Annotated in this window: 53 protein-coding genes and 4 tRNA genes (2 of these 57 only partly in view); 25 read left to right on the forward strand and 32 right to left on the reverse strand. The window is 60.2% G+C overall.

The genetic code is table 11. From position 1 onward, the window contains the following. Window positions 1-755 carry the 3' portion of a leucine-rich repeat-containing protein kinase family protein gene (locus GQX66_RS17200; protein ID WP_085745928.1) on the forward strand. 556 nt of this gene lie to the left of the window's left edge, so 755 of the gene's 1,311 nt are visible here — the last part of the coding sequence; the start codon falls outside the window, past its left edge; it ends in the stop codon at window positions 753-755. A gap of 132 nt (window positions 756-887) precedes the next feature. Here GQX66_RS17200 and GQX66_RS17205 read toward each other — a convergent pair whose 3' ends face one another. Further along, on the reverse strand, window positions 888-1,592 hold the full coding sequence (locus GQX66_RS17205; RefSeq protein WP_007951538.1) for a YebC/PmpR family DNA-binding transcriptional regulator: 705 nt from the start codon (window positions 1,590-1,592) through the stop codon (window positions 888-890). A gap of 220 nt (window positions 1,593-1,812) precedes the next feature. Between GQX66_RS17205 and tssI the strand changes: the two genes are divergently transcribed. Next, window positions 1,813-3,219, forward strand: a complete 1,407-nt coding sequence (gene tssI / locus GQX66_RS17210) for a type VI secretion system tip protein TssI/VgrG (RefSeq protein ID WP_240870165.1) — start codon at window positions 1,813-1,815, stop codon at window positions 3,217-3,219. Window positions 3,220-3,222: 3 nt separating this feature from the next. Here tssI and GQX66_RS17215 read toward each other — a convergent pair whose 3' ends face one another. Next, window positions 3,223-4,614 carry an FAD-dependent oxidoreductase gene (locus tag GQX66_RS17215; protein WP_240870167.1) on the reverse strand — a complete coding sequence of 464 codons (1,392 nt, stop codon included), beginning with the start codon at window positions 4,612-4,614 and terminating at the stop codon, window positions 3,223-3,225. 73 nt (window positions 4,615-4,687) lie between these two features. Then, window positions 4,688-6,013: an MFS transporter gene (locus GQX66_RS17220; protein WP_007951542.1), complete on the reverse strand. Its 1,326-nt coding sequence runs from the start codon at window positions 6,011-6,013 to the stop codon at window positions 4,688-4,690. A gap of 289 nt (window positions 6,014-6,302) precedes the next feature. Here GQX66_RS17220 and GQX66_RS17225 point away from each other — a divergent pair, with 289 nt between their 5' ends. Then, a complete protein-coding gene (locus tag GQX66_RS17225; protein WP_007951543.1) occupies window positions 6,303-7,202 on the forward strand; it encodes a LysR family transcriptional regulator in 900 nt (299 codons plus the stop codon). Here the strand turns inward: GQX66_RS17225 and GQX66_RS17230 are convergent. After that, complete coding sequence (locus tag GQX66_RS17230) at window positions 7,172-8,032, reverse strand: LysR substrate-binding domain-containing protein (protein WP_085745925.1); 861 nt, start codon at window positions 8,030-8,032, stop codon at window positions 7,172-7,174. The genes GQX66_RS17225 and GQX66_RS17230 overlap by 31 nt on opposite strands. A gap of 113 nt (window positions 8,033-8,145) precedes the next feature. Here GQX66_RS17230 and GQX66_RS17235 point away from each other — a divergent pair, with 113 nt between their 5' ends. The 3 genes from GQX66_RS17235 (at window position 8,146) to GQX66_RS17245 (ending at window position 10,905) form a co-directional block, all read left to right on the forward strand. Next, window positions 8,146-9,255, forward strand: a complete 1,110-nt coding sequence (locus tag GQX66_RS17235) for a 2-aminoethylphosphonate--pyruvate transaminase (RefSeq protein WP_085745924.1) — start codon at window positions 8,146-8,148, stop codon at window positions 9,253-9,255. Window positions 9,256-9,326: 71 nt separating this feature from the next. Next, window positions 9,327-10,154: a phosphonoacetaldehyde hydrolase gene (phnX, locus tag GQX66_RS17240; RefSeq protein ID WP_085745923.1), complete on the forward strand. Its 828-nt coding sequence runs from the start codon at window positions 9,327-9,329 to the stop codon at window positions 10,152-10,154. A gap of 196 nt (window positions 10,155-10,350) precedes the next feature. Then, window positions 10,351-10,905: a cytochrome b gene (locus tag GQX66_RS17245; protein ID WP_102687142.1), complete on the forward strand. Its 555-nt coding sequence runs from the start codon at window positions 10,351-10,353 to the stop codon at window positions 10,903-10,905. Here the strand turns inward: GQX66_RS17245 and GQX66_RS17250 are convergent. Beyond that, window positions 10,902-11,810, reverse strand: coding sequence for a 1-aminocyclopropane-1-carboxylate deaminase (locus GQX66_RS17250; RefSeq protein WP_240870168.1), 909 nt, complete (start codon window positions 11,808-11,810; stop codon window positions 10,902-10,904). The two genes, GQX66_RS17245 and GQX66_RS17250, sit on opposite strands and share 4 nt — an antisense overlap. Before the next feature lie 41 nt (window positions 11,811-11,851). Continuing rightward, complete coding sequence (locus GQX66_RS17255) at window positions 11,852-13,891, reverse strand: NADPH-dependent 2,4-dienoyl-CoA reductase (RefSeq protein WP_085745920.1); 2,040 nt, start codon at window positions 13,889-13,891, stop codon at window positions 11,852-11,854. 205 nt (window positions 13,892-14,096) lie between these two features. On the opposite strand from GQX66_RS17255, the gene GQX66_RS17260 reads away from it, so the two are divergent. Both GQX66_RS17260 and GQX66_RS17265 read left to right on the forward strand, forming a co-directional pair. Continuing rightward, window positions 14,097-15,221 (forward strand): nitrilase-related carbon-nitrogen hydrolase, encoded by a 1,125-nt coding sequence (locus GQX66_RS17260; RefSeq protein ID WP_102687140.1) that lies wholly within the window; start codon window positions 14,097-14,099, stop codon window positions 15,219-15,221. Between the two features lie 3 nt (window positions 15,222-15,224). Beyond that, window positions 15,225-16,265, forward strand: coding sequence for an AraC family transcriptional regulator (locus GQX66_RS17265; protein WP_240870171.1), 1,041 nt, complete (start codon window positions 15,225-15,227; stop codon window positions 16,263-16,265). Window positions 16,266-16,585: 320 nt separating this feature from the next. Here GQX66_RS17265 and GQX66_RS17270 read toward each other — a convergent pair whose 3' ends face one another. Both GQX66_RS17270 and GQX66_RS17275 read right to left on the reverse strand, forming a co-directional pair. Further along, window positions 16,586-17,443, reverse strand: a complete 858-nt coding sequence (locus GQX66_RS17270) for a DUF2242 domain-containing protein (RefSeq protein WP_134022324.1) — start codon at window positions 17,441-17,443, stop codon at window positions 16,586-16,588. Between the two features lie 92 nt (window positions 17,444-17,535). Continuing rightward, window positions 17,536-18,435 carry a LysR family transcriptional regulator gene (locus GQX66_RS17275; protein ID WP_085745917.1) on the reverse strand — a complete coding sequence of 300 codons (900 nt, stop codon included), beginning with the start codon at window positions 18,433-18,435 and terminating at the stop codon, window positions 17,536-17,538. Window positions 18,436-18,557: 122 nt separating this feature from the next. On the opposite strand from GQX66_RS17275, the gene GQX66_RS17280 reads away from it, so the two are divergent. Further along, window positions 18,558-19,763 (forward strand): MFS transporter, encoded by a 1,206-nt coding sequence (locus GQX66_RS17280; protein WP_102687136.1) that lies wholly within the window; start codon window positions 18,558-18,560, stop codon window positions 19,761-19,763. A 60-nt stretch (window positions 19,764-19,823) separates the two neighbouring features. On the opposite strand, the gene GQX66_RS17285 is transcribed toward GQX66_RS17280, so the two are convergent. The 10 genes from GQX66_RS17285 to GQX66_RS17330 form a co-directional block, all read right to left on the reverse strand. Further along, window positions 19,824-21,695 (reverse strand): SurA N-terminal domain-containing protein, encoded by a 1,872-nt coding sequence (locus GQX66_RS17285; protein WP_129973751.1) that lies wholly within the window; start codon window positions 21,693-21,695, stop codon window positions 19,824-19,826. Between the two features lie 231 nt (window positions 21,696-21,926). Continuing rightward, complete coding sequence (locus GQX66_RS17290; protein WP_002552737.1) at window positions 21,927-22,199, reverse strand: HU family DNA-binding protein; 273 nt, start codon at window positions 22,197-22,199, stop codon at window positions 21,927-21,929. A gap of 148 nt (window positions 22,200-22,347) precedes the next feature. Further along, window positions 22,348-24,744, reverse strand: coding sequence for an endopeptidase La (gene lon, locus GQX66_RS17295; RefSeq protein ID WP_085745914.1), 2,397 nt, complete (start codon window positions 24,742-24,744; stop codon window positions 22,348-22,350). A 163-nt stretch (window positions 24,745-24,907) separates the two neighbouring features. Then, window positions 24,908-26,191, reverse strand: coding sequence for an ATP-dependent Clp protease ATP-binding subunit ClpX (clpX, locus tag GQX66_RS17300; RefSeq protein ID WP_007951558.1), 1,284 nt, complete (start codon window positions 26,189-26,191; stop codon window positions 24,908-24,910). 113 nt (window positions 26,192-26,304) lie between these two features. Continuing rightward, window positions 26,305-26,940: an ATP-dependent Clp endopeptidase proteolytic subunit ClpP gene (clpP, locus tag GQX66_RS17305; RefSeq protein WP_007951559.1), complete on the reverse strand. Its 636-nt coding sequence runs from the start codon at window positions 26,938-26,940 to the stop codon at window positions 26,305-26,307. Window positions 26,941-27,032: 92 nt separating this feature from the next. After that, window positions 27,033-28,343, reverse strand: a complete 1,311-nt coding sequence (gene tig, locus GQX66_RS17310) for a trigger factor (protein ID WP_011335037.1) — start codon at window positions 28,341-28,343, stop codon at window positions 27,033-27,035. A 400-nt stretch (window positions 28,344-28,743) separates the two neighbouring features. Next, window positions 28,744-28,819, reverse strand: a tRNA-His gene (locus GQX66_RS17315). A 76-nt stretch (window positions 28,820-28,895) separates the two neighbouring features. Beyond that, window positions 28,896-28,980 (reverse strand) — tRNA-Leu (locus GQX66_RS17320). A 58-nt stretch (window positions 28,981-29,038) separates the two neighbouring features. Further along, a tRNA-His gene (locus GQX66_RS17325) sits at window positions 29,039-29,114 on the reverse strand. 32 nt (window positions 29,115-29,146) lie between these two features. Further along, window positions 29,147-29,223, reverse strand: a tRNA-Arg gene (locus GQX66_RS17330). Between the two features lie 274 nt (window positions 29,224-29,497). On the opposite strand from GQX66_RS17330, the gene folD reads away from it, so the two are divergent. Both folD and pbpG read left to right on the forward strand, forming a co-directional pair. Continuing rightward, window positions 29,498-30,352 (forward strand): bifunctional methylenetetrahydrofolate dehydrogenase/methenyltetrahydrofolate cyclohydrolase FolD, encoded by an 855-nt coding sequence (folD, locus tag GQX66_RS17335; RefSeq protein WP_085608325.1) that lies wholly within the window; start codon window positions 29,498-29,500, stop codon window positions 30,350-30,352. A 229-nt stretch (window positions 30,353-30,581) separates the two neighbouring features. After that, window positions 30,582-31,520, forward strand: a complete 939-nt coding sequence (gene pbpG / locus GQX66_RS17340) for a D-alanyl-D-alanine endopeptidase (protein ID WP_007951562.1) — start codon at window positions 30,582-30,584, stop codon at window positions 31,518-31,520. Window positions 31,521-31,572: 52 nt separating this feature from the next. Here pbpG and GQX66_RS17345 read toward each other — a convergent pair whose 3' ends face one another. The 3 genes from GQX66_RS17345 to GQX66_RS17355 form a co-directional block, all read right to left on the reverse strand. After that, window positions 31,573-31,779: a hypothetical protein gene (locus GQX66_RS17345; RefSeq protein ID WP_085745912.1), complete on the reverse strand. Its 207-nt coding sequence runs from the start codon at window positions 31,777-31,779 to the stop codon at window positions 31,573-31,575. A 12-nt stretch (window positions 31,780-31,791) separates the two neighbouring features. Beyond that, a complete protein-coding gene (locus GQX66_RS17350; protein ID WP_064380821.1) occupies window positions 31,792-31,998 on the reverse strand; it encodes a DUF6021 family protein in 207 nt (68 codons plus the stop codon). Window positions 31,999-32,092: 94 nt separating this feature from the next. Next, on the reverse strand, window positions 32,093-32,764 hold the full coding sequence (locus GQX66_RS17355) for a peptidase C39 family protein (protein WP_240870173.1): 672 nt from the start codon (window positions 32,762-32,764) through the stop codon (window positions 32,093-32,095). A gap of 231 nt (window positions 32,765-32,995) precedes the next feature. Here GQX66_RS17355 and GQX66_RS17360 point away from each other — a divergent pair, with 231 nt between their 5' ends. Continuing rightward, window positions 32,996-33,163 (forward strand): hypothetical protein, encoded by a 168-nt coding sequence (locus GQX66_RS17360; protein WP_007951566.1) that lies wholly within the window; start codon window positions 32,996-32,998, stop codon window positions 33,161-33,163. Window positions 33,164-33,237: 74 nt separating this feature from the next. Here GQX66_RS17360 and GQX66_RS17365 read toward each other — a convergent pair whose 3' ends face one another. Beyond that, entirely contained in the window at window positions 33,238-33,987 is a 750-nt protein-coding gene (locus GQX66_RS17365) for a TerC family protein (RefSeq protein WP_240870174.1), read from the reverse strand. A 29-nt stretch (window positions 33,988-34,016) separates the two neighbouring features. Beyond that, a complete protein-coding gene (locus tag GQX66_RS17370; RefSeq protein WP_007951568.1) occupies window positions 34,017-34,256 on the reverse strand; it encodes a hypothetical protein in 240 nt (79 codons plus the stop codon). A 146-nt stretch (window positions 34,257-34,402) separates the two neighbouring features. Between GQX66_RS17370 and nhaR the strand changes: the two genes are divergently transcribed. Continuing rightward, window positions 34,403-35,302, forward strand: coding sequence for a transcriptional activator NhaR (nhaR, locus tag GQX66_RS17375; RefSeq protein WP_007951569.1), 900 nt, complete (start codon window positions 34,403-34,405; stop codon window positions 35,300-35,302). Here the strand turns inward: nhaR and GQX66_RS17380 are convergent. Next, complete coding sequence (locus tag GQX66_RS17380; RefSeq protein WP_007951570.1) at window positions 35,299-36,459, reverse strand: MFS transporter; 1,161 nt, start codon at window positions 36,457-36,459, stop codon at window positions 35,299-35,301. The genes nhaR and GQX66_RS17380 overlap by 4 nt on opposite strands. 335 nt (window positions 36,460-36,794) lie before the next feature. Here GQX66_RS17380 and sstT point away from each other — a divergent pair, with 335 nt between their 5' ends. Continuing rightward, window positions 36,795-38,027 (forward strand): serine/threonine transporter SstT, encoded by a 1,233-nt coding sequence (gene sstT, locus GQX66_RS17385; protein ID WP_064384078.1) that lies wholly within the window; start codon window positions 36,795-36,797, stop codon window positions 38,025-38,027. 65 nt (window positions 38,028-38,092) lie between these two features. Here sstT and GQX66_RS17390 read toward each other — a convergent pair whose 3' ends face one another. After that, the gene (locus GQX66_RS17390) at window positions 38,093-38,602 is read right to left on the reverse strand and encodes a DUF1993 domain-containing protein (protein WP_011335046.1); all 510 of its coding nucleotides are present in this window, start codon (window positions 38,600-38,602) and stop codon (window positions 38,093-38,095) included. A gap of 126 nt (window positions 38,603-38,728) precedes the next feature. Here GQX66_RS17390 and GQX66_RS17395 point away from each other — a divergent pair, with 126 nt between their 5' ends. Beyond that, entirely contained in the window at window positions 38,729-39,379 is a 651-nt protein-coding gene (locus GQX66_RS17395; RefSeq protein WP_134022319.1) for a DUF480 domain-containing protein, read from the forward strand. A 16-nt stretch (window positions 39,380-39,395) separates the two neighbouring features. On the opposite strand, the gene GQX66_RS17400 is transcribed toward GQX66_RS17395, so the two are convergent. Beyond that, window positions 39,396-39,914 carry a cupin domain-containing protein gene (locus tag GQX66_RS17400; RefSeq protein WP_102717049.1) on the reverse strand — a complete coding sequence of 173 codons (519 nt, stop codon included), beginning with the start codon at window positions 39,912-39,914 and terminating at the stop codon, window positions 39,396-39,398. Between the two features lie 97 nt (window positions 39,915-40,011). Beyond that, window positions 40,012-40,830, reverse strand: a complete 819-nt coding sequence (locus tag GQX66_RS17405) for a shikimate 5-dehydrogenase (RefSeq protein ID WP_102717050.1) — start codon at window positions 40,828-40,830, stop codon at window positions 40,012-40,014. Between the two features lie 254 nt (window positions 40,831-41,084). On the opposite strand from GQX66_RS17405, the gene GQX66_RS17410 reads away from it, so the two are divergent. The 3 genes from GQX66_RS17410 (at window position 41,085) to GQX66_RS17420 (ending at window position 42,173) form a co-directional block, all read left to right on the forward strand. Next, the gene (locus GQX66_RS17410; protein ID WP_007951578.1) at window positions 41,085-41,435 is read left to right on the forward strand and encodes a hypothetical protein; all 351 of its coding nucleotides are present in this window, start codon (window positions 41,085-41,087) and stop codon (window positions 41,433-41,435) included. A 258-nt stretch (window positions 41,436-41,693) separates the two neighbouring features. Next, window positions 41,694-41,888, forward strand: coding sequence for a hypothetical protein (locus tag GQX66_RS17415; protein ID WP_085745904.1), 195 nt, complete (start codon window positions 41,694-41,696; stop codon window positions 41,886-41,888). 102 nt (window positions 41,889-41,990) lie between these two features. Continuing rightward, a complete protein-coding gene (locus tag GQX66_RS17420; protein WP_085745903.1) occupies window positions 41,991-42,173 on the forward strand; it encodes a hypothetical protein in 183 nt (60 codons plus the stop codon). Here the strand turns inward: GQX66_RS17420 and GQX66_RS17425 are convergent. Then, on the reverse strand, window positions 42,170-43,231 hold the full coding sequence (locus tag GQX66_RS17425) for an AI-2E family transporter (protein WP_085745902.1): 1,062 nt from the start codon (window positions 43,229-43,231) through the stop codon (window positions 42,170-42,172). The genes GQX66_RS17420 and GQX66_RS17425 overlap by 4 nt on opposite strands. A 156-nt stretch (window positions 43,232-43,387) precedes the next feature. Between GQX66_RS17425 and yegQ the strand changes: the two genes are divergently transcribed. After that, window positions 43,388-44,716, forward strand: a complete 1,329-nt coding sequence (gene yegQ, locus GQX66_RS17430; RefSeq protein WP_240870176.1) for a tRNA 5-hydroxyuridine modification protein YegQ — start codon at window positions 43,388-43,390, stop codon at window positions 44,714-44,716. 185 nt (window positions 44,717-44,901) lie between these two features. Continuing rightward, window positions 44,902-45,909, forward strand: a complete 1,008-nt coding sequence (locus GQX66_RS17435) for a hypothetical protein (protein WP_102717052.1) — start codon at window positions 44,902-44,904, stop codon at window positions 45,907-45,909. A gap of 59 nt (window positions 45,910-45,968) precedes the next feature. On the opposite strand, the gene GQX66_RS17440 is transcribed toward GQX66_RS17435, so the two are convergent. After that, window positions 45,969-46,835, reverse strand: a complete 867-nt coding sequence (locus GQX66_RS17440; RefSeq protein WP_102717053.1) for a LysR substrate-binding domain-containing protein — start codon at window positions 46,833-46,835, stop codon at window positions 45,969-45,971. 102 nt (window positions 46,836-46,937) lie between these two features. Here GQX66_RS17440 and GQX66_RS17445 point away from each other — a divergent pair, with 102 nt between their 5' ends. Next, window positions 46,938-47,831, forward strand: a complete 894-nt coding sequence (locus GQX66_RS17445) for a DMT family transporter (RefSeq protein ID WP_102717054.1) — start codon at window positions 46,938-46,940, stop codon at window positions 47,829-47,831. A 12-nt stretch (window positions 47,832-47,843) separates the two neighbouring features. Here GQX66_RS17445 and GQX66_RS17450 read toward each other — a convergent pair whose 3' ends face one another. Continuing rightward, on the reverse strand, window positions 47,844-48,560 hold the full coding sequence (locus GQX66_RS17450) for a FadR/GntR family transcriptional regulator (protein ID WP_240870177.1): 717 nt from the start codon (window positions 48,558-48,560) through the stop codon (window positions 47,844-47,846). Window positions 48,561-48,925: 365 nt separating this feature from the next. Between GQX66_RS17450 and GQX66_RS17455 the strand changes: the two genes are divergently transcribed. Both GQX66_RS17455 and gudD read left to right on the forward strand, forming a co-directional pair. Beyond that, a complete protein-coding gene (locus GQX66_RS17455; RefSeq protein WP_102687128.1) occupies window positions 48,926-50,272 on the forward strand; it encodes an MFS transporter in 1,347 nt (448 codons plus the stop codon). Between the two features lie 14 nt (window positions 50,273-50,286). Then, on the forward strand, window positions 50,287-51,630 hold the full coding sequence (gene gudD / locus GQX66_RS17460; protein ID WP_102687127.1) for a glucarate dehydratase: 1,344 nt from the start codon (window positions 50,287-50,289) through the stop codon (window positions 51,628-51,630). On the opposite strand, the gene GQX66_RS17465 is transcribed toward gudD, so the two are convergent. Further along, the gene (locus GQX66_RS17465; protein WP_096822360.1) at window positions 51,627-52,502 is read right to left on the reverse strand and encodes a LysR family transcriptional regulator; all 876 of its coding nucleotides are present in this window, start codon (window positions 52,500-52,502) and stop codon (window positions 51,627-51,629) included. The genes gudD and GQX66_RS17465 overlap by 4 nt on opposite strands. Window positions 52,503-52,661: 159 nt before the next feature. Between GQX66_RS17465 and ampC the strand changes: the two genes are divergently transcribed. Then, window positions 52,662-53,828, forward strand: a complete 1,167-nt coding sequence (gene ampC / locus GQX66_RS17470) for a class C beta-lactamase (protein WP_240870178.1) — start codon at window positions 52,662-52,664, stop codon at window positions 53,826-53,828. Between the two features lie 62 nt (window positions 53,829-53,890). Here the strand turns inward: ampC and GQX66_RS17475 are convergent, their stop codons facing one another. After that, complete coding sequence (locus GQX66_RS17475; RefSeq protein WP_240870179.1) at window positions 53,891-54,223, reverse strand: hypothetical protein; 333 nt, start codon at window positions 54,221-54,223, stop codon at window positions 53,891-53,893. A 480-nt stretch (window positions 54,224-54,703) separates the two neighbouring features. Here GQX66_RS17475 and GQX66_RS17480 point away from each other — a divergent pair, with 480 nt between their 5' ends. Continuing rightward, on the forward strand, window positions 54,704-55,674 hold the 5' portion of the coding sequence (locus GQX66_RS17480; RefSeq protein ID WP_085745895.1) for an AAA family ATPase. It continues 178 nt past the right edge of the window; the window shows 971 of its 1,149 coding nt (coding positions 1-971); the start codon lies at window positions 54,704-54,706; its stop codon lies off the right edge, out of view.

Consider the following 55,674-nt stretch of genomic DNA (forward strand, 5'->3'; position numbering starts at 1 on the left):
AAACCGAAGCCGATGCCGCCGCCCTCGACAAAGCGCCCCTGATCGACTGGTCGGCGCTGCAGCTGGAGCAACGGCTGGGCGAAGGCGCTTCCGGGGTCATTTACCGGGCGCAGTGGCTGCCCGCGAATCAGCCGGCCACGCCAGTGGCGGTCAAGTTGTACAAGGGCGAGATGACCAGCGACGGCTCGCCGCTGCATGAAATGAACGCGTGCATCACCGCCGGGCTGCACCCGAACCTGATCCGCGTCGAAGGCCGCATCGACCAGCATCCCGATGACCAGCAAGGCCTGGTGATGCAGTTGATCGATCCGAGTTACCGCAACCTCGCCGGGTTGCCGAGCCTGGCGTCCTGTTCACGGGATGTGTATGCCGAGGATTGCCGTTTCAGTGCCGATGTTGCCCTGCGCATCGCCCGGGGCATTGCGTCGGTCGCCGGGCATCTGCATCGTCACGGCATCACCCACGGTGATCTCTACGGACACAACATTCTGTTGAACGATCAGGGCGACTGTCTGCTGGGGGATTTTGGTGCGGCGTCGTTCCATGCCACGGCGGACACACCTGAAACCCGTGCACTGCAACGCCTCGAAGTGCGGGCGTTCGGGATTCTGCTGGGGGAACTGCTGGCGCGCATCGACTCGGGGTTGAGCGATGAACAGCGACAGGTGCTGGAAGCCCTGGAACAGCGCTGCTGTCAGCCGCAAGTGCTGGCGCGGCCGGGGTTTGGCGAGATCGTTGAGGTGCTGCAACAGTAATGACCGCTGCGCGGTCAATCGCGAGCGGGCTCGCTCCCACGATCGACTTGTATCACCCCTGTAAAGGGGAACAACACTGATCAAGTGTGGGAGCGAGCCTGCTCGCGATTGCGGTGTTACTGACTCGAAAAATCAGCCGGCCAGACCGACGAACATGTCCTGCACGTCGTCATGGTTGTCCAGGCCTTCGAGGAACGCCTCGACTTCAGCCATCTGCTCGTCGCTCAGGCCGCTGACCGGGTTCTTCGGCTGGTAGCCCAGTTTGGCCGACAGCACGGTGAAGCCTTGTTCCGGCAGGGCTTTCTGCACCGAGTCCAGATCAGTCGGGTCGGTCAGGAACAGGGTCGCGCCCTCTTCGCCCGGCTCGAAATCCTGGGCGCCGGCTTCGATCGCGGCCATCTCAGGATCGGCGTCCGGGGTGTCCGGCGACGCTTCGATCATGCCGACATGGTTGAAGTCCCAGGCAACGGAACCGGAAGCACCCAGTTGGCCCTTGCGGAACGCCACGCGGATTTCCGCCACGGTGCGGTTGATGTTGTCGGTCACGCACTCGACGATCAGCGGCACCTGATGCGGTGCGAAACCTTCGTAGGTCACGCGATGGTATTGAACGGTTTCGCCCAGCAGGCCAGCACCCTTCTTGATGGCGCGGTCCAGGGTTTCCTTGGGCATCGAGGCTTTCTTGGCCTGTTCGACCACCAGACGCAGGTGTGCGTTGGTGGCGGTATCGGCACCGTTACGCGCAGCAATGGTGATTTCCTTCACCAGTTTGCCGAAGATCTTGCCCTTGGCGTTGGCTGCCGCTTCTTTGTGTTTAACCTTCCACTGTGCGCCCATTACTCACTCTCTTGATCTGTGGCGCCGAGACATCTATTGGCCGACGCATGGCGCCAAGTTTATACGGCCTAAAGTCGGCAATCGACCAAAAATTCCGATGCGCATCGACATCTTCTACGCGCCTTGTAGGGCGATTCTGAAAAACCGGTTTGCCACGTCCATTCAACGTCGCGTTTTCGTACCCTCTGTGGCCCGTATTGCCTGAACAGAGCCCGCCCGAATGCTCAATGACAAGGAAAGTCCGTTTTCGCTGACCCTGGCCGAAGGCGGGATAAGCCTGCCGGTCCTGCGCTTCAGCGGTCATGAAGCGCTGAATCAGCCCTTTCGGTTTGAAATCGAAGTCATGGGCCTGGCACCCGCGTGGTCACCCGGCACGCTGCTGCATCAGGCGGCGTTTCTGCACCTGGATGACGACCACGGGATTCACGGCATCATCCAAAGCGCCAGTTGCGAACACCGCGCGACGCACCGGATCGCCTACCAACTGGTGCTGATGCCGCATCTGCAAGCGCTGGAGCAACATCCCGTACGCCGGGTCTTCACGCAACTGAACGTGCCGGCCATCCTTGAGCAACTGCTCAGCGAACATCACCTGCCTGCCCACAGCTACCGGATCGAGATGACCGTCGGCCACTACCCGCCGCGCCCGTTCTGCATTCAGTACGAGGAAACCGATCTGGCCTTTGTGCAACGGCTTTGTGAAGAGGAAGGCATCCACTATCACTTCGAACATCAGCCGGACGGCCATGTGGTGGTGTTCGCCGATGACAGTCTGAGCCTGCCGCAGCAACCGACGGCGATTGCTTTCAACACGCAGATCGATGCGCCGGCAACCGGCCTCAGCAGCCTGTTCCAGCGCCATGAGGCGGTGCTGCCTCAGATTCCTGCCGGCGTGCGTGAGCGAGGGCATTCGATTACGGGCCAGGAGGCCGCCAATCACACACTGGACAGTGCCTTCGCGCCACCGGGATTTCTGCCGACTGCGCACCGCCACGCGGCCCAGCGCAGTCGTCGCCTGCTGGAACGCCAACGCTGCCGGTCGCGCTCGATTCAGGGCCGCAGCGATTGTCCTCGACTGCTCAGCGGGCGCCTGCTGCAAGTCATGGAGCACCCGGTAAACGCGTTCAACGAGCAGTGGCTGATCACCGATTTGCGTCATCAGGGCCAGCAACCTTCGATTCTCGATCCCGTGCCGACGGTTCGTCGCTATCACAACGACTTCACCGCGCTGCCCTGGTCGACCCCGTTTCGCCCGCCGCCGAAACAACCGCGCCCGGGCATTCCGGGGTATCAGCCGGCGCAAGTGCTTGGCGCGCCGGGGCAACCGGCGCAGGTGGACGATCAGGGACGGATCGCCGTGCGGTTATGGCCTGACCAACCTGATGCCAGCGCCAGCGAAGGACTGTGGTTGCCAGTGGTCATGCCCCACGCCGGCGGCGGCCTGCCTCGGGAAGATCTGCCCTGCGCCGGCAGCGAGGTCTGGGTGAGTTTTCTCGACAGCGATCCCGACCGGCCGATCCTCTGCCTCGACGTCTGCCGACCCCGACCGGCACAGCCGAAAGAAACCGAGCCCGACGACGACCTCTTGCTCGACTGGCTGCTCAACCGCTCCGCCCCGCCGCGTTGACGATCAACCTTTGTCGGCCTTGCCCGCCGCCGCCGCGAATTTCGCCAGACGCACATCGAAGTGCCGGGGCCGCCGACCGTGATCCTCGGCGCGCTCCTTGCGGCGAATGGCGTTGCGCACCATCAGCGAGCCGAGGTAGCGGATCGGCTCCGGCGGAAAGTAACCCAGCGGCCCGTTGACCAGCGGCGAACGCGTCCACGGGTTGTCGAGGCCCTGCACCAGCGAAGCGAGAATCTGCCCGCCCATGTGGCACGGCCCGACGCCACTGCCGGAATAACCGAAACCGTAAAAGACGTTGCCGCTGGCACTCATCTGGCCGAAGAACGGCAGGCCGGTGACCGAGCGATCCGAAGGGCCGTTCCAGGTTGCGTCGACTTTCACATCGGCGAACGCCGGGAAGAAGTCATCGAGACTGCGTTTGAGCAACCCGGTATAGGGCGAGGGCTGATCGAACACCGGCAGCATCCGCCCGCCATAGGCGAAGGTGTTGCCGCCCTTGCCGAGCATGATCCGACCGTCCGGGGTGTTGTGGTAGTAGTGCACGAAAATCCGCGAGTCGAGCACGGTGACACCACTGGTCAAACCGATTTCCTGCAACAGATCCGGACGCGGTTCGGTGATCAGCATGTCGCTGGAAACGATCGCCACGCTACGCTCGAACTGCGGAAAAGCACGGGCCATCCACGCGTTCATCGCCAGCACCACGCGGTCGGCGGTCACGCAGCCGTTCGCCGTGTGAATACGAGCCGGACGGCCCTCTTCCAGCCCGGTCATCGCCGTGCTTTCGTGAATTCGCACGCCCAACTGCAACGCCACCCGGCGCAAGCCACGCACCAATTTGCCCGGCTGCACACTGGCGGCGGCCGGCGAGAACCAGCCCTCCAGGTGTTTTGCCGAACCGGCCATGCGCTGTACATCGGCGACCGGCCGCTGGGTAAACGAGTTGATGCCATTGCGCTCCAGCGCCGCAATCACCGCGTCGGTGGAGCCGCATTGCGCGCGGTTGGTGGCGGTGTAAAGCGTGCCATCGAGTCGGTAATCGGCATCGACGCCGTACTGCTCGCAGAACTCGCCGATGGCGTGGATGCTGCGCTCCGACTCCTTGACCAGCCGCACCGCCTCTTCGACGCCGAACAGCCGCTCGAGGGTGAAATACTTCGCCGACCACGACAACGCACAACCGCCGTTACGCCCACTGGCGCCGGCGCCGCAGATGTCGGCTTCGATCAGCACCACATCGAGTTCGGGGTTCTGCTGCTTGAGCATGATCGCCGTCCACAACCCGGTGTAACCGCCGCCGACGATGCACACGTCGGTGCGCACGTCGCCTTGCAACGGCGGGCAAGGTTCGGAGGTGTCGAGCTGCAAAGCCTGCTCCAGCCAAAACGGTCTCATGAAAGTTCTCCAGTCAGTCGGCCACGGCACAGCCTGCCGCGAGTGCCGCAGCAGGCCGCGAGGCAGGGTTTATTCAGTTACGCAGGGGTTTGATGGTCAGGGCACGATTGGGCACGTAGGCACGTGGCTCCATGACGCCGACCGGGCGGCTGTTCCAGTGTGGAATCAGCACCAGCGCCGAGAACAGCGCACAACCGGCGAACACGATGAACACCGTCACCGAGTCGAAGTAGCCCGGCAGCAAACCTCCGAGCACCGCACCGACCGAGCCACAGCCGTTGACGAATCCCGCCGCCGTGGCGCCAGCCTTGGCCTTGCCGAAATCGATCGCAGCCGCGCCGCTGATCATCGAGTCCGGGCCGTACAGGGTCAGGCCCATGACGAACAACAGTGCGACCACCAGCATCACGCTGCCGGTGTGCAAGGCGCCCATGAACAGCGCAAGGGTCACGGTCAGCGCCAGCAGACTCAACACGCAGGCCGGCATGCGTCGGGCACCGAACAGTTTGTCCGAGGCCAGGCCAATCATGATCGGACCCAGCAGACCGGCCAGTTCAAACGCCGTGGGGATGATCGCCGCGCCGACCTTGCCGACCGAGGGCATCTGTTCGAACACGATCACCGGGCCCCACAGCAGAATCGCGTAACGCGCCGGTTTCAGCAGGAAATACGCCAGCCCGAGTACCAGCACCGTACGGTTGCGCAGGATTTCCTTGAGCGGTTCCCACACGCTGAGTTTGCTGTTGGCTTCGGCTTCCTCGGCGCTGATGACCGGCTCTGGCTCTACGGCGGGCAGGCCGACGTCTTCCGGTTTGTCGCGCTGGAAGATGAAGAACAACACCGCCACCACCGCGACCACTGCGGCGCTGGAAATGAACGCCGCGTGCCACGAACCAATCAGCGTGTAGGCCCACCAACCGGCGAACGGCGAGGCCACCAGACCGCCGAATGCATAACAGGAACTCCACAACCCGAGCACTCGCCCGCGTTGTTCGGAAGGAAAGAAACTGCCGAGGTTCTTGCACAGCCCCGACCAGCCGGTGGACTGTGCCAGCCCCTGAATCAGCATGCAGGTAGCGAAGATCGGCAAGGTGGCGAAGCTGCCCATCACCAGCGCTGCCGCAGCGGAAATCAGCAAACCGCCAAGCACCACGACCCGTGGGCCGAAGCGGTCGGCGAGCATGCCCCAGGTGAACTGGCCGATGGCGTAGGCCGCCAGGTAAATCGCGTCGAGGTTGGCCATGGCCATTTTGTCGAGGGTGAAGCTGGGGTCTTCGGCGATGCCCAGTTTGGCCACCGAAAAGGCTTTGCGGGTGAAATAGAACGCGGCGTAAGCGAGCCAGGTGACAGCGAAGATCTGCATGCGCCAACGCGCAATGGTGCCGATGTGCTTGTTCATTGTGGTTCTGACCTCAGGGTGTGAGTGTGCCGGCAGAATCGATGAGTAAACGCCTGTGTTTTTTATTGTTGAGCACTGCGATATCACCCCGTCCCTTCGGCGATACCGGTCAGATGAGTCCTGGTGTTGCACGCACAGGCTCATGGCCAGCGTCGCTGCCCGACCGGGCAGTCAGCGTTGGCGTGAGCCGATCAAAGCAATTACTGTTTAATAAATAAAATCGATTTATCGTATTTCACACATAAGCTCAGCTTGTTACTGAACATCGCCTGTAAACGAGGAATCAGCCATGTCGGTTTCGCACGCGCAGCTCAAAGCCTTTCACGCCGTGGCCGTGCACGGAAGCTTCACCAAGGCCGCCGAGCGGCTTTATCTGACGCAACCGGCGATTTCCGACCAGGTGCGCAAGCTGGAAGAACGCTTCGGTGTGTTGCTGTTCCATCGCAACAAGCGCTCGGTGCGCCTGACGGATCTGGGCGAACGCTTGCTGGCGATCACCCAGCGCTTGTTCGTGGTCGAGGCCGAAGCCCAAGAGTTGCTGCAGGAATCTCAGGCCTTGCAGACCGGCAGCCTGATTCTGGCGGTGGATGCACCGGTGCATGTGCTGCCGCAGATTGCCCGGTTTTGTGAGCGCTATCCGGGGATCAGCGTGAAGATCGAGACCGGTAACACCGATGAATCGCTGTTTCGACTGTTCAACTATCAGGCTGATCTGGCGTTGCTCGGGCGCGATGTCAGCGATGAACGCCTGCTGTGCGTGCCGCTGCGCAACGATCCGATGGTGGCGTTCGTCTCGCGCCATCATCCATGGGCCGAGCGTGAATCGATCTGCCTGGAGGATCTGGACGACACGCCGCTGGTGCTGCGCGAACACGGCTCGGTCACCCGCCAGACCTTGGAAGAAGAAATGGCCCGCGCCGGTTTCCGCATCCGCCCGGCGATTCAGGTCGAAGGCCGGGAAGCGGCGCGGGAGGCAGTGGTGGTGGGGATTGGCGTGGGTGTGGTGTCGGCGGCGGAGTTTGGTGCGGACTCACGGGTTTGCGCGCTGCCGATCACCGATTGCACCCGCCGATTGACGGAGACACTGGTGTGCCTGCGCGAGCAGAGTTCGCGGCGGGTAGTGGCGACATTTCTCGAGATGGTTCGCGAAAGTCTTGTTCAGACCGGCGCCAACCCGAAAAACGCCTGAATCAACCGCAACTCTCGCCGCCGCTCCACGCAGCCAATCATGTGCCGGTTCACCAGCCCTTCTCCCGCGATGGGAATTGCGACGACACGGGGGTCATGACTGACCTCCACCGATGACACCACCCCAACCCCCAACTCAGCCGCCACCGCTTCCGTCACCGCCTCGCGACTGTCCAGTTCCAGCAACACCCGTGGGTTGACCGACGCCTGCGCACAGGCCTGATCAAACGTGCGCCGGGTAATCGAACTCGGCTCGCGCAACACCATGATCACCTGATCCAGCTCCTTGAGCCTGACCTCGCCGGAACGCGTCGCCCACGGATGCGCGGCCGGCACCAGCGCGCAGATCCGCGATTCACTCAGTGCTTGCAGATGCAGCCCTTTGCGCGGCTCGACCTCGGTCAGCACCGCCACATCGGCATGCTCGGACAACAACGCCGCCAACGTTTCCTGAGCATTGCCCAACCGCAGATTCACCGTAATCCCCGGATATCGCGCCCGCAGGCTGGCGAGCATCGGCATGACCATGTGCGGACCGTCCGCCGCCACCTCAAGACGCCCTGTCAGCAACTGCCGATTGGCTTCGAGCAGCGCTTGAGCCTCTTCGGCCATACCGAACATCGCCCGGGTGATCGCCGCCAGTTTGATGCCCTCTTCTGTCAGCTCGACCCGGCGCGCCGTCCGTCGCAACAGCGTGATCTGGTAATGCTCCTCCAGCGCCTTGATGTGCCCGGTGACCGCCGGCTGGCTGATGAACAAGCGTGCGGCGGCACGGGTGAAGCTGCCTTCCCGGGCCACGGCGTCGAAGGCGCGGAGCTGGAACAGGTTCATGAATAACCCTCACTGATGGCTGGCATAACAACAAACAATTTGATTGATGATCCGCCGAATTGCAACGTAGGCCCCGTAGCTTCATCCCACAGCGCTATCGCGAGGACACACGAATGAGTACTGCCGCACCCATCCTGCTCACTCCCGGCCCGTTGACCACCTCGGCCCGCACCCGCCAGGCGATGATGGTCGACTGGGGTTCATGGGATGACCGCTTCAACCAACTGACCGCCAGCCTGTGCGAACAACTGCTGGCGATCCTCAACGGCGCCGACAGCCATCACTGCGTACCTTTGCAGGGCAGCGGCACCTTCGCTGTCGAAGCCGCGATCGGCACCCTCGTCCCCCGCGACGGCAAGGTGCTGGTGCTGATCAACGGCGCCTATGGCAAGCGTCTGGCGAAAATCTGCGAAGTGCTCGGCCGCTCGTTCAGCACCTTCGAAACCGCTGAAGACGAACCGACCACCGCTGCCGACGTCGACCGCCTGCTGCATGCCGACAGCGACATTACCCACGTCGCGCTGATCCATTGCGAAACCAGCACCGGCATTCTCAATCCTTTGCCGGAGATCGCCCAGGTTGTCGAGCAACACGGCAAACGCCTGATCATCGATGCCATGAGTTCCTTCGGCGCGTTGCCGGTGGATGCGCAAAAAGTACCGTTCGATGCGCTGATCGCCGCATCGGGTAAATGCCTGGAAGGCGTACCGGGCATGGGCTTCGTGTTTGCCCGCAAGGAATCTCTGGCCGCAGCCGCCGGCAATTCGCATTCGCTGGCGATGGATCTGTTCGACCAGCACAGCTACATGAAAAAGACCGGCCAATGGCGCTTCACCCCGCCGACCCACGTGGTCGCCGCGTTGCATGAAGCCCTGCTGCAATACAACGAAGAAGGCGGCCTGCCGGCGCGGCATGCGCGTTACGCCGCCAACTGCCAGGCACTGATGGAAGAGATGGGCAAACTCGGCTTGCGCAGCTTCCTGCCTGCTGCGATTCAGGCGCCGATCATCGCGACCTTCCACGCACCGAAAGATCCGCGCTACCAGTTCAAGGACTTCTACGAACGGGTCAAGGCCAAGGGTTACATCCTCTACCCCGGCAAGCTGACCCAGGTCGAAACCTTCCGCGTCGGCTGCATCGGCCACGTCACCCCGGCGCAGATGCGCGAAGCCGTCGCGGCGGTGGGTGAAGTGCTGCGCGAGATGGAAGTATTAGAGATTTAAACCACACCTCAAAGCCCGCTCCCACAGGGACAGCGAACTCCGAATTGCGTGTTATCACAGGAATTTTTGCCATGAACTACAACAACCCAACCCAGCTGCAAGCCGCCATCCTCGACTGGGCCGGCACCGTGGTCGACTTCGGTTCTTTCGCACCGACCCAGATCTTCGTCGAAGCCTTCGCCGAGTTCGACGTCCAGGTTTCCATCGAAGAGGCCCGTGGCCCGATGGGCATGGGCAAGTGGGATCACATCCGCACCCTGTGCGATCAGCCGCAGGTTGCCGAGCGCTATCGCAAGGCGTTCGGCCGCACCCCGACCGACGATGACGTGACTGCGATCTACAACCGCTTCATGCCGCTGCAGATCGAGAAAATCGCCGAGCATTCGGCGCTGATTCCCGGCGCGCTGGAGACCATCGCCAACCTGCGTCAGCAAGGGATCAAGATCGGTTCCTGCTCGGGTTATCCGAAGCAGGTGATGGACAAGGTTGTGGCACTCGCCGCCACCAACGGCTACGTCGCCGACCACGTCGTCGCCACCGACGAAGTGCCGAACGGCCGCCCATGGCCAGCCCAGGCGCTGGCCAACGTGATTGCGCTGGGCATCGACGATGTCGCCGCCTGCGTGAAGATCGACGACACCGTGCCGGGGATTCTCGAAGGCCGTCGCGCCGGCATGTGGACCGTGGCGCTGATCTGCTCCGGCAACGCGCTGGGCCTGGATTACGAAGGCTATCGCGCACTGGGCAGCGACGCCTTGGCCAGTGAGCGCAAGCGCATTCACGCGCTGTTCGAAGGTTCGCGCCCGCACTACATGATCGACACCATCACCGATCTGCCGGAAGTGATTGCCGACATCAACAAGCGCCTGGCCAACGGCGAGATGCCGCAAAGCAGCTGATAGCGCCGTCTGCCGCAAACAAAAACGCCAGTGTCTGCCCGACACTGGCGTTTTTTCATGGGCGTTTTCAGTCAAATCGCTGACTCAGCTCAGTGAAAGCTTTTTTAGCCCCGGGCAAACGCGCCAAAGGGGATTACAGTTAAGGCATGCCGTCGCAGAACGGCACGCTTGAGCCCTGAACCGTGAGGAACGCCGTATGCCGTGGACAAATTCCGAATCCCGTTACAGCACCGTGTCGATCCTGTTGCACTGGCTGATGCTGGTGCTGTTGGTGCTGGTGTACGCCAGCATGGAATTGCGCGGGCTGTTTCCCAAGGGCAGTGGCGGTCGCACGCTGATCCGCGAAGTGCATTACATGCTCGGGCTGACCGTGTTCGTGCTGGTCTGGTTTCGCCTGTTTGCCCGCAGCCTGGGCCCGGCACCGAAAATCTTCCCGGCCTCGCCACAGTGGCAAACCACCCTCGCACGCTTGATGCATTGGGCCTTGTACCTGTTCATGATCAGCATGCCGATTCTCGGCTGGCTGATCACCAGCGCCGAAGGTCATCAGGTGATGTTCTACGGTTTCGACCTGCCGTTGCTGGTGAATGAAGACAAGGTGTTCGCCAAAGACGTCGAGCACTGGCATGTGCTGATCAGCACCATCGGCTACTGGCTGATCGGCCTGCATGCGCTGGCGGGGATCTATCACCATTACGTGGTGCGTGATAACACGTTGCTGCGGATGATGCCCAAGCGCAGCCAGGGTTAACCGTCGAATCCGCGCCGGCCCTGCAAGCCGCCGGTGTGGACGAAGATCAAGCGTGAACCGCGGTCAAAGCGACCCGCCTCGATCTGTTGTTTGAGCGCCAGCAAGGCCTTGCCGGTGTACAACGGTTCGAGGGGAATGCCGCTGGCCTGTTCGGTTTGCGCGATGAATTCAAGCAACGCCGGATCGACCTTGGCGAAACCGCCACGACTGGCGTCGATCAGCTCGTAGTGCCCGGCCTCACCGACAATCGCCTCGACATTCGCCGCGACGCCGTGATCGTCGGGCACGGCCATTGCGCCGTACACCGCATGTTGTCCGGCCTCGGCCAACACCAATCCCGCGAGCGTGGTGCCCGTGCCGCAGGCCAGCCACCAACCGTGGTAGTCGTCCGAGCCGAGCTTGCCGAGTTGTTGACTGACCTGATCCTTCAGTGCCGCGCAGCCCTGCGCGCCCGGCAACCCGCCGCCCCCTTCAGGCACCGGATGCAGCGTCGGATACTGCGCAAGCCACGGCTGCCAGAACCCCGGCTCGTGCCGCGCCCTATAGCCGCCGTAACCGAGCCAGTGCAGCTGCATGCCGAAATCCTGCAGATCCCTGACCGTCGGCGTGTCCTGCGGATGCCCGCGCAACAGCCCGACCGTTGCGAATCCCAGACGCTTGCCCGCAGCCGCCAGTGCATGCAGATGATTGGAGTGCGCACCGCCCAGGCTGATGATGCCTTCGGCGCCCGCGCGGTCGGCGGCTTTGAGATGTTCGACGAGTTTGAACCACTTGTTGCCGCTGATCAGCGGATCGATCCGGTCGAGACGCAGGATCGCGACTTCAATGCCGGCGGCGGTGAGCCAGTCCAGATGAAGCGCTTCGAGGGGGGCTTGAGGTAGCCAGTCGGTGGGAGGCAGAAACATAAAGGCCGGCTCTGTGCAAAGAGCCGGCATTCTAGGGTGGATCAGAGCTCGGCGGCCAGACGCGAACCCTGATTGATCGCACGTTTGGCATCCAGTTCGGCCGCCACATCGGCGCCGCCGATCAGGTGCACGTTCTGCCCGGCTTCGACCAGACCGTCGTGCAGCTCGCGCAGCGGATCCTGGCCGGCGCAGATGACGATGTTGTCCACCGGCAGCACTTGCGGCTCGCCGGTTTCGCCGATGCGGATGTGCAGGCCTTCGTCGTCGATCTTCAGGTATTCGACGCTGTTGAGCATCTGCACCTGCTTGTTCTTGAGACCGGTGCGGTGAATCCAGCCGGTGGTCTTGCCCAGACCGTCGCCGACCTTGGATTTCTTGCGTTGCAGCAGGAACACGTCGCGCGCCGGTGCGTGCGGTGCAGCCTTGATCCCGGCCACGCCACCACGGGCTTCCAGATTCGTGTCGATGCCCCACTCTTTCCAGAACGCGGCGCGATCCTGACTGGTGGCCACGCCTTCATGGACGAGGAATTCCGAGACGTCAAAACCGATACCGCCGGCGCCGATCACCGCTACACGCTTGCCGACCGGTTTGCGCTCAAGCAGCACATCCAGGTAGCTCAGCACCTTGGCGTTCTCGACACCCGGAATCGCCGGCAGACGCGGCGCAATGCCGGTCGCCAGGATGACTTCGTCGTAACCGCCCTCGACCAGTTTCGCCACGTCGACGCGGGTGTTCAGGCACACCTCGACGTTGGTGGTCTGCAGTTTGCGTTTGAAGTAGCGCAGGGTTTCGTAGAACTCTTCCTTGCCCGGCACACGTTTGGCGACGTTGAACTGGCCACCGATTTCGCTGGCCGAATCAAACAAGGTCACCTGATGCCCGCGCTCGGCGGCCACGGTGGCAGCGGACAGACCGGCAGGACCGGCACCGACCACGGCGATCTTCTTGATCTGCTTGACCGGCAGGTAGTTGAGTTCGGTCTCGTGGCAGGCACGCGGGTTGACCAGGCAACTGGTGAGCTTGCCGCCGAAGGTGTGATCGAGGCAGGCCTGGTTGCAACCAATGCAGGTGTTAATTTCGTCGGCGCGGCCTTCAGCTGCCTTGTTGACGAAGTCCGGATCGGCGAGGAACGGCCGCGCCATCGAGACCATGTCGGCATCGCCTTCGGCGAGGATCTGCTCGGCGACTTCCGGGGTGTTGATACGGTTGGTGGTGATGAGCGGAATACTCACCGAGCCACGCAGCTTGGCGGTGACCTTGCTGAACGCCGCACGCGGCACTTTGGTGGCGATGGTCGGGATCCGCGCTTCGTGCCAGCCGATACCGGTGTTGATGAGGGTCGCGCCGGCCTGCTCGATGGCTTTGGCCAGGGTGACGATTTCTTCCCAGGTGCTGCCGCCTTCCACCAGATCGAGCATCGACAGACGGAAGATGATGATGAAGTTCGGGCCGACCGCTTCACGTACGCGGCGTACGATTTCCACCGGCAGGCGCATGCGGTTTTCGTAGCTGCCGCCCCAACGGTCGGTGCGGTGGTTGGTGTGGGCGGCGAGGAACTGGTTAATGAAATAACCTTCCGAGCCCATGATTTCCACGCCGTCGTACTCGGCGGTCTGGGCCAGTACCGAGCAGGTGACGAAATCGCTGATCTGCTTCTCGATGCCTTCCTCGTCCAGCTCTTTGGGCTTGAACGGGTTGATCGGCGCCTGGATGGCGCTCGGCGCGACCTGTTTCGGGCTGTAGGCATAACGGCCGGCGTGGAGGATCTGCATGCAGATCTTGCCGCCCGCATCATGCACGGCGCGAGTGACGATGCGGTGCTTGAGCGCTTCTTCCTCGGTGGTCAGCTTGGCTGCGCCGGAGTACACACCGCCCTCGTCGTTCGGGCCGATACCGCCGGTGACCATCAGGCCGACACCGCCACGGGCACGCTCGGCGAAATACGCCGCCATGCGTTCGAAACCACCCGGCTTCTCTTCAAGGCCGGTGTGCATCGAGCCCATCAGGGTGCGGTTGCGCAACGTGGTGAATCCCAGGTCCAGCGGGGCCAACAGGTGCGGGTATTGAGTGGCGGTCATCGTTAACTCCACAGCGAGCGATCACGGAAAATGCGGGAGCTCTGCGTCCCCCGTCAGTCATGTTCGACAGATTAGGAGTCGCATCGCTGTCACTCAATGACCGTAACTGACAAGTTATTGATCCAAATGCGCAGCGCCCCTTGGCAAGCCGGGGCTGGCGCCCTACCCTGTCCGCACACCCTGTACCCGGTTGTTGTTGGATTTCATGCGCAAACTTCTGTACCTGACTTTTTCCATGGCGCTCATCGCCGCGCTCACCTTCTACGCCATGTGGGCGGCTGACCGCCCGGCCGGTCATTACCTGTCGGACCTGCGGATCAAACTGGCGGTCGATCAGGGCACGCCCGCCGATCGCGGCAACCTGCTGGGCATCCAGCCCGAGCTGTTCCCCACCGACTACCAAAGCCCCGAACGCCTGCACCGCAAGCTCGCCGCCTATTTGCAGCAGGCGCAGGATCAGGGGCTGTTGAATGATAAAACCGTGGTCATCCTGCCCGAGCATGTCGGCACCTGGCTGATGATCAGCGGCGAGAAAGACGAGCTGTACCAGGCCGCCACCCTCGCCGAAGCGATGAACTGGCTGGCCGCGAGCAACCCGGTGCAATTTGCTCGCGCCTGGCTCGCCGCCAAGGGCAGCAGCCGTCTGGATGACGCGCACCTGCGGATGAAATCCCGGGACATGGCCAAGAACTATCAGGCGCTGTTCGGTGGCCTGGCCAAGGAATTCCACATCACCCTGGTGGCCGGCTCGATCGTATTGCCTGAACCGAACATCATCGATGGCCGGCTCAAGACCGGCAGTGGTGAGCTGTACAACAGCACCGTAGTGTTCGGCCGCGACGGTGCCCCGCTCGGCCAGCCACAACGGCAGATGCGCCCGATCTTCGATCAGGACGACAGCTCCGGCGAGGCTTCCCGGATCAATGTGGTCGATACCCCGGCCGGGCGCCTCGGCGTGCTCATCGGCAGAGACAGCTGGTATCCGGACAACTACCGCAAACTGGACGAGCAAGGCGCGCAACTGATTGCGGTCCCGGCGCTGATCACAGGTCATGGCGTGTGGGATCAACCGTGGAAGGGTTACAAAGGCTTGAGCGTGCCGGACTCGGTCAGCCTGAAACCGGGAGCCGTCAGCGAGGGCCAGGCCTGGCACCAATTGACCCTGACCGCGCAACCGTCGGCCAGCAAGGCGCTGGCCGGCATGAGTGTGTTTCTGCGCGGGCAGTTCTGGGACAAACCGAGTTCCGGGCAAAGTTTCCTCAGCAGCAACGGCCAGCAATTCGCTGACAGCGAAGCCCGTGGCGCGCGCCTGCTGAACCTCTGGTTGTAACCCATGAAACCGCAGCCCATGCGTCTCGGGGATCTGTCGGTGGGCTTCGTCCACAGCCTGGCCGATGCCGTGCGCAGCCATGACGTCGATCCGCTGCCATTGCTCGAGCAGTACGGCCTGGATGCCGCACGACTGGCCGAAGCCGGGGCGCGCCTGTCGATCCCGCGCTACATGCGCCTGGGGCATGGCGCGATCCAGCTTACCGGCGATCCGGCATTGGGTTTGCGCATGGGCCAACTCAGTCGCTTGAGTCAGGCGGGGCTGGCCGGTGTGACTGCCGCGCAGGCCCCGACCGTGCGCGAAGCCGCCCGCTGTCTGACGCGCTTCGAACCCTTGTACGGTTCCAACTATCGCGGCCAGTCGAGTTTCCACGAGGACGCCAGCGGTGCGTGGCTGCGCTTCTACTCGATCAGCCCGTACAACGCTTACAACCGCTTTGTGGTGGATTCGATCATTGCCGGCTGGCTGCATCAGTTGTCCGGCGTCAGCCCCGAGCCGCTGCGCGCCGAGCGAATCGAGATCGAGTTCGACAGCCCGGATTATCGCGACGCTTATGCGGTGCTCGGCGAATGCCCGATCCAGTTCGGCGCCGAACACAATCAATTGCGTCTGAGCCTCACCAGCCTGGCCCAACGCAACCCGGAGCATTGCCCCAGCACCTGGAAACATTTGCTCGGTCTGTGCGAACGGGAACTGGAGCAATTGACCCGCACCCGCAGCCTGCGTGAACGCATCACGCAATTGCTCGGGCCATTGCTCAATGGCGGCCGGGAACCGGACCTGGAAGAAGTGGCGGCACGCCTGAAGCTGCCGACCTGGACGTTACGGCGAAAGCTGGCCGAGGAAGGCACGCAGTTTCGCGCGATCCTCAATGACACCCGCCGTGATCTGGCGATGACCTACATCCGCGACACCGAACTGGCATTCGGTGAAATTGCCTACCTGCTGGGCTTTGCCTCGGCCGAAGCTTTCCAGCGCGCCTTCAAGCGCTGGAACGGCCAGACACCGGGCGAATTTCGCCGCAGTCACCGCAAGACAGGCTGACGCCTCACAGCTCGGTGGCGTCTTCCGCAGGCTCTGGTGAATCCAGCTCAAAGGCCTGGAATTCGAGCAGTTCTTCTTGATAGTCATCCATTGCGTAATCCCCCTACTGCTTGCTTGAAATGGCCTGGAACAAATGACCAGTGCCTCGAGCATAAAGTGCCCGTGTGAAGGAAAAATGAAACGCGTCCTTCATGAAATAAACGTAGCAGGCAGTCAGGAATTTATCGCGGGAAATTTTTCGACAGGGCTGGCAGGAAGAAGCTCAAGGGAGATAACAAAACGCCACGCGTCCGACAGAGGTCGGAGGCGTGGCGTAAAGCTTACTGACCGGAGGCAGGCATGGCCGGAATCGGCTCGGAGGGCGGCGGCATGTCCGTCGGGTTGGCCGGCGGCGTGATGGTTTCCGTCGCAGGCGCAGGCTCGGCAACTGGCGCCGGGGTGATCGGTGCAGCTTCGGCCGGCGGTGCTACAGGTTCGGAGCTGGCAGGGGCCGCTTCTGCAGGCGCTGGTGCCGCAGCGGGCTCAGCGGCCGGCGCTGGGGCCGGGGTCGGTTCAGCCGCAGGGGCTGGAGCCAGCGGAGCCGGCGTCGCCTTGGCTTCCGGCACACCCAGGTCGGTCTTCGGTTTCTCGGTGATGTGCGCGGCTTTCTTCGCATCGGCCGGCAGGAACAGCTCGACCAGCGTGAAGAAACGCTCGTAGAACTTCTGCGACGACACGGTTTCGCTGGCGACCTTGACCATCGAATCGTCAGACGAGCCGATCGGCATCGACACCGAACCCAACACTCCGACACCGAGGCTGGCCGAGTTGTTGGTCTTCTTCAGTGCGTAGCGGTCCTGCAGGGCGTTGGCGAACACGGTGGCGTGATGGCCGGCGCTGCCATCATCGGCGCACACCACGTTGAAGCTGATCTCCAGGTGGGTTTCGCCGGTCTGCTGGAAGCTCTTGTGCCCGCTGACCAGTTTCGGGTCATTGCTGGTAATGATGTAGCCCTGGCTGAGCAACGCTCGGCGGGCCGCTTCGCAACTGGCGGTGTCGGTCACCGGGTAATTGCGCGAAAAGGTGCCGGAGTCGTCGAAATTCTCATGCTCGTAGATGGGCTTGTCCTTGGAGCAGCCGGCAGCGGCGGTCAGCAACAACGCCAACCCGATGAAACGCACGGGAATAGAATTCAACATTAAACATCCTGAGGGAAAACGGTCCGGGGCGTATTGTGCAACAGATCGCTGCCCCGCGGCGTATGGATTAGTGTCTTAAAACAGTTACAACTCTACCGGTCATGAGCGACAGGAAAAAGTCGCGCCGATAAATGATCGATGAACACCCGCAATTTGGCAGTTGCGTGCCGGCTCGACGGCCACAAAACCCAGAACTGCCCGACGTGCTGCAGATGCTCCTCCAGTACGCGCTGCAGGCGACCCTGTTGCTGAGATTCATGGATCATGAAGTCCGGCAGACAGGCGATGCCCATGCCCGCCAGCGCCGCATGCCGCACGGCTTCGATCGAGGTACTGACCAGACGTGTCGGCAGGGTCGGCTCGGGCGCGCCCTCCTCGCGTTTGAGCGGCCAGGACTCCAGTTTGCCCGTGGCGTGAAACGTATGGCGCAGGCAGGCGTGCTGCGTCAGTTCGGCCGGGGTCTGAGGTTCGCCGCACTCGCGCAGATACGCGGGACTGGCCACCAACACCATATGAAACTCGCCCAACGGTCGTGCCATCAGTCGCGAGTCTCGCGGTTTACCCGTTCGGATCACCGCATCGAAACCTTCGTCCACCACATCCACCATGCGATCGGTCAGGTCCAGATCCAGCTCGATCTGCGGATACAGCGCCATGAACTCGTTCATGACCGGCATCACCAGGTCATGCACCTGCGGCAGGCTGACCCGCAACTTGCCGTGAGGCGCCGCTGCGGCATCGCACATTTCAAATTCAGCCGCTTCGACCTCCGCGAGGATCTTGCGGCAACGTTCAAGAAACAGCGCGCCTTCGCTGGTCAGCGTGATGCTGCGAGTGGTGCGGTGAAACAACCGCACATTGAGCCGTGCCTCCAGGCGGGCGATGCTTTTGCCGACCGCCGACGAAGACACGCCCTGCAAGCGACCGGCCTCGGTAAAACTGCGGGTTTCCGCCACCTGCACGAACACCGAAATACTGCCCAGGCTGTCCATTTATCCCTCCCTGATTCACGACATTCTTGTCCGAGATGTTCGGAACCCTAACCTGTTTTTCCCGAATGTGCAGCGCCCTACCCTATGGCCTTCGTCTCCTTTGGCAAAATGGAAACCCGCCCATGAACGATGCGCCACTCACTTCCCCCACGCTCGCCGGCACCGTCGAGCCCGCAGAACGATTACCGCTGGGTGCATTGCTCGCACTGGCCACCGCCGGATTTATCACCGTGCTGACCGAGGCGATGCCCGCCGGCCTGTTGCCACAGATGAGCGCGGGGCTTGATGTCTCTCAGGCCCTGATCGGGCAACTGGTCACGCTGTACGCCATTGGTTCGATGCTGGCGGCCATTCCACTCACCATTGCCACCCGGGGTTGGCGTCGACGCCCGCTGCTGCTGTCGGCCATTGGTGGGTTCGCCATTGCCAACAGCATCACTGCGCTGTCGGAGCTGTACTGGCTGACCCTGATTGCACGCTTGATCGCGGGCGTATTCGCGGGGCTGCTGTGGGCGTTGCTGGCCGGCTACGCAAGCCGGATGGTCGCACCCCACTTGCAAGGCCGGGCCATTACGGTGGCCATGCTCGGGGCACCCCTTGCGCTGTCGCTGGGCATTCCGGCCGGGACGCTGCTGGGCACGGCGGTCGGCTGGCGCCTGAGCTTCGCGATCATGACCGGGCTGACCGTGCTGCTGGTGATCTGGGTGCGTTGGCAAGTACCGGACTTCGCCGGTGAACGCGCCGGCAAACGCCTGCCACTGCGCCAGGTGTTTACCCTGCCGGGCGTGCGATCCGTGTTGTTTGTAACCTTGTCCTACGTCGTCGCGCACAACCTGCTGTACACCTACATCGCGCCATTTCTGGAGCCATCGGGACTTGGCGGAGAAATCGACCGAGTGTTGCTGGTATTCGGCCTGGCGTCAGTACTGAGCCTGTGGATCGTCGGCAGTCTGATTGATCGCTGGCTGCGTCAGTTGGCGCTGGTCAGTGCAATGCTGTTCCTGCTGTCAGCGATCGCACTGGGCCTGTGGCGCGAATCGCCGGGCGTGGTCTACACCGCCACCGCCGTCTGGGGTCTGGCGTTCGGCGCGATGCCCTCGCTGTTGCAGACAGCCCTGGCGAAAACTGCCAAGGAGGCTGCCGATACCGCGCAATCGATGCTGGTGACTCTATGGAATGTCGGCATTGCCGGCGGCGGGCTTGCGGGCGGTCTGCTGCTGAACAACCTGGGCGTCGGGAGTTACCCGTGGATTGTCGCGGGTCTGTTGCTGCTGACTCTGTATGCGACCACCAATGCCCGGAGCCATGGTTTCCCGAACGCCGGATAGCGTGCACAAAAAAGCCCCGGATTTTCATCCGGGGCTCGGGTCTTGCGGCTCAGCCAGGCATCAGAAACGCTTGATGTCGGCTTCGGCTTCCAGCTGTTTGCGGTACGCCGCGAAGTCTTGCTGGCCCACGCGCGATGCGAGGAAGCGACGGTATTGCGCTTTCTCTTCATCGGTCGGAGCCGCCGCTTCGTTCACACCGTTCAGGCGCACGATGGTCAGGCTGCCGTCCGCCAGCGTAACGCTGGTGAAGGTCGGCTTGTCCTTCGCGGCCGGTTTCGGCATGCGGAACAACGCTTGCAGCACCGCCGGATCAACGCCTTCCTGAGCGCGGTTTGCTGCTTCGGTAACTTTCCAGCTCTGACCGTCCACCGCCTTGTCCAGCGGGTTCTTGCCATCACGCAGACTGGCGATCAGTTGCTCCGCCTTGGTCTTGGCAGCCGCGCTGGCGTGCTCTTTGGTCAACTGGGCGCGAATGGCGGTGGCCACGCTTTCCAGCGGCAATTGAGCAGGCTTCAGGTGCTCCTTGGCGCGCAGCACGATCACGGTTTCCGGATCCAGCTCGATGGCGGTGCTGTTGGCACCCTCTTCCAGCACTTCGGTGCTGAACGCAGCAGTCACAACGGCACGGTTGGCTGCAACGCCTTCGCCACCTTCACGGCCAAACGGCTTGGAGGTGTGCACGGTCAGTTTCAGGTCCTGCGCTGGCTGGGCCAGGTCGGATGCTTCGAACGAAGAGTCTTCCAGTTGCTTGGTCGCCTCGACGAAACGCTGCTCGACTTGCTGGGTTTTCAGCTCGCGGGTCAGCTTGTCTTTCAGGCTGGCCAGCGTCGGCACTTCAGGCGCCTCGACACCCAGCAGCTTGATCAGGTGGAAACCGAAGTCGGTGCGAACCGGCTCGGACACCTGATCCTTGTTCAGCGAGTACAGGGCTTTCTCGAAGGCCGGATCGTAAACGCCAGGACCGGCATAACCCAGGTCACCGCCGTTGTTGGCCGAACCCGGATCCTGCGAGAACTCCTTGGCCAGCGCTTCGAATTTCTCGCCCTTGGCCAGACGCGCCTGGACTTCTTCGATCTTCGCCTTGGCCTGAGCTTCGGTGGTCTTGTCGTTGACTTCGATCAGAATGTGCGCAGCACGACGCTGTTCCGACAGGTTGGCGATCTCTTTCTGATACGCCGCCTGCAGGTCTTCGTCCTTGACGGCGACCTGATCGAAGAACGAAGCCTTCTTCAGCTCCAGGTAATCGATGACCACTTGATCCGGGGTCATGAATTCCTTGGCGTGCTCGTCGTAGTAAGCCTTGACCTCGTCATCGGTCAGCTTCACGGCCGAAGGGTCAGCCTTGATGTTCAGCGTGGCGAAATCGCGGGTCTGTTTTTCCAGACGGGCGAAGGCCAGCACCTGAGCATCGGTCACGAAACCGCTGCCTGCCACACCGGCGCGCAGTTGGCCGATCAGCATTTCCTGAGCCAGCATCTGGCGGAACTGCATGCGGCTGTAGCCCAGTTGACGGATCACCTGATCGAAACGGTCGGAGCTGAACTTGCCGTCGACCTGGAATTCAGGCGTCTGCAGGATCACTTGGTCCAGGGCCGCTTCGGAGAAAGCGAATTTCGATTGTTCTGCGCCTTGCAGCAGCAGTTTGCGATCGATCAGACCCTTGAGGGCCGATTCGCGCAGCATTTTTTCGTCCAGCAAGGAAGCGTCGAAATCCTTGCCCAGTTGTTGCATCAGCTGACGGCGTTGCATATCCACCGCCTGGCTCAGCTCGTTCTGGCTGATTTCTTCACCGTTGACCTTGGCCGCCTCATTCTTGTGAGTCGTGGCCTGGAAAATGGCGTCGAAACCGGTCAGAGCCATCAGTGCAACGATGACTCCGATAATGGTCTTGGCAATCCAGCCTTGTGAATTGTCCCTGATATTCTGCAGCATGCGTCCCCCAGAAACGGTTGAACTTCAAAATTAGGCAACCGTGGAGCGTGGGTAGAATCCGGATAGAAGAAAGGCGCATCCGAGGATGCGCCTTCTCGTAACTGGCGGAGCGGACAGGGCTCGAACCCTCGATCCCGGTGTGACAGGCAGCTATTCCAACCGCCTGCTCTACCGCTCCGCTGCCAAGTCAGGCATGACCCCGACCCGGATGGGTAAAAACCTGAATCAAACTTAGTTGACGGCTTCTTTCAGGGCTTTACCGGCTTTGAAACCTGGCTTTTTGGCTGCCGCGATTTCCAGAGTCTTGCCGGTCTGTGGGTTACGACCAATGCGAGCTGGACGATCAGTCACGGAGAAAGTACCGAAACCAACCAGAACAACGGAGTCGCCAGCCTTGAGAGCGCCAGTGACGGATTCGATTACAGCGTCCAGCGCACGGCCAGCAGCAGCTTTCGGGATATCAGCGGATGCAGCGATAGCATCAATCAGTTCCGACTTGTTCACTCTAAGTCCCCTTATATCTATTTGAGTATGATTCTAAGTTTTTTGGTGAAAGCAAAAACGAGTGCTGAATGGCCTACAGACACTTAAGAGCCGCTTTATAACAAGGGCTCTAAAAAGCTGTCAAGGAAGCCCCCCAGGCAAAAGCGTATTAATGCGTGCTAATTCTTTCCTTAGAGTCAGACTCACGTTTTTCGTCCTTGGCAACTATCTCCGGAGCCACATCCGGCAAGGGCTCCGGCGCGTATTGCAGCGCAATTTGCAGGACCTCGTCAATCCATTTAACCGGTTTGATCTGCAGATCCTGCTTGATATTGTCAGGAATCTCCTTCAGATCGCGCACGTTCTCTTCCGGAATAATCACTGTCTTGATTCCGCCACGGTGAGCGGCCAGCAGTTTTTCCTTCAGACCGCCAATGGCAAGGACTTGACCACGCAGGGTGATCTCGCCGGTCATGGCAACATCGGCGCGCACAGGAATACCCGTCAAAGCCGACACCAGCGCAGTACACATGCCTACACCGGCGCTCGGGCCGTCTTTCGGCGTAGCGCCTTCCGGCATGTGGATGTGCGTGTCACGCTTCTCGTGGAAGTCCAGCGGAATGCCCAGGCTCTTGGCACGGCTGCGCACCACGGTCAGGGCCGCAGTGATCGATTCGACCATTACGTCACCCAGCGAACCGGTCTTGATCAGTTGACCTTTACCCGGCACTACGGCGGCTTCGATGGTCAGCAGTTCGCCGCCCACCTGAGTCCAGGCCAGGCCGGTCACTTGACCGATCTGATCCTGTTGCTCGGCCAGACCGTATCGGAACTTGCGAACGCCGAGGAAATGCTCCAGCAGATCAGCTGTCACTTTTACCGAGAAGCGTTTTTCCAGTGCGTGCTCTTTGACCGCCTTGCGGCAGACCTTGGCAATCTGCCGCTCGAGGCCACGCACACCGGCTTCGCGGGTGTAGTAACGGATGATGTCGCGGATCGCTTCTTCGTCGAATTCCAGCTCGCCCTTCTTCAGGCCGTTGGCTGCAATCTGCTTCGGCGACAGGTACTTGACCGCAATGTTGATCTTCTCGTCTTCGGTGTAACCCGGCAGACGGATCACTTCCATCCGGTCCAGCAGCGCCGGCGGAATGTTCATCGAGTTCGAGGTGCACAGGAACATCACATCCGAAAGGTCGTAATCGACTTCCAGATAGTGGTCGTTGAAGTTGTGGTTCTGCTCAGGATCGAGCACTTCCAGCAACGCCGACGCCGGGTCGCCACGCATGTCGCTGCCCATTTTGTCGATTTCATCGAGCAGGAACAGCGGGTTGCGCACACCCACTTTTGTCATCTTTTGAATCAATCTTCCTGGCATCGAACCGATGTAAGTCCGACGGTGACCACGGATTTCCGCTTCATCACGCACGCCACCGAGGGCCATGCGCACGAATTTGCGGTTGGTGGCATGGGCGATCGACTCGGCCAGCGAGGTTTTACCCACGCCCGGAGGACCGACCAGGCACAACACCGGGCCACGGATTTTCTTCACGCGCTTCTGCACGGCGAGGTATTCAAGGATGCGTTCCTTGACCTCTTCGAGGCCGTAGTGATCGGCGTCGAGAATGTCTTCGGCACGGGCCAGGTCCAGACGCACCTTGCTCTGAGCCTTCCACGGCACCTGAACCAGCCAGTCGATGTACGAGCGCACCACGGTGGCTTCGGCAGACATCGGCGACATCTGCTTGAGCTTGTTCAGCTCGGCAGTGGCCTTGGCCAGAGCATCTTTCGGCAGACCGGCAGCGTCGATACGCTTTTTCAGGTCTTCGATTTCGTTGTGGCCTTCGTCGCTGTCGCCGAGCTCCTTCTGAATGGCCTTCATCTGCTCGTTCAGGTAGTACTCGCGCTGACTGCGCTCCATTTGCTTTTTGACGCGGCCACGAATGCGTTTTTCGACTTGCAGCAGGTCGATCTCGGCGTCCAGCAAGGCCAGAACGTGCTCGACCCGGGCCGACAAATCGATGATTTCGAGGATTTCCTGCTTCTGCTCGATCTTCAGCGCCATGTGCGCGGCCATGGTGTCTACCAGGCGGCCAGGCTCGTCGATGCTGTTGAGCGACGACAGGACTTCAGCCGGGACTTTCTTGCCCAACTGCACATATTGTTCGAACTGCGACAGCAGGCTGCGCACGAACACTTCGGATTCGCGCTCGGCGGCGTCGACTTCCTCGATCAGCGAGACTTCGGCACGGCAGTGGCCATCGACTTCGCTGAAGCGCTCGACAGCGCCACGCTGCTCGCCCTCGACCAGAACCTTGACGGTGCCGTCAGGCAGCTTGAGCAGCTGCAGAACAGTGGCGATGGTACCTACGCGATAGAGAGCTTCTTCACCGGGATCGTCGTCAGCCGGGTTTCTCTGGGCCAGCAGCAGGATCTGCTTGTCGCCCGTCATCGCGGCCTCGAGGGCTTCGATGGATTTCTCGCGCCCCACGAACAGCGGGATAACCATGTGCGGATACACAACGACATCACGCAATGGCAGGAGAGGCAATTCGATGGTGGTCTTCATGATTTCGCCTCTACGGCGGCCATATGGCCGTAATCAGATGGAATTAAGCTTGAAACCAAGATGGGGGCTGCCTTGAAAAAAAACAAGCGCAAAGCGGATGTAAAAAACGACATAAAAAAAAAGAGGCCCGAAGGCCCCTTCTTTGTACCGGCAGACCGGGCGCTTACGCGTCAGGTGCAGCCTTGGCAGCCGGCTCACTGTTTTCGTAGATATACAGTGGCTTGGACTTGCCTTCGATCACGCTTTCATCGATCACGACTTTGCTCACCTCGGACTGCGAGGGGATTTCATACATCGTGTCGAGCAGCACACCTTCGAGAATCGAACGCAGGCCACGGGCACCGGTTTTACGTTCCAGGGCACGCTTGGCGACCGATTTCAGCGCGTCGGAACGGAATTCCAGATCCACGCCTTCCATCTCGAACAGCTTGGCATACTGTTTGGTCAGGGCATTTTTCGGCTCGGTGAGAATCTGCATCAGCGCAGCCTCATCCAGCTCGTCCAGCGTCGCGAGGACCGGCAGACGACCGACGAATTCCGGGATCAGACCGAACTTGACCAGGTCGTCAGGCTCGACTTCACGCAGGGACTCACCGACTTTCTTGCCTTCTTCCTTGCTGCGCACTTCTGCGTTGAAACCGATGCCACCCTTGGTGGAACGGTTCTGAATGACCTTCTCCAGACCGGAGAATGCGCCACCGCAGATGAACAGGATGTTGCGGGTATCAACCTGAAGGAATTCCTGCTGCGGATGCTTGCGGCCACCTTGCGGCGGAACCGAAGCGACCGTGCCTTCGATCAGTTTGAGCAAGGCCTGCTGCACGCCTTCCCCGGAAACGTCCCGGGTAATCGACGGGTTGTCGGACTTGCGGGAAATCTTGTCGATTTCGTCGATGTAGACAATGCCCATCTGGGCTTTCTCTACGTCGTAATCACACTTCTGCAGCAGCTTCTGAATGATGTTCTCGACGTCTTCACCCACATAACCCGCCTCGGTGAGGGTGGTTGCGTCGGCGATGGTGAACGGAACGTTCAGCAAGCGGGCCAGGGTTTCGGCCAGCAGGGTTTTACCGGAGCCTGTCGGGCCGATCAGCAGGATGTTGCTCTTGCCGAGTTCGACGTCGTCAGCCTTTTTGTCACGCTGGTTCAGACGCTTGTAGTGGTTGTACACCGCTACTGCCAGAACCTTTTTGGCACGTTCCTGACCAATTACATACTGATCAAGGATGCCGCTGATTTCTTTAGGCGAAGGCAATTTATGCGCGCTGCTTTCGGCCTGTGCTTCCTGCACCTCCTCGCGGATGATGTCATTGCACAGGTCGACGCACTCGTCGCAGATAAAGACCGAGGGGCCGGCAATCAATTTGCGCACTTCATGCTGGCTTTTGCCACAGAAGGAGCAATAGAGCAGCTTGCCGTTGTCCTCGCCGTTGCGGGTGTCAGTCATTCGTTCGATCCAAATCCGATAGGCTTGCAACACAAGATGAAGGCTATTGCGGGCTTTTTCAAGCCCGCCGCTGATCAGACGCGCCGACCAAGCCTATTTTGAGCTGCTTATTTTTAAGCTGGGCGCTGGTTGATCACTTCGTCGATCAGACCGTATTCCTTCGCAGCTTCTGCACTCATGAAGTTGTCGCGGTTGGTGTCGCGCTCGATTTCTTCAAGCGTACGGCCGCTGTGCTTGGCCATCAGCGTGTTCAGACGCTCGCGGATGAAGAGGATTTCCTTGGCATGGATTTCGATGTCCGATGCCTGGCCCTGGAAACCGCCCAGTGGCTGGTGAATCATCACGCGCGAGTTCGGCAGGCAGAAACGCTTGCCGGGTGCACCGGCCGTCAGCAGGAATGCGCCCATGCTGCACGCCTGACCGATACAGGTAGTCGATACGTTTGGCTTGATGAACTGCATGGTGTCGTAGATCGACATGCCCGCTGTCACCGAACCGCCCGGGGAGTTGATATAAAGATGGATGTCCTTGTCCGGGTTTTCCGCTTCAAGGAACAGCAATTGCGCGCAAATCAGGTTGGCCATGTAGTCCTCTACAGGACCCACCAGAAAGATCACTCGTTCCTTGAGAAGACGCGAGTAGATGTCATAGGCGCGCTCGCCACGAGCAGATTGCTCGACAACCATCGGGACCAGGCCGCCGGCGGCCTGGATATCAGAGTTCTGCTGAATATAGGAATTACGGAACATGCTCTGCAGTCACTCCCAAATAGTCATGTCTTGAATACGCATAAGCCAGCTCGAAGGCTGGCTTATGGTGTGTGCTTCTAACGCAAAAACAATCAGTCGGCTTTTGGAGCTTCTACCGGCTTGACCGCTTCTTCGTAAGAGACCGATTTGTCGGTCACGCTAGCTTTCTGCAGAACAGTATCCACAACTTGTTCTTCCAGCACAACCGAACGGACTTCGTTCAGTTGCTGCTCGTTCTTGTAGTACCAGGACACGACCTGCTCAGGCTCTTGGTAAGCCGAAGCCATTTCCTGAATCATTTCGCGAACGCGGGCTTCGTCTGGCTTCAGGTCGAACTGCTTGACCACTTCAGCCACGATCAGACCCAGTACAACGCGACGCTTGGCTTGTTCTTCGAACAGCTCGGCCGGCAGTTGGTCAGGCTTGATGTTGCCACCGAACTGCTGAACAGCCTGCACGCGCAGACGGTCAACTTCGTTGGACAGCAGAGCCTTAGGCACTTCGATCGGGTTGGTGGCCAGCAGACCGTCCATTACCTGATTCTTGACCTTGGATTTGATCGCCTGACGCAGTTCACGCTCCATGTTCTTGCGAACTTCGGTGCGGAAACCGTCGATGCCGCTTTCCTTGATGCCGAATTGAGCGAAGAACTCTTCGTTCAGCTCAGGCAGTTTTGGCTCGGAAACGGTATTTACAGTCACGGTGAACTCGGCGGTTTTGCCGGCCAGGTCCAGGTTCTGATAGTCCTCTGGGAAGGTCAGGTTCAGAACGCGCTCTTCGCCGGCTTTAGCACCAACCAGGCCTTCTTCGAAGCCAGGGATCATGCGGCCGGAACCCAGTACCAGCTGAGTGCCCTTGGCGGAACCGCCAGCGAACACTTCGCCGTCAACCTTGCCAACGAAATCGATGTTCAGCTGGTCTTCGTTCTGGGCAGCGCGATCGGCTACTTCAAAACGGGTGTTCTGCTTGCGCAGGATGTCCAGCATCTTGTCCAGATCGGCGTCAGCCACGTCAGCGCTCAGGCGCTCGACGGTGATGCCTTCGAAGCCGGCAACGGTGAACTCGGGGAACACTTCGAATACGGCTACGTATTCCAGGTCCTTGCCAGCTTCGAGCGACTTAGGCTCGATCGACGGCGAACCGGCCGGGTTCAGCTTCTGCTCAACCACAGCCTCGTAGAAGGAGGACTGGATCACGTCGCCGATCGCTTCCTGGCGCGCATCAGCACCGAAACGGCGCTTGATTTCGCTCATTGGCACTTTGCCTGGACGGAAGCCAGCAATCTTGGCCTTTTGGGCAGTCTGCTGCAGACGCTTGTTGACCTGAGTCTCGATGCGCTCAGCCGGCACGGTGATGCTCATGCGGCGCTCAAGAGCAGTAGTATTTTCAACAGAAACTTGCATGGATATTCCTCGTTGCACAGACGTTAGCCGGCCGTTTCCGACCCAAGAATCAAGGGCAAGCATTCTAGTAGGTCAAACTCAAGAAGTCACCCTACTGAAAACGGGTAAAAAAACAGCAGGCCATTTGAAGGCGGGGACAAACGGTTGCGCCTCGCCCTGTTAGCAAATACAGCCAATTCAAGCCAGGGCTCTGCGCCAACCTCTTCTATATATAGAGGCGGTTGAATCATCTCCCTGACAGCCGACCTCGCAAGCAAGACCGGCAGGCAGCGCAGCATCATCGAGCAACATTGATACGACGAAGCACCCTGCCTTGCGACCCGAAACCTGCAGCCGCCAAAATCCGAAACCGTAAAACAAAAAAGGCGCCAGACTGTTAAATCTGGCGCCTTTCGGAATATGGGGTGGACGATGGGGATCGAACCCACGACAACGGGAGTCACAATCCCGTGCTCTACCAACTGAGCTACGCCCACCATATTGCGTGCCAAAGAAGCCAAACAACTTCTTTGTAGAACTTCACCCGGCCAACGGCATGAATGAAGCTTTGATTGGTGCGGATGAAGAGACTCGAACTCTTACGCCTCGCGGCGCTGGAACCTAAATCCAGTGTGTCTACCAATTCCACCACATCCGCGGATGAAGCTTTTTAAAGCAAAGGCGCCAGACTGTTACATCTGGCGCCTTTCGAAATATGGGGTGGACGATGGGGATCGAACCCACGACAACGGGAGTCACAATCCCGTGCTCTACCAACTGAGCTACGCCCACCATATCGCGTTACTTGTGCCAATGCTGCCTAATGGCGCACCCGGCAGGACTCGAACCTGCGACCATCCGCTTAGAAGGCGGATGCTCTATCCAGCTGAGCTACGGGCGCCTTGTTAGCTGTACCCTTGGAGGACTACAAACTAAGTGCTTTCCAGTCGTTCGAAACCTTGATTTCGTTCGACCTTCTTAACCAGTGCTAGGCTGTGCCCGACAAGTGCGACGAATAGTATAGAGCGACCTGAAGGTCGTCAAATCCTTTTTGAAAAAAATTCATTTAATTAAAGGGCTTAGGGGAATTTGCTGACCAAGCGCCTTTGCCCTCACCGTTTGACATGCGAGAATGCGTTCTCTTTTTTTCCCCTCTCGATGGTTAATCACGCGCAATGACTGCACAACTAATCGACGGCAAATCAATCGCCGCCAGCCTGCGCCAGCAGATCGCCCAACGGGTAGCCGAACGTCGCGAGCAAGGCTTGCGCACTCCCGGCCTCGCGGTGATCCTGGTCGGCAGCGATCCTGCCTCTCAGGTTTATGTCTCGCACAAGCGTAAAGACTGTGAAGAGGTCGGCTTCCTCTCTCAAGCCTACGACCTGCCTTCCGAAACCACTCAAGAAGCGCTGACCGATCTGATCGATCGACTGAACGACGACCCGGCAATCGACGGCGTTCTGCTTCAACTTCCCCTGCCGGAGCACCTGGATGCCTCCAAACTGCTGGAGCGCATCCGCCCGGACAAGGACGTCGACGGTTTCCATCCTTATAACGTCGGCCGTCTGGCCCAGCGCATTCCGCTGCTGCGCCCGTGCACCCCGAAGGGCATCATGACCCTGCTGGAAAGCACCGGTGCCGATCTGTACGGGATGGACGCAGTCGTTGTCGGCGCTTCCAACATCGTCGGTCGCCCGATGGCGATGGAACTGCTGCTGGCCGGTTGCACCGTGACCGTCACCCACCGCTTCACCAAGGATCTGGCCGGCCACGTCGGCCGCGCCGATCTGGTGGTCGTGGCCGCCGGCAAGCCGGGCCTGGTCAAGGGCGAGTGGATCAAGGAAGGCGCGATCGTGATCGACGTCGGCATCAACCGTCAGGACGACGGCAAACTGGTCGGTGACGTCGTTTATGAAACCGCCCTGCCCCGCGCTGGCTGGATCACTCCGGTCCCGGGCGGCGTCGGTCCGATGACCCGCGCCTGCCTGCTGGAAAACACCCTCTACGCGGCAGAAACCCTGCACGCCTGAGTCGCGTTTTCCACACTCCGAGAACCCCGCCTTGTGCGGGGTTTTTCATGCCCTCGAAAAAACCTTTACCGTTCGCCGGAAACCCCTATTTTTACAGGGCTTTTCACGACTTTTTCATGCCCTTCAAACAACCATCGACAGTTCTTCAGCCATACTCCTAAAATGCGTCGTTTTTACGACACAGGCCGTTACAAAATACGGCATTTCCAACCTTCATGAGTTCGCCCGCGTGAATATTCGTCTGTCCATCCTGAGCCTGGTTTTTGCATTTTCAGGCACGCTCCTCACGCCAACGGTCAACGCCGCCGAAACCACCGCTGCCCCTCGAGACGCTTCGCAATTGAAGATCGCCTCCGGCAGCGCCCTGCTGATGGATCTGCAGACCAACAAAGTCATTTATTCCAGCAACCCGGACGTGGTGGTGCCCATCGCTTCCGTGAGCAAGTTGATGACCGGTTTGGTAGTGGTTGAAGCGCACCAGAACATGGACGAATGGATTGACGTCGACATCAGCCGCACACCGGAAATGAAAGGCGTGTTTTCCCGCGTCAAACTGCGAAGCGAACTGCCCCGCCGCGAGATGCTGCTGATTGCCCTGATGTCCTCGGAAAACCGCGCCGCCGCCAGCCTGGCTCACCACTACCCGGGCGGTTACGCTGCATTCATCGCCGCAATGAACGCCAAGGCCAAGGCGCTGGGCATGACCAGCACGCATTTTGTGGAACCTACCGGTCTGTCGGAGCGCAACGTTTCCACCGCTCGCGACCTGAGCAAGCTGCTAGTGGCTGCGCATAAACAGCCGCTGCTCATCGAGCTGACCACCACCAAGGAAAAGACCGTTTCGTTCCGTAAACCCAATTACACCCTGGGTTTCCGTAACACCGACCACCTGGTCAACAAGGCTGACTGGGATATCCGCATCACCAAAACCGGCTTCACCAACCCGGCCGGTCACTGCCTGGTGCTGGTGACCCGCATGGCCAACCGTCCGGTAGCCCTGGTGATTCTCGACGCGTTCGGCAAATACACCCACTTCGCCGATGCCAGCCGCATCCGCAGCTGGGTGGAAACCGGCAAGAGCGCCAACGTCCCCGCCGTGGCTCAGCAATACAAGGCCGACAAAAACCTCAAGAGTCGCCAGAGCGGCGTGATCGAAGCCTCCAAGTAATCCGTCACCCATGAAAAAGCCCCGAATCGTCGGGGCTTTTTCATTTATGCACTCAGTCGTTGGGCAACGGCATCTTGTCGTCATCGGGAATGCCGTCACCGGCACTCGAGTCGCGGGAATGCTCTGGCGTGACCACCGCCGGACGCGCCAGCGGATCGCGCATGGGGCTGTCCGGATCCAGCACCGGATCAACTTCCGGCTCAGGGGTGGTGGGCACACTGTCAGGTTTGTGGTCGTCGAAACTCGAATCGGTACTCATACGCACCTCGCTTCAAGGCTTGAGATCAGCCAAGGGATCGTAAGGCTTGGCCGGACGCTTGGGATCATCGCCCGGTTGCACATCCTTCGGCGCCTTCGCCGGGCCAATGGGATCGACTTGCGGATCGTCCAGGTCAGGCGAGTCCGGATCGAAACCCAGGTCGTCGCCACTGCCATGCTCGGAAGAATGTGGCCCGCTGGGTGAATTGGGGATTGCCATGTTCATCTCCTGATACCAGGCCCGTAAAACACGGGACACTACAGTTCAGAAGCGCATCCCCCGCCAGGGTGCCCGACAAGCGACGAACGGAACCTCAGTGCTGTGCCAGCGCCTTTCTCGCCTGCGCCGCTTCTCGCTCCTGGCCGGCTTGCGCCAGTGCATCGGCGGCCTTGAGCCAGCGCTGTTGATCGACCGCCGCCGGAACCTGCGTCGGCTTCTGGATCAACACCGCCCAGCCACCAGATTTTTCGAGGGCCGCCTCGAACGAGCTGAAGCTCATCAATTCACGGCGATTCATCCCCGCGCGCAGCAGCACCTTTTGCTTCAAGCGGTCATAGCCCGACAGGATCGCGTAACGCGGCTCCGCCCAAAACGCCGATCCCTCGCTGAAACGCACCATCACCGGATACCCGGCCGCCACTTGAGTCAGCAGCGCCGGCAGATTGCTGTCCAGCGGATACACGACCATGCCGTATTCACGTGCGAGGCCCTGTAAATTCTGTTGCAACTTGTCCTCGGCGCCCGGCAAATGCAGCGGTTTTTCCAGCAGACCCGGCGTGATCACGATGCCCTGCTGCGACAGCAGGCTGGCCAGCACTTGCGGCCCGCTTTGATAGGCCTCACCGCGATAGAAGGTGCCGCTGAGCTCGACCCGCTCCGGCAGGCGCTTGACCTCCGGCGCCACACTGCCCGCACACCCCACCAATGCTGTCACGCAACCGGCCACCAGCAGCGCCGCGCGAATCCGGGAAAATAGCTGCACCATCGTCACTCTCTTGATCAGTTACCGGTCATCGTGTTCCGGCTTGGTCGAGGATCATAGGACGGCGCCACGCTGCGGTATAGCCCAAAGCGGCAGATGCATCGGTTGCATAGAGCGAACTGATTGGTCACCACCGACCTTTGGTCAATAGCCTGAAACACGCCAGCGACTAGACTGTCACTCAGACAAGAGCCAAAGAAAGAGCGCCCGACGCAGGGCAAAGAGGAGGCACAGATGAGCCTGACCATGACCATCGTAATGCTGATTGCCGGCTGGCTGGCCGTTGCCGCCGCCATGCTGTGGGGCGTGTTGCGGATTTCCCGCCGCCATCACCACCCGGTACAACCTGCACCGACCAGGAAGATCGAGAAACACGACGCCCGTCACGCCACCGCGCACTGACTTTCTGTAACCGACACAAACAAAAAGGCCGCCTGGACTCTCGCGAGTTCAGGCGGCCTTTGGTTTTCCAGCGATTACACTTCGGCAGTCAGTTTCTTCTGCTTGGCACGGCGCGACATCATGTTCAGCACTTCAATCGAAGCCGAGAACGCCATGGCGGCATACACATAACCTTTCGGTACATGGGCGCCGAAGCCTTCGGCGATCAGCGTCATGCCGATCATGATCAGGAAGCCCAGAGCCAGCATCACCACCGTCGGGTTGTCGTTGATGAACTTGGCCAGCGGATCAGCCGCAAACAGCATCACCAATACCGAGACAACAACTGCAATCACCATGATCGGCAAGTGTTCGGTCATGCCGACAGCGGTAATGATGCTGTCGATCGAGAACACCATGTCCAGCATCAGGATCTGCCCGATGGCGGCGGCGAAGCCCAGGGTCACCTTCGACGTCGCGGTCTTCGGATCTTCCGGTGCCGGGTCCATGCTGTGATGGATTTCCGTGGTGGCTTTCCACAACAGGAACAGGCCGCCGGCGATCAGGATCATGTCCTTCCAGGAGAACGCGTGGCCGAGAATCTCGATGACCGGCGCGGTCAGCTGAACGATGAAAGCGATGGTGCTCAACAGGGCCAGACGCATGATCAGCGCCATGCCGATCCCCAGACGGCGAGCCTTCTGCCGGTACTGCTCAGGCAGCTTGTTGGTCAGGATCGAGATAAAGATCAGGTTATCGATGCCAAGCACGATCTCCATCACCACCAGTGTGGCCAAGGCAATCCAGGCGGTCGGGCTGGCGGCGAGTTCTAACAGATATTCCATGGGTCAGTCCTGACTCTGTGTAAGACGGTTTAGATTTCCTGGGAGGACGATTCGGATTTTTCTTCGTCGTCTTTCGGTTCTTTCTTGCTGATCAGATTGCCGGTGGCATCGCTGAGCGCCTCTTCGGCAGCTTTATGCGTGTCGTCGATGGCTTGCTTGGCCGCTTCAGCCGCCTGCCCCATCAGTTGCTGGGCGCTCTTTTCGGCCTGGTCGCAACCGGCCAGTACCAGTAAAGACGCGATCAACAACGCCGTAGTTTTTAGTTTCATGATGCTTCCCTCGATAGAACAGACAGCGCCGTACAGACCGGCCGTCGATGGCTGGGCATTCTAGGGAGACAAACACTTCAGGAAAATTCGTATTTTTAGCGGCTATACTTCGATTTATACGAACTGTATTTGACGGACCGAACCCCATGCTCAATTACCGACAACTGCATTACTTCTGGGTGGTGGCCAAGACCGGCAGCATCGTGCGCGCCTGCGAGCAACTGAACCTGACGCCGCAGACCATCAGCGGGCAGATTTCCCTGCTCGAACAGACCTATGGCATCGAGTTGTTTCAACGGGTCGGCCGGCAATTAGAGCTCACCGAGGCCGGGCGCCAGGCCCTGCCCTACGCCGAGCAAATGTTCCAGCTCGGCGGCGAACTGGAGCTGATGCTGCGCGCCCAGCCCAATGAACAGCAGATCCTGTTCCGGGTCGGCGTGGCAGACGTGGTGCCCAAATCCATCGTCTATCGCCTGATCGCGCCGACCATGGAGTTGAGCGAACCGCTGCGCATCACCTGCCGTGAAGACAAACTCGAACGCCTGCTGGCGGACCTGGCGATCCAGCGCCTGGACCTGGTGATCTCCGACAGCCCGATGCCCTCGCACCTGGACATCAAGGGCTACAGCCAGAAGCTTGGGGAATGCGGGATCAGTTTTTTCGCCACCGCCGAACTGGCAGCGCAATACGGTCAGGATTTCCCGCGCAGCCTGCACGGTGCGCCACTATTGATCCCCGGCGCGGAAACCGTTGTGCGCAGCCGTTTGCAGCGCTGGTTCGCCGAGCAGCAGATTCAGCCAAGGATTGTCGGGGAATTCGATGACAGCGCCTTGATGCAGGCGTTCGGCCAGTCCGGCAGCGGGATTTTCATTGGCCCGAGCGTGATTGCCGATGAGGTGAAGCGTCAGTACGGCGTCGAGTTGATCGGCCAGACCGATGCGGTGAGCGAGTCGTTCTACGCGATCTCGGTGGAACGCAAGGTCAAGCACCCCGGCATCAAAGCGATTACCGAAGGTGCCCGACGCGAGCTGTTTACAGCCTTTTAAGCCGGCGCGCAGACGTCGCGCGGCTTGAGCACCATCAGCACCATGGCGAGGAAAATCGACAGCAGGATGAACCCGGCGGCGGCGAAGCCCACAAAGCCGAGGCCGGCGCTGTCGATCACTCGACCGCCAATGATCGCGCCCAGACCAATCCCGAGGTTGGCCCCGGCAATGTTCAGCGACGCGGCGAAGGCCGGCGCCTCAGGTGCAGCTTTCATCAAGCGCACGTGGCTGACCAGAAACAGCGCCGCCTGAGTCACGCCCCAGATGCCCATCGCCGCCGCCAGACCCAGCGACGAATTGATGTTCGGCACCAGCGCCACCATCCCGGGAATCATGAATGCGCAGAACATCACCGACGCCATCAGCGGATGACGATCCACCGCACGACCGCCCAGCGAGTTGCCGATCAGACCGACCGCGCCAAAGCCCATCAGGCACCAGCCGACCACGGTGCCATTGAAGCCGGCCAGACGCTCGAGGATGTCCGCCAGATAGGTGTAGGCGGTGAACATGCCGCTGAACACCAGGATCGACAGCAGTACATGGCCCAGCATCAGCGGGCTGCGCAGGATCTTGAACTGCGAGGCGAAACTGACCTGATGCTGGTGCAGGCTGGTTTTCGGCAGATAGACAAACAGCAGCAGCGCCTTGGCGAACGCGATCACCGCCAGAATGGCGAACGCACTGCGCCAGCCGAACGCATCGGAAATCAGCGTGCCGACCGGAATGCCGAACACGGTGGCGCAGACGATGCCGAAGCCGATCTTGGCGATCGCGCGACCGGCGAAGTCCGGGCCGACGATGTCCACCGCCGTTTCACTGGCCAGCGCCCAGAACACCGGCAGCCCCAGCGCCGGGATCAGTCGGGCAATCGCCATGACCCAGATGTTCGGCGCCAATGCCGCGACGGTATTGGCCAGACCGAACATGATCAGGATGGTGATGAACAGTTTGCGGCGCTCGAAGCGGGCGAAATATGCGGTCAAGAAAGGACCGAACATCGCCACGGTGAAAGCGAATAGAGTCACCAGCAACCCGGCCTGCGGGATGGTGACGGCGAGGTCGCGGGCAATCGCCGGCAGCAGGCCGACGATGACGAACTCCGTGGTCAGCACCGTGAACCCGGCGGCAGACAACAGAAGGATGGGCAACAGCATGAGGAACTCCAGCAAAACGAAGACACCAGCGTTGACCCGAGGGCCCGCTGGCAGAACTTGAAAATAAGGATGCGCAATCTTAACAGAGTGTTTCCCGAGTGACTTGCACAAACCTGTCTAAGTTGCAGAGGGATCGGGTGGCAGATCGTCACAGGTCTGAAGGATCCGGACGACGCTGTGATAAAGTCCGCGCCCTGCAAAACGTACACCCTGTTCAACCACCCGTTTAACGGTGTGGCTGGCGCGTCAGTCCTTTCGGTTTGTGTCCGTGGCCTGCCCCCGATCAATCGCCCGGATCACGTAACCTTGCACCCTATAAAAACAGAGATGCCGTTATGACCGCTTCATCCCCTTCTCTATTGCAACGTCTTAAAAGCCTCAGCCTGGTCACCCAGATCCTGATCGGCCTGATTGCCGGCATCGCCCTTGCGCTGTTCGCGCCGGAAGCGGCCAAAGGCACGGCCTTCATCGGCAAGGTGTTCGTCTCGGCCCTGAAAGCCGTGGCGCCGATCCTGGTGTTCGTGCTGGTCATGGCCTCGATCGCCAACCACAAGCACGGCCAGGAAACCCACATCCGGCCGATTCTGTTCCTGTATCTGCTGGGCACCTTCGCCGCCGCCGTGGTCGCGGTGATTGCCAGCATGATGTTCCCGTCGCATCTGGTGCTGTCCACCGACAACATCGCGGTAAGTGCGCCGGGCGGCATCAGTGAAGTGCTGCAAAGCCTGTTGCTGAGCGTGGTCGACAATCCGGTGAGCGCACTGATGAACGCCAACTTCATCGGCATTCTGGCCTGGGCCATCGGCATGGGCGTGGCGATCCGGCACGCCGGTGACACTACACGCGAAGTGCTGGGTGATCTGTCCAACGGCGTGACAGTGATTGTCCGGGTCGTGATCCGTTTTGCGCCGCTGGGTATTTTCGGCCTGGTGGCATCGACCCTGGCCACCTCCGGATTTGGTGCATTGATCGGTTACGCGCACCTGCTGGCGGTGCTGCTCGGCTGCATGCTGTTCGTGGCGCTGGTGATGAACCCGTTGATCGTGTTCTGGAAGCTGCGTCGCAATCCGTACCCGCTGACGCTCCAGTGCCTGCGTGAAAGCGGCATCACTGCGTTTTTCACCCGCAGCTCGGCGGCGAACATTCCGGTCAACCTGGAATTGAGCAAGCGCCTGGGCCTGCATGAAGACACCTACTCGGTGTCGATCCCGCTCGGCGCCACCATCAACATGGCGGGTGCGGCGATCACCATCACCGTGCTGACCCTCGCCGCCGTGCACACCTTGGGTATCGCCGTGGACATCCCGACCGCGATCCTGCTCAGCGTCGTCGCTGCGATCTGCGCCTGCGGTGCCTCGGGCGTGGCCGGTGGTTCGCTGCTGCTGATCCCGCTGGCGTGCAGCCTGTTCGGCATCCCGAGCGAAATCGCCATGCAGGTGGTGGCCGTCGGTTTCATCATCGGCGTGCTGCAGGATTCGGCCGAGACGGCGCTGAACTCCTCCACCGACGTGCTGTTCACCGCCGCCGCGTGCCTGGGCGAAGAGCAGAAAGCCCAGCGTCCGGCGTAAAAACCCGGCGCAACAAAAAGCCCGCCAAGGCGTAAACCTTGGCGGGCTTTTTGTTGAAGAACGTTTTAGAACGCGCCCATGTAATCGCGCTTGCCTACTTCCACACCGTTGTGACGCAGCAATGCGTAGGTGGTGGTGACGTGGAAGAAGAACTGCGGCAGGCCGTAGCTCAGCAGGTAAGCCTGGCCACTGAAGCGCTTCTCTTTCGGGGTGCCCGGGCGAGTCACGATCTCGATGCCTTCCTTGCCATTGATCTGCTCTGGCTTGATCTCGCCGATGAAGGCCAGAACCTTGGCGATCAGCGCTTGCAGTTCGGCGAAGGTGGTTTCGGTGTCGTCATATTTCGGGATTTCGATTTCGGCCAGACGCGAGGACACGCCCTTGGCGAAGTCCACGGCGATCTGCACCTGACGCACCAGCGGGAACATGTCCGGGTACAGACGCGCTTGCAGGAAGGCGTTCGGGTCGATGTTTTTCTCGGTGGCGTGGGCTTCAGCCTTTTTCAGCACATCGCTCAGGGCGTTGAGCATTTGTTGAAAAACCGGGACGGATGCGGCGTACAGGGAAATGGTCATGGCAGTCTCACGTGGTGGCTGGTTGAATCGTGGGGGCGATTATAGCCATGCTCGCAGGGCGGCGCGGCTTGTCTTTTATCCAGCAAGGATTAGGCTAGGCGCCTTCGACTGCAGAGGGAACGCGCGATGACCACCGAATTTGAAACCCGCTCCGACGAACCTCGGCTCAACGCCACGGAAATCCGCATTCTGGGCTCGTTGATCGAGAAACAGGCCACCAGCCCGGAAACCTACCCGTTGACCCTCAACGCGCTGGTGCTGGCCTGCAACCAGAAAACCAGCCGGGAACCGGTGATGAACCTGACCCAGGGCCAGGTCGGCCAGAGCCTGCGCGCTCTCGAAAGCCGCGGTTTCGCCAAACTGGTGATGGGCAGTCGCGCCGACCGCTGGGAGCACAAGGTCGACAAGGCGCTGGAGCTGGTGCCGGCGCAATTGATTCTGACCGGATTGATGTTCCTGCGCGGCCCGCAGACCGTCAACGAACTGCTGACCCGCAGCGGTCGCATGCATGAGTTTGAAGATTCAGAACAAGTGGTGCATCAGCTGGAACGCCTGATCGCCCGGGAGCTGGCGGTATTGATTCCACGTCAGGCCGGCCAGCGCGAAGATCGCTACACCCACGCACTGGGCGATCCGGCGGACATCGAGGCGATTATCGCGGCGCGGCAGAGTCCGAGTGATCGCGGGGCTGCCAGCGGCGTGTCAGTGGAGCGCATCGAAGAGCTGGAAGCGCGGATTGCAGCACTGGAAGAGCGTCTGGCCCGCCTCGAAGAATAAGCGCACCGGGGCGGCGTTATTCGCCGTCCCAGTAATCCACCCCGTCCGCCTGCCGCGCCACCGCGACGAATCCCGAGGCATTGCCTTCGGCATCGACGCTGAAGTTGTCCATCACCGCGTATTTGTTCGAATCCGGGTACTCGCAGATTTCCGGTTGCTGCTGGGTGCTGACCGCCAGATAGCGCAGCTCCGCAGCACTGGTATTGATGATCTGATGCGCGGCTTCCGGGCCGCCCGGCGGACAGGCGATCACGTCACCGGCGCGGATCGGGAAACGTTCGGCGCCGAGGCGCACCTCCCCTTCCCCGGCCACCACGTAAAACATTTCCTCATTGACCCGATGACTGTGAAACGGACTGCCGCGCATGCCCGGCGGCAGCGCATACAGACGATATCCGAGCTTCTGCGCGCCCAATTGCTGGCCGACCCGGGCGAACCGTTGCTGATAACGCCCGGCGGTTTCGCCCTCGGGGGACAGGGCTTCGGGAAGCGGTTCGAGTTCGACGTCATTCAGGTTGAGAATGGGCGGATGCATGCAAACCTCGGCTTTTGTGATGGGCAAGTCTGTGCTTGCTGATCCGGCAGTATAGGCAACGACAAATCCGGGCGAATATGCCGTTGCTCAGGCTCCATCAGCTACGGGCAAACGCCACCGCCGCATCGAACTGCTCGACAGTCGGCCGCACGCCGGTGTACAGCACGAACTGCTCCAGCGCCTGGATCGCTATCACTTCCAGCCCGGTGATCACTTTTTTGCCTTCGGCACGACCGCGCACGATCAGCGGGGTTTCCGAGGGGATCGCCACCACATCGAACACGGTGTCGGCAGACTTGATCACATCCACCTCAAAAGAAAGCTGACCCGCTTCCGGACCGCCATCCATCCCGACCGGAGTTACGTTGATCAACATCTGCGGGCGCTCGTCACCCAGTTCCGCCTGCCAGCGATAGCTCAGGGAATCCGCCAGCGCGCGGCCGGCGCGCTCGTTGCGGGCCACGATCAAACCATTTTTGTAACCGCCATCGCGCAAGGCACTGGCCACAGCCTTGGCCATGCCGCCGCTGCCGCGCAGGGCGAAAGTCGTGTCCTTCGGCACCGCGTGGGTTTCCAGCAACTGAGCAATGGCGATGTAATCGGTGTTGTAGGCCTTGAGATGGCCGTTGGTGTTGACGATGGTGTTGATCGACTGGATCGCCGCCGCCGAAGCATCCAGTTCATCGACCAGCGCAATGCAGGCTTCCTTGAACGGCATCGACACGCCGCAACCGCGAATCCCCAGCGCGCGGATCCCGCCGACCGCACCGGGAAGGTCCTGGCTGCTGAACGCCTTGTAGTAGAAATTCAGACCCAGTTGTTCATACAAATGGTTATGAAAACGCAGACCGAAATTCCCGGGACGCCCAGACAGGGACATGCACAATTGGGTGTCTTTGTTGGGGTTCATCTGCATGGGAGGCTCCTTCGAATGCACTTTCGGATGGACGGGATTAGCCAGGCCATCGGGTTCTGAACGATCATAAGGCGGTCTGTTCCGGGCATCACAGCCGATGCCGGAAATCCGGTAAACAAACCGGTACAGACCTTACACAAAATTTACCTAGCGGCCGTGCTGTTTTTCAAAATGTTGCTGTCTTAGAAGTATCCCCGCGCCATCCCGAGCCTGTTGCAGGTTCGGACGCCGGGTCGAAGAACCGAGGAATTATCATGATTCGTAAACTCCCCATCGTGGCCTTGTTGATTGGTGCATTCGCGATCACGGGTCAGGCAGAAGCCCACGGCGGTGGCTGGCAGGGCCCGGCGGTATTTGGTGCGATCGTCGGCTCGGCCATCATCGGCTCGGCGCTCATCAACCAGGATCGGCCGGTGTACGTCCAACAGCCTGTTTACGCTCAACCGGCACCGGTCTACGTGCAGCAACCGCCGCCACCGGTCTACTACCAGCCGGCCCCGGTTTATGTGCAGCAACCGGTCTACGTCCAACCGGCCCCGGTCTATTACGGCCCGCCGCGCGGTTATTACGGCCGGCCACACTATTACGGTGGCCCGCGCTGGTAACCGAAACACAAAGCCCCGCTTGAGAGCGGGGCTTTTTATTGCTCGCAGATTATTGCCCACGGAAAAGCCAACCGTCCGTCGGCCAAGGTCTGAAAAAATCTCGCCAAGGTCGCTGTGGGGACAGTTTGAACCGTTAAAGTCGGCATGATGGACTCGACCGTCGGGGGCAAAACACAAACGGTCATCTATTTGTCATGACGGAACCGCACTCTGAATCCGTCCGCATACAACAGGTTGATAACAACAAGGACGACTTGAATGCCTACACAGAATCCACACCGCATCGTCGGTTTATGCACCTCGAGCAAGGTCTACAACGCCCTGACCGAGCTCAAGCACCTGGAAGGCCACCGCACGGCGAAGTTTCTCTCGCTACTGGCGGAAAACCTGGTGCGCAAGGGTTTTATCAACGAACACGAGATTGTGCACATGCTCGATCAAGTGGTGGATTGAGCCAGTCCTCACTGGCGTCAATGACCACTATCGAAAGCGTTGATTGTTCCTGAAAAGGCCAATTCCCTAAGGTAGCTCCATAGATTGATGGAGGTACTTCTCATGGCTCAGGTTCAAATCATGTCCGTTATCGGCAGCGCCGTTCCCGCATCGCTCAGAGAGCTGGGCTTGCTCGCCTGCTGGTATCTGGTTCGCGACGGCGAGCCGGTCAGCGGCCCGCTCACATCCTTGCCGGCCGCCCAGGCACTGTCGCAGCAACTGGTCAACGATCCGTTCAAGGCCTAAGGCAGCTGCACTTTCGGTTTGCTCTCGATGAACAGCGCCCAGCTCGACATGAACAGGGCCGCGATCAGCGGCCCGATCACAAAGCCGTTGAGCCCGAAGACGGCCAATCCGCCCAGGGTCGAGATCAGGATCATGTAGTCCGGCATCCGGGTGTCCTTGCCCACCAGGATCGGGCGCAACAGGTTATCCACCAGACCGATCACGAATACCCCGAACAACCCCAGCACCACCCCCTGCCAGATCATCCCGCTGAGCAGAAAGTACGCCGCGACCGGTACCCAGACAATTCCCGCCCCCACCGCCGGCAGCAACGACAGAAACGCCATCAGCACCGCCCAGAGCAATGAGCTGGGAATGTCGAGAAACCAGAAAATCGCCCCGCCCAGCGCACCCTGCGTGATCGCCACCAGCAGATTGCCCTTCACCGTGGCGCGCACCACCCGATTGAATTTCAGCTGCAAACGACGTTTGTGATGCTCCTCGAGCGGTATCGCCGTGCGCACCTTGCGCGCCAGTTCGGCGCCGTCGCGCAGGAAGAAAAACAACAGGTACAACATGATGAAAAAACTCACCACGAATTCGAACGTGCCCTGGCCGAAACTGAACGCCTGGCTTGCCAGCACCTGACTGCCCTGCATGGAAGCCTTGACGATCTTCTCGCGCAAGGCATTGAGTTCACCCATGCCGAAGCGGTCGAGCAAGTGTTGAAAGTACGGCGGCAGGCTGTGCTTGAACTGCGCCAGATAGGCGCCGATATCGAGCTTGCCGCTCTCGATATTGTCGTAAAGCGTCGCCCCTTCCTGCACCAGCAGCACGCTGATGACGATCACCGGCAGGATCGCGATCACCAGGCAGATGCTCAAAGTACACAGCGATGTGAGATTGCGTTGCCAGCCGAATTTCAGTTGCAACTGGCGCTGCATCGGTGCGAACAGGATGCCGAGGATCACCGCCCAGAACACCGCACCGTAGAACGGCAGCAGGATCCAGATAAAAGCGACCGTCACCAGAAACAGCAGCACGGTGAGGGATTTGAATTGCAGACTCTTTTGGTTCATGTCCGGTCCAGGTCAGTCAGGCGCCACCCGCGCCCGTCCCGTTTAGTCAGCCAGCGTCAGCGCGAGTGCCCTGTTTCTTCATGGAGCATAGATCCAGATCAATAAACCCTCGGCGCAACTGCTCTACCCTGCCGCGCTTTTGCGACCGACGCCGCCATGACGACCTCCTTCACCCCCGAACTGCTCGCCCCCGCCGGCACCCTGAAAAACATGCGCTACGCCTTCGCCTACGGGGCCGATGCTGTGTATGCCGGCCAGCCGCGCTACAGCCTGCGGGTGCGCAACAACGAGTTCGATCACGCCAACCTCGCGCTCGGCATTCGTGAAGCCCAGGCCCACGGCAAGCGCTTCTACGTGGTGGTCAACATCGCGCCGCACAACGCCAAATTGAAGACCTTCCTCAAGGATCTTGCACCGGTGATCGAGATGGCGCCGGACGCGCTGATCATGTCCGACCCCGGCCTGATCATGCTCGTACGCCGGCACTTTCCGCAGATGCCGATCCACCTGTCGGTGCAGGCCAACACGGTGAACTGGGCGAGTGTCGAGTTCTGGCAGCAACAAGGGCTGAGCCGGATCATCCTGTCCCGAGAACTGTCGCTGGAAGAGATTGGCGAAATCCGCGAGCAAGTGCCGGGCATGGAGCTGGAAGTGTTCGTCCACGGCGCGCTGTGCATGGCCTATTCCGGCCGTTGCTTGCTTTCGGGCTACATGAACAAGCGCGACGCCAATCAAGGCACCTGCACCAACGCCTGCCGCTGGAAATACTCGGCGCAGGAAGCCAGCGAAAACCATCTCGGCGAAATCGTGCAGACCTTCGAACCGCAACCGACCCTCGGCCTCGGCGCCCCCACCGATCAGGTGTTCCTGTTGCAGGAAGCCAACCGTCCCGGCGAGCTGATGCCGGCCTTCGAAGACGAACACGGCACCTACATCATGAACGCCAAGGACCTGCGCGCGGTGCAGCACGTCGAACGCCTGACCCGCATGGGCGTGCACTCACTGAAGATCGAAGGCCGGACAAAATCGCACTTCTATTGCGCACGCACCACCCAGGTCTATCGCCGGGCCATCGACGATGCGGTGGCCGGCCGCGAATTCAACCGCAGCCTGATGACCGATCTGGAATCCCTCGCCCAGCGCGGCTACACCGAAGGTTTCCTGCGCCGGCACGTGCATGACGAATACCAGAACTACCAGAACGGCAGCTCGGTGTCGGAGCGTCAGCAGTTCGTGGGCGAGTTGACCGGCGAACGCCGGGATCGACTGGCCGAGGTCAAGGTGAAAAACCGCTTCGCACTGGGCGATCATCTGGAACTGATGACGCCCAAGGGCAACTTCCATTTTGATCTGCATGAACTGCAGAACCTGAAAGGTGAAGCCATCGACGTGGCGCCGGGGGACGGGCATACGGTGTATCTGCCGATTCCGGATGCGGTGGATTTGCGCTTCGGGTTATTGATGCGGGATATCGGCGCCGCCTAATTATCCAATCCGCCCTACTCAGAGTAGAAACCTCCAATCGGGCAAGGCGACATGGATGGCGGCCATCAAGACTTGTCGAGTAACGCCGATAAACAGAGAGATCAAAAAACACTTCCCTTGCCAGGAATCGATCACAAAATGACGGCGGGGCAACCAAGTGCTTGGCCTACAAGGAGCGTTATCCAATGCTAGACCTCATATACATCGTCGAAGACCAGCCTGCATCCGCCCCCTCTGAAATAGATGACTCACGCTACACCCCAAACTTCACACTCTCAGGTCAAGACCCTGCGCTCCTGAGTGCAAAACCCAACTATTCAGGGCCAACTGCGGCTGCGCTAGCGGCCCTGTCCGCGTCGTCATTCCTGACTCCTATGCTGCCAATTTCTCTGATAGCTGGCGCCGCTGCAGCGGGTGCAGCAAGCATTGGCGGATCGCTTTTCACAAAAGATCGCAGTGCCACACCCGAGCAACCGCTCCCAGTCATAACAGAGGAATCACGTTCGCTCGCAGCGTACATACGACACCATTCGTTGTCCCGCAGCCAAGCAAAAGACGCTGGATATCGCTTCCAGCCTGGGCACCCCGTTGTTGGCAAGGCGTACCGTAAACACCCACTGAATGACTACCCAAATCCGGAAAATGGGAAACTGTACATCCCAAGCGACAGCTACGATGCAATCCTTCTGGAAGAGCGCGAGTCAGAACTGATCAAGCTGCTAGTCCATCTCGGGGCTACGAAAATCAGCATTACCAAAAAAGCCTCGGACAAAACCCGCAATACCATTACCGGAGGAGTGTCGGTGCAAGCCGGCTCCCTGGGAGGTGGAGATGCCAGTTACATGGGTAAAACTGAGCGCGACACTGACACACTCGACACTCGTGAATTCTCGCTAACTGGCAGATCCTGGAAAGCAGACAGCAAAGCCGATCGAGACAACTTCTTTTGGCTTTCCTACGAGCCATCCTGGAAGGCTGTCGTATTCGCCCGCGAAGTCGGCGGGTGCCTGACAGCCTCACTGGAAATAAAAGAGACCACGTCATTCTCCACGGACAAAAACCTGGAACTGTCAGTTAAGGCAAAACTAGTTGAAGTCGGCGCACAGGCAGGCAATTCGAATCTGGAAGCTGAAGAAAAAACATATTTCGTAAAAGCAGAATTCGCGCCGGTAAACCATAGCGCCGATGGTTGATGCAAGACCGTCAAGTCGCCCCGTATCCCTCATGAGGGGTCAGGGTGAAGGTGATTGCTTTATCCAGCGAACTCCTCGCGCAACATCGCCACAAATGCCTCACGCGCCGGGTGCACCCCGGCGTTTTCATGCCAGTAGAACAAGTTGTCGATGGCCGCCAGTTCCGGGAATTCGTAACCCGCACACCCCGCGCCTTTGGCGTATTGCTCGAACACGCCTTTAGGCACCAGGGCCACGCCGGCGCCGGCACTCACGCAACCGACAATCGCCCCGTAACTGGCCAGACTGACAATCGGCAACGCCAGGCCCTTACGCAACAGCCAGTGCTCCAACGCGGCGCGATACGGACAGCCTTGCGGCCACATGAACACGGTTTTGTCCTGCAAATCGTCGAGGTCGCGCACCGGCCCGAACGAGGTCGATGCGATCAGCAGCAATTCTTCGCGATACATCGGCGTGCGCTTGAGCTGCGAGCGCTCGACGTCCACCGCAACGATCGCGCCGTCGAGTCGATGGCTGACGGTATCGTCGAGCAGTTGCCCCCAGGTGCCGGTGGTCAGTTCCAGCGCCACGTTCGGGTAGCGCTTGTGAAATTTTGCCAGCAGGCGCGGCAAACGCCCGGTCGCCGAAGATTCGATGGCGCCGATGCGTAGCGGCCCGGAAGGTTCGGCGGCAGGATCGACTGCGCGCTTGGCTTCAGCCGTCAGTGCCAGAATCTTCTCTGCATAAGCGAGAAAGGTCTGCCCCGCCGGACTGATCCGCAGCCCGCGCCCTTCGCGCAGAAACAACGCCACACCCAGTTCCGCTTCCAGGGATTTGATCCGTGCCGTGATATTCGACGGGACGCAAAACAGCTTTTCAGCCGCTTTGGCGATGCTGCCGACCTCGGCCACGGTCTTGAACATGCGGATCTGCGCCAGCTCCATAATTCGTCACTCACAGTGAATGGTTGGCGCAGTATAAGTCAGTTGTGACGAATGATTGACCGCCCGGATACTTGGCGCATCAACCCTCTTGGTGCCTCGCTCATGCCTTCCACTTCGCCTTTGAAAATTCTGTTGGCCATGGCTTTCGTGGTCGGTTGCTGGGCCTATTCGCCGACCGGCATCCACATCGGCCTGCAAGCCTACGACCCCGGTCATCTGGCCTTGCTGCGGTTTCTGCTGGCGTCGCTTTTCATGGCGGTGATTGCAGGTTTCAAGGGCATTCATCTGCCGCGCCTGCAGGATTTGCCGCTGTTGTTTGCCCTGGGCTTCTTTGCCGTCAGCCTGCATCACGTGGTGCTGAACATTGGTCAGCAAAGCGTCAGCGCTGGCGCGTCGAGTGTGCTGGCGCAATCGACGCCACTGTTCAGCACGCTGCTGGCGCGGTTCCTGTTCAAGGATCGGGTCAGCGTCTGGCGCTGGGGTTGTGTGTTGCTGGGATTCGTCGGCGTGGTGATCGTGGTCAGCGGCGATCGCGGCCTCGGCAGCCTCGACGCGCACGGTTTATTGATCCTGCTGGCCGCCGTGTCATGGAGCGTTTACTTCGCTCTGCAAAAACACCACGCCGGACGCTACGACGGGCTGACGCTGGTTTGTTACACGGTGTGGTCCGGCACACTGTTGCTGTTGATCTACTTGCCGGGGCTGGCCGACAGCGTGGCCAGTGCGCCACTGCGGGTGCAATGGGCGGTGCTGGGTCTGGGCGTGTTTCCCAGCGCCCTCGCCTATCTGGCGTGGGCATTCGTGCTCAAGCATGTGGATCTGAGTCGGGCGACGATGACGCTGTACCTGATTCCGCCGACCGCGATGGGGATTGCCTCGGTGGGTTTAGGTGAGCGCCCGACGCTATTGGTGCTGGTGGGCTCGGCGGTGGTGCTGATCAGTGTCCTGGCGTTGAATCTGGAGCGGCCGACGGTGGTGCGGGCCATAGAGACTTGAGTCGCGGCGGCGTTAGGCGCCGCCCGCCGAAAACCGGTCACGACTATTGGTCAGGTGCAGCCACATCGCCGCACGCGCCGCGTCCGGGTCCTGACGCTTGATCGCATTGAGGATCGCTTCATGCTCAAGATTCGCCAGTTGCCCGAGCTTGCTCAAATCCACCGCCCCGCGCTCGGCCGCGTTGACCCGGGTGCGCGGGATCATTGCGCTGCCCAGGTGCTGCATGATTTCGGTGAAGCAGACATTGCCGGTGGCTTCGGCAATCAGCAGGTGGAAGCGCCGGTCGGCCTCCACGCAACTGTCGTTGTTGGCCAATAGACGCTGATAGTCGTCCAGCGCCTGACGCATCTGCCCCAGTTGTTGCTCGGTTCGGCGCTGCGCGGCCAGCGCCGCCGCTTGCGTCTCCAGCCCCATGCGCAATTCGAGAATGCTGCGCACGCCCAGCGCGGTGTCGACATTCAGCCGTAGCCCCTGCTCCTGAGCGCGCTCGATCACGAAGGTGCCGATCCCGTGCCGCGTCTCCACCAGCCCCGACGCCTGCAATTTTGAAATCGCCTCACGCACCACGGTGCGACTGACGCCGTGTTCCTGAACGATCGAGTTTTCCGACGGCAACTTGTCACCGGGCAACATCTGGCCGAGCAGGATGCTCTGGGTGAGTTTTTCCACCAGATCATGGGCCAGGTTGTGCGCGCGTTTACGAGCGGGAGCGTCGAGGTCTTCTTGCATGGTCGGTTCCGGTGATCGAGGCAAACCGATCGTAGCACTGGCGGCGATGACTTGTATGAGCTCCTATGAATTTCGGGGCCAAACTTGTATGACAACACTCGATTTTAGCTAGAAAATTTTCCACTGCGCCGAACAATCGCCTCACGATCACTGGCATAGAATGCTCTGCCATATTTAATACAACCCTTACCAAAGCCAACAAACAAGGCACTTTAAATCTTAAAAAGCATAAAAACCGCCTCCCGTAGACAAATTTGATTGAGCACACCCGCTTGTAGGACAAAAAAATCTAGTTGTATGATGTCTATCAACAACGCAGCACCCAGCCACACCCCGCATAAAAATAACGAGTGGGAGAAAACCAAGTGAAATCATCCATTGCCGGGATGAACGAGGGCGCCGATTCCGTGCTGTCCTCCGCCATTGCCAAAGTCAAACGCCACGTCCTGCCGCTGTTCGTCATCATGTTCATCGTCAATTACATTGACCGGGTGAACATCGGCTTCGTCCGCACCCACATGGAACACGACCTCGGCATCGGTGCCGCGGCCTACGGTTTCGGTGCCGGACTGTTCTTCATCGGTTACGCGCTGTTCGAGGTCCCCTCCAACATGCTGCTGCAAAAGGTCGGCGCGCGAATCTGGCTGACCCGCATCATGCTCACCTGGGGCCTGGTGGCCGCCGGCATGGCGTTCATCCAGAACGAAACCCACTTCTACATCCTGCGATTTCTGTTGGGCGTGGCCGAGGCCGGATTCTTTCCCGGGGTGATCTACTACTTCACCCGCTGGTTGCCGGGGGCCGAGCGCGGCAAGGCGATTGCGATCTTCCTCAGCGGTTCGGCCGTGGCCTCGCTGATTTCCGGCCCGTTGTCCGGTCTGCTGTTGCAGATCGAAGGTCTGGGCATGCACGGCTGGCAGTGGATGTATTTCATTGAAGGGATGTTCTCGGTTGGCCTGTGCGTATTCGTCTGGTTCTGGCTCGACGCCAAACCCCACGATGCGAAATGGCTGACCCGCGCCGAGCAGGATGCGCTGGTCAAAGCGATCGACGATGAACAGAAAGCCCGCGAAGCCGCGACCCCGATCCGGCCGTCGCTGGGCAAACTGCTCAAGGATCGCCAGATCATCCTGTTCTGCCTGATCTACTTCTTCATTCAATTGACCATCTACGCCGCGACGTTCTGGCTGCCGAGCATCATCAAGAAGATGGGCGAGATGAGCGACTTCCAGGTCGGCCTGTTCAACTCGATTCCGTGGCTGCTGTCGATCATCGGCATGTATGCGTTCGCCTCATTCTCGGCGAAGTGGAAACACCAGCAAGCGTGGGTCGCCACTGCATTGCTGATCGCCGCCGCGGGGATGTTCATGTCCACCACCGGTGGGCCGATTTTTGCCTTCGTCGCGATCTGCTTTGCCGCACTGGGTTTCAAATCCGCCTCGTCACTGTTCTGGCCGATCCCGCAGGCCTATCTCGATGCGCGGATCGCCGCTGCCGTGATCGCGCTGATCAACTCGGTGGGCAACCTCGGCGGCTTCGTCGCCCCCACCACTTTCGGTTTGCTGGAACAACACACCGGCTCGATCCAGGGCGGCCTCTATGGTCTGGCCGCGACCTCGATCATCGCCGCGATCATCGTGTTCGCCGCTCGTATGACACCCAAATCCGCACCTGAAGTCGCCGTGGCCGATGCCGCGCCAAAACACGCTTGAAAGGACAATCCCAAATGACCGCACACGACATCGCCAAAGCCCCGATCATCACCGAGATGCAAGTCATCCCGGTAGCCGGCCACGACGGCATGCTGCTCAACCTGAGCGGCGCCCACGGGCCGTTTTTCACCCGCAACATCGTCATCCTCAAGGACAACGCCGGCCACACCGGGGTCGGTGAAGTGCCCGGCGGCGAACGTATCCGCCAGACTCTTGAAGACGCGCGCAGTCTGGTGGTCGGCAGCCCGATCGGCACGTATCAGAAGATCCTCAACCAAGTGCGCCAGACCTTTGCCGACCGCGATGCCGGTGGCCGTGGCCTGCAAACCTTCGACCTGCGCATCACCATTCACGCGGTCACCGGGCTGGAAGCCGCCCTGCTCGACCTGCTCGGCCAGCATCTCGACGTGCCGGTGGCGGCATTGCTCGGCGAAGGCCAGCAGCGTGATGAAGTGAAGATGCTCGGTTACCTGTTCTACGTGGGCGATCGTCGGGAAACCGACCTCGCCTACCGCAGCGAACCGGATGCCGACAATGACTGGTTCCGCGTGCGTCACGAGAAAGCCATGACCGCCGACGCCGTGGTGCGCCTGGCCGAGGCTGCCCACGCGCGTTATGGCTTCAAGGACTTCAAGCTCAAGGGCGGCGTACTCAGCGGTGATGCCGAAATCGAAGCGGTGACCGCACTGGCCGAGCGCTTCCCCGACGCCCGCATTACCCTCGATCCGAACGGCGCGTGGTCATTGAAAGAAGCGATCCGTCTGTGCCGCGACCAGCATCATGTGCTGGCCTACGCCGAAGACCCGTGCGGTGCAGAAAACGGTTACTCGGGCCGTGAAGTGATGGCTGAATTCCGTCGGGCCACCGGGCTGAAAACCGCCACCAACATGATCGCCACCGACTGGCGTGAAATGGGCCATGCGATCCAGTTGCAGTCGGTCGACATTCCGCTGGCCGACCCGCATTTCTGGACCATGCAGGGTTCGGTGCGCGTGGCGCAGATGTGCCACGAATGGGGCCTGACCTGGGGCTCGCACTCCAACAACCACTTCGACATTTCCCTGGCGATGTTCACCCACGTCGCGGCCGCCGCGCCGGGCGACATCACCGCCATCGACACCCACTGGATCTGGCAGGACGGCCAGCGCCTGACCAAGGCGCCGCTGCAAATCGTCGACGGCTGCGTGCAAGTGCCGAAGAAACCGGGGCTGGGCGTGGAACTGGACATGGATCAAATGGCCAAGGCCCACGAACTCTATAAAGGCATGGGCCTGGGTGCGCGGGATGACAGCGTGGCGATGCAGTTTCTGATTCCGGGGTGGACGTTCGATAACAAGAAGCCGTGCCTGGTGCGCTAGGCCTGCGCAGCCTCCAGCAACCAGTGCCTGAACGCCGCCATCGCCGACGTCTCAGGCCGTGACTGCAAGCGCGTCAGCCAGTAGCTGCCGGTGGTGATTTCGATGGCAAAGGGTTGGCGGATCAGATCCGCCGCCAGTTGCCGGGCAAACATCAACGGCGGCGCCAGTGCCACCCCGCCGCCCTGCAACGCCGCCTCCATCATCGCCAGCGACGAGTCGAACACGATGCTCTGGGGCGGCGCGGCATGGGTCGCCAGACCGGCTGCGTGAAACCACTCCGGCCACTCATCGGTGCGATAGGAACGCAGCAAACGCTGCTGCAAAAGATCCCCCGGCGCGTGCAACTGTCGGGCGATTTCCGGCACGCACAGCACCGACAACGGCGCCTCCAGCAAACGGGTCGCCTCGATGCCGTGCCACGCCCCGGCGCCAAACCGGATCGCGTAATCCAGCCCTTCGGCGGCCACGTCCACCCGGTTGTTGTTGGTCGACAGCCGCAAATCTATGAGCGGATGTTTCGCCTGAAAGTCCGCCAGCCTCGGCAACAACCAACCCACCGCGAAGGTGCCTACCGCACCGACCGTGAGCATTTCCCGATATTGCCCGCCCGCCAGACGCTCGAGCATCTGCGCGATATGATCGAACGACGTGGTCAGCACCGGCAGCAGGGTTTCGCCCTCGCCGGTCAGCATCAGCCCACGGGGCAGGCGTTTGAACAGGATCACGCCGAGTTGCGCTTCCAGGCTTTTGACCTGATGGCTGACGGCCGCCTGGGTTACGCACAACTCCACGGCCGCACGAGTGAAGCTCAGGTGGCGCGCAGAGGCTTCAAAGGCGCGTAATGCATTCAAGGGCAATTGAGGTCGAATCATGCCAAATCCCAAATTTTTCTAATGGCTCATCCGAGTTTTCATCGTTTGTCGAAAGACGCCGGACTGCCTAGATTTGCCGGCGCCGATCAGCCGGCCCGACGGAAAACGCTCGCAGTGTAGCGGGATAAACCATCAACACTCATGGAGAGTGGTTCACGCATGTCTTCGATCAACCTGAACAAACTCAAGTCCTACAGCGCTTTCGGACTTTTCTTCAGCGCCGCCACCTGCCTGGCCGCCCCGCAAACCGAGGATCAGCTGCAGGCGCTGGTCAAGGCCACCGTGACCCCGGTCATGCAACAACAGGACATTGCGGGGCTGGCCGTGGCCGTGACCGTCGACGGCAAGGCACATTACTTTAACTACGGTGTCGCTGACAAAAGCACCGGGCAAGCGGTGAATGAAAACACCCTGTTCGAAATCGGCTCGGTGAGCAAAACCTTCACCGCAACCCTCGCCGCCTACGCCCAGGCCAGCGGCAAACTGGAGTTCTCCGACAAGGCCAGCCAGCACTGGCCCGAACTGAAAGGCAGCGCCTTCGACCACATCAGCCTGCTGCAACTGGGCACCTACAGCGCCGGCGGCCTGCCGCTGCAATTCCCGAACGCCGCGGATTCCGCCGACAAAGTGCTCGGCTATTACCAACAGTGGAAACCGACCTTTCCGGCCGGCAGCCATCGCCTGTATTCCAACCCAAGCATCGGTCTGTTCGGTTACCTGGCCGCAAAAAGCCTCGGTCAGCCATTCAATCAGGTCATGACCGAAACCCTGCTGCCGAAACTCGGGCTCAAGCACACCTTCCTGTCGGTGCCGGCCTCTGAAGAGAAGCTCTACGCCCAGGGCTACGACAAGAACAACAAACCGGTTCGCGTCAGCCCGGGCGCCCTCGACTCGGAAGCCTACGGCGTGAAAACCAGCGCCGCCGACCTGCTGCAATACGTCGAGGCCAACCTCGACACCGCCAAACTCGAAACCCCGCTGCAGAAAGCCATCGCCCTCACCCACACCGGCTACTACACCGTCGGCGACATGACCCAGGGCCTGGGCTGGGAACGCTACACCTACCCGATCAGCCTCGACCGCCTGCTGGACGGCAACTCGACGCCGATGGCCATGGAATCGCACAAGGTCAAATGGCTGAATCCGCCACAGCCTGAACCGGCGAACGTACTGCTGAACAAGACTGGCTCCACCGCTGGCTACGGCGCGTATGTCGCGTTCGTGCCGTCGAAGAAAGTCGGTATCGTGATTCTGGCGAACCGCAATTACCCGAATGGAGAGCGGGTGAAGATTGCGCACAAGATTCTGGGTGAATTGACCCGGTAATCACGCCATAAAAAACGGGCGACCTGAGAAGGTCGCCCGTTTTTGTTTGGGGGTTTGAAAAACTACGCCTGTAGCTTCCAGCCCAGTACATCCATCAGATCGCAACTGTCGCGCAGCGGGATCGCAAGCACCCGGGCGAAGTCCTGCAGCAGCAAAGCGTCGTGGCCGGTGCCGTCGCTCAATGAAAGTGTTTCCAGCAGTTGAGTCACGCAGCGCAAGCGGTAGGCGGCGGTGCCGTGGAGTACGTCTAACGGGGCTTCTCGGTCGATCAGGAGACAGGGAATCGGGCAGTCGATGCCGGTGATGGGGATGTAGCGGGGTTTGGGGTTGGAGATGTGTTCGGGGGAATCTGAATTCGTGGGAGTTTCCGGCCTGTTTGGATCTGTTTTTTTCATGTGTGAATACCTCTGACATTAAGAGAGAAACTGCCGAACTCCCTTCCACGAGAGGGTGGCAGCTTTGCGCAGGTGTGGAAGTCCGGGGTCAGAGAAACCCGGTGCACTTGAAAGTGCTCCTGCGCATAGCTGCCATAAACAACGATGGTGGCATAAAAAATACCAACATGTGGTCACAGGCGCACATACGCTTCCCTGTCATCCCCGGACTTCCACATCCGACCGCTGATTTTGCAGCGGCCCAATGAGATTATCGGCGTACGACTCAAGCCACCAGTTCACCAACGCCGCTGCGGTTTGAAGGAAACTTCCGACGGATTTGAAGGGTGTTGCCGCGTAAATTTCCGGGCACATTCAGCAATGATTTTCAAAGGTGACCGGCTGAAAGAGATGCATCTAAACTGCACCGCATTGCCGGGTTATCGCGGATGAAATGACGTTCGCCAAGCACCTGACCGACTGAAACACAGAGGGGAATGAATGAAGATCGACAGCCTCAAACTCACGAATGTAGGTCGGTTCAATGACATCACCGTTCATTTGGCTCCTGTCGACGGATCCCATTCCAACGTTACCGTGTTCGTGGGAATCAACGGCGCCGGTAAAACCACCCTGCTGAAAGCGCTCATCACCTGCCTGAGCTGGTTGATAGCAAGAATTCGCACCCATAAAGGCAATGGCAGCCATATTGCAGAAGACGATATTCGCAACGGGACCCCGGCTGCCATCGTTTCGATCGCGGTAGCAGAACCTGCACATCCGCGAGTCAATCCCGAGTCTGATCCCGATGAAGAAGACGATGTATTTGTATGGGGTATGTTACACAGCAAGCAGGAAGGGAAAACGGCTCTGAGCAGCTCCCTGGAAGACGTAAATCTGCTCGCCGATCACTACCGCGCCCTGCTGACAGCCGATGACAACGCCTCACTCCCCCTGATCGCCTACTATCCGGTGGAGCGATCGGTTCTCGAAATCCCGCTGAAAATCAAAAGCGGACAAACCTTCGATCAACTGGCGGGCTACGACGACTCACAGAAACACAGCACCGACTTTCGTGGCTTCTTTGAATGGTTTCGAGAGCGCGAAGACAGCGAAAACGAGTCCGGTATTTCCGATTCCGCATTGAACGAAATAGCTCAAAAGTTTGGTCCTGAAAGCGAAGCCTGGAAGACGTTATCCGAGCTCAAAGCTTCGTCCCGTGACTCCCAACTGACGGCCGTCCGCTGCGCCATCACGGCCTTCATGCCGGGCTTCACCAACCTGCGAATACAGCGACAACCTCGCCTGCACATGGCGATCGACAAGGACCGCGTCACTTTCAGTGTCGCCCAATTGTCGCAAGGCGAAAAATCGATGCTGGCGCTGATCGGTGACATCGCCCGCCGACTGGCCATGATGAACCCGTCACTGGACAATCCGCTCCACGGCGAAGGCATCGTCCTCATCGATGA

The sequence above is a fragment of the Pseudomonas sp. B707 genome (assembly GCF_022496685.1).
Taxonomy (GTDB): domain Bacteria; phylum Pseudomonadota; class Gammaproteobacteria; order Pseudomonadales; family Pseudomonadaceae; genus Aquipseudomonas; species Aquipseudomonas paraglycinae.

What these genes read in the sequence shown, in the direction of transcription:
- GQX66_RS17205 (WP_007951538.1), bottom strand. Translation starts at nt 1,592, where the DNA reads ATGGGCGCACAGTGGAAGGTTAAACACAAAGAAGCGGCAGCCAACGCC.
- tssI (WP_240870165.1), top strand. Translation starts at nt 1,813, where the DNA reads ATGCTCAATGACAAGGAAAGTCCGTTTTCGCTGACCCTGGCCGAAGGC.
- GQX66_RS17215 (WP_240870167.1), bottom strand. Translation starts at nt 4,614, where the DNA reads ATGAGACCGTTTTGGCTGGAGCAGGCTTTGCAGCTCGACACCTCCGAA.
- GQX66_RS17220 (WP_007951542.1), bottom strand. Translation starts at nt 6,013, where the DNA reads ATGAACAAGCACATCGGCACCATTGCGCGTTGGCGCATGCAGATCTTC.
- GQX66_RS17225 (WP_007951543.1), top strand. Translation starts at nt 6,303, where the DNA reads ATGTCGGTTTCGCACGCGCAGCTCAAAGCCTTTCACGCCGTGGCCGTG.
- GQX66_RS17230 (WP_085745925.1), bottom strand. Translation starts at nt 8,032, where the DNA reads ATGAACCTGTTCCAGCTCCGCGCCTTCGACGCCGTGGCCCGGGAAGGC.
- GQX66_RS17235 (WP_085745924.1), top strand. Translation starts at nt 8,146, where the DNA reads ATGAGTACTGCCGCACCCATCCTGCTCACTCCCGGCCCGTTGACCACC.
- phnX (WP_085745923.1), top strand. Translation starts at nt 9,327, where the DNA reads ATGAACTACAACAACCCAACCCAGCTGCAAGCCGCCATCCTCGACTGG.
- GQX66_RS17245 (WP_102687142.1), top strand. Translation starts at nt 10,351, where the DNA reads ATGCCGTGGACAAATTCCGAATCCCGTTACAGCACCGTGTCGATCCTG.
- GQX66_RS17250 (WP_240870168.1), bottom strand. Translation starts at nt 11,810, where the DNA reads ATGTTTCTGCCTCCCACCGACTGGCTACCTCAAGCCCCCCTCGAAGCG.
- GQX66_RS17255 (WP_085745920.1), bottom strand. Translation starts at nt 13,891, where the DNA reads ATGACCGCCACTCAATACCCGCACCTGTTGGCCCCGCTGGACCTGGGA.
- GQX66_RS17260 (WP_102687140.1), top strand. Translation starts at nt 14,097, where the DNA reads ATGCGCAAACTTCTGTACCTGACTTTTTCCATGGCGCTCATCGCCGCG.
- GQX66_RS17265 (WP_240870171.1), top strand. Translation starts at nt 15,225, where the DNA reads ATGAAACCGCAGCCCATGCGTCTCGGGGATCTGTCGGTGGGCTTCGTC.
- GQX66_RS17270 (WP_134022324.1), bottom strand. Translation starts at nt 17,443, where the DNA reads ATGTTGAATTCTATTCCCGTGCGTTTCATCGGGTTGGCGTTGTTGCTG.
- GQX66_RS17275 (WP_085745917.1), bottom strand. Translation starts at nt 18,435, where the DNA reads ATGGACAGCCTGGGCAGTATTTCGGTGTTCGTGCAGGTGGCGGAAACC.
- GQX66_RS17280 (WP_102687136.1), top strand. Translation starts at nt 18,558, where the DNA reads ATGAACGATGCGCCACTCACTTCCCCCACGCTCGCCGGCACCGTCGAG.
- GQX66_RS17285 (WP_129973751.1), bottom strand. Translation starts at nt 21,695, where the DNA reads ATGCTGCAGAATATCAGGGACAATTCACAAGGCTGGATTGCCAAGACC.
- lon (WP_085745914.1), bottom strand. Translation starts at nt 24,744, where the DNA reads ATGAAGACCACCATCGAATTGCCTCTCCTGCCATTGCGTGATGTCGTT.
- clpX (WP_007951558.1), bottom strand. Translation starts at nt 26,191, where the DNA reads ATGACTGACACCCGCAACGGCGAGGACAACGGCAAGCTGCTCTATTGC.
- clpP (WP_007951559.1), bottom strand. Translation starts at nt 26,940, where the DNA reads ATGTTCCGTAATTCCTATATTCAGCAGAACTCTGATATCCAGGCCGCC.
- tig (WP_011335037.1), bottom strand. Translation starts at nt 28,343, where the DNA reads ATGCAAGTTTCTGTTGAAAATACTACTGCTCTTGAGCGCCGCATGAGC.
- folD (WP_085608325.1), top strand. Translation starts at nt 29,498, where the DNA reads ATGACTGCACAACTAATCGACGGCAAATCAATCGCCGCCAGCCTGCGC.
- GQX66_RS17345 (WP_085745912.1), bottom strand. Translation starts at nt 31,779, where the DNA reads ATGAGTACCGATTCGAGTTTCGACGACCACAAACCTGACAGTGTGCCC.
- GQX66_RS17350 (WP_064380821.1), bottom strand. Translation starts at nt 31,998, where the DNA reads ATGGCAATCCCCAATTCACCCAGCGGGCCACATTCTTCCGAGCATGGC.
- GQX66_RS17355 (WP_240870173.1), bottom strand. Translation starts at nt 32,764, where the DNA reads ATGGTGCAGCTATTTTCCCGGATTCGCGCGGCGCTGCTGGTGGCCGGT.
- GQX66_RS17360 (WP_007951566.1), top strand. Translation starts at nt 32,996, where the DNA reads ATGAGCCTGACCATGACCATCGTAATGCTGATTGCCGGCTGGCTGGCC.
- GQX66_RS17365 (WP_240870174.1), bottom strand. Translation starts at nt 33,987, where the DNA reads ATGGAATATCTGTTAGAACTCGCCGCCAGCCCGACCGCCTGGATTGCC.
- GQX66_RS17370 (WP_007951568.1), bottom strand. Translation starts at nt 34,256, where the DNA reads ATGAAACTAAAAACTACGGCGTTGTTGATCGCGTCTTTACTGGTACTG.
- nhaR (WP_007951569.1), top strand. Translation starts at nt 34,403, where the DNA reads ATGCTCAATTACCGACAACTGCATTACTTCTGGGTGGTGGCCAAGACC.
- GQX66_RS17380 (WP_007951570.1), bottom strand. Translation starts at nt 36,459, where the DNA reads ATGCTGTTGCCCATCCTTCTGTTGTCTGCCGCCGGGTTCACGGTGCTG.
- sstT (WP_064384078.1), top strand. Translation starts at nt 36,795, where the DNA reads ATGACCGCTTCATCCCCTTCTCTATTGCAACGTCTTAAAAGCCTCAGC.
- GQX66_RS17390 (WP_011335046.1), bottom strand. Translation starts at nt 38,602, where the DNA reads ATGACCATTTCCCTGTACGCCGCATCCGTCCCGGTTTTTCAACAAATG.
- GQX66_RS17395 (WP_134022319.1), top strand. Translation starts at nt 38,729, where the DNA reads ATGACCACCGAATTTGAAACCCGCTCCGACGAACCTCGGCTCAACGCC.
- GQX66_RS17400 (WP_102717049.1), bottom strand. Translation starts at nt 39,914, where the DNA reads ATGCATCCGCCCATTCTCAACCTGAATGACGTCGAACTCGAACCGCTT.
- GQX66_RS17405 (WP_102717050.1), bottom strand. Translation starts at nt 40,830, where the DNA reads ATGCAGATGAACCCCAACAAAGACACCCAATTGTGCATGTCCCTGTCT.
- GQX66_RS17410 (WP_007951578.1), top strand. Translation starts at nt 41,085, where the DNA reads ATGATTCGTAAACTCCCCATCGTGGCCTTGTTGATTGGTGCATTCGCG.
- GQX66_RS17415 (WP_085745904.1), top strand. Translation starts at nt 41,694, where the DNA reads ATGCCTACACAGAATCCACACCGCATCGTCGGTTTATGCACCTCGAGC.
- GQX66_RS17420 (WP_085745903.1), top strand. Translation starts at nt 41,991, where the DNA reads ATGGCTCAGGTTCAAATCATGTCCGTTATCGGCAGCGCCGTTCCCGCA.
- GQX66_RS17425 (WP_085745902.1), bottom strand. Translation starts at nt 43,231, where the DNA reads ATGAACCAAAAGAGTCTGCAATTCAAATCCCTCACCGTGCTGCTGTTT.
- yegQ (WP_240870176.1), top strand. Translation starts at nt 43,388, where the DNA reads ATGACGACCTCCTTCACCCCCGAACTGCTCGCCCCCGCCGGCACCCTG.
- GQX66_RS17435 (WP_102717052.1), top strand. Translation starts at nt 44,902, where the DNA reads ATGCTAGACCTCATATACATCGTCGAAGACCAGCCTGCATCCGCCCCC.
- GQX66_RS17440 (WP_102717053.1), bottom strand. Translation starts at nt 46,835, where the DNA reads ATGGAGCTGGCGCAGATCCGCATGTTCAAGACCGTGGCCGAGGTCGGC.
- GQX66_RS17445 (WP_102717054.1), top strand. Translation starts at nt 46,938, where the DNA reads ATGCCTTCCACTTCGCCTTTGAAAATTCTGTTGGCCATGGCTTTCGTG.
- GQX66_RS17450 (WP_240870177.1), bottom strand. Translation starts at nt 48,560, where the DNA reads ATGCAAGAAGACCTCGACGCTCCCGCTCGTAAACGCGCGCACAACCTG.
- gudD (WP_102687127.1), top strand. Translation starts at nt 50,287, where the DNA reads ATGACCGCACACGACATCGCCAAAGCCCCGATCATCACCGAGATGCAA.
- GQX66_RS17465 (WP_096822360.1), bottom strand. Translation starts at nt 52,502, where the DNA reads ATGATTCGACCTCAATTGCCCTTGAATGCATTACGCGCCTTTGAAGCC.
- ampC (WP_240870178.1), top strand. Translation starts at nt 52,662, where the DNA reads ATGTCTTCGATCAACCTGAACAAACTCAAGTCCTACAGCGCTTTCGGA.
- GQX66_RS17475 (WP_240870179.1), bottom strand. Translation starts at nt 54,223, where the DNA reads ATGAAAAAAACAGATCCAAACAGGCCGGAAACTCCCACGAATTCAGAT.